Source organism: Plebeiibacterium marinum, from assembly GCF_026013615.1.
GTDB lineage: Bacteria > Bacteroidota > Bacteroidia > Bacteroidales > Marinilabiliaceae > Saccharicrinis > Saccharicrinis marinus_A.
Genome location: NZ_JAPDPI010000006.1, coordinates 1 through 57,671 on the forward strand (window position 1 = coordinate 1; position 57,671 = coordinate 57,671).

The following is a 57,671-nucleotide window of genomic DNA, read 5'->3' on the forward strand; positions in this document are numbered from 1 at the left end:
ACAAAAACAGAAAGATGCATGAACTTAAAAATTTCGCCATCGGTTCACTGGGTACTTTAGGAGTGATGGAAGCAGCAGATGCTCAAATCTTCTCGGCCCAGGATGCAGATCCTCAAACAATGATTATCCGGTCTGCGATCACCCTGCTAGCAGGAGTTCTTACAACCGTAATTTCTAAATGGATGCAACGCAATAAGGTTGAAAAAACATCTAATAAAAATAAAGAAGTTACGTCGCCTAAAACAAAAGGCAACATTGTGAAAAACATATTTAAGGTTAAAAACAAAAAAAATAAATAGTCATGGGAACATATAAAAAAGGAATCAATGGAAGATTCACAGGAAAAGTAGGAAACACAGTAGGTAGTCAATGGAAAGGTATTCCTGTTATGAAATCGCTACCAGATTTTAGTAATCACAAAGCCAGTGAAAAACAACTGGCACACAGAGCAAAATTCAGCCTTGCCACCAAGTTTTTACAGCCACTGTATCCGGTGATACAATTGGGTTTTCAAAATCAGGACAACTTAAAGTCACCCTATAATGCAGCCATGTCGGAGTTAATAAAATATACCATTGAAGGCGAATATCCTAATTGTAGGGTTAACCTTGAAAATCTGGTTTTAGCTGTAGGACCATTACAAGTAGCTAACAGACCAAGTGTTGAAATTAATGGTGAAGAAGTTGTTTTTAACTGGAGATACAAAGCCTCTAACAATGATCTGTTTGCCAACAATGGGGTTATCATGGTAGCCATTGCCGAAGGGTATTATCCGGAGTATTCCATTTGCGAAAGCATCCGTTCAGCAGGTACTGCCACTATGCTCCTGCCCGATGCCCCTCCCGGAACCGAAGTCCATTGTTACCTGGCATTCGCTGCCATGGACGACTCAAAGCGGGTAAGCAATAGTATACACGTTGGTACGGTTGTAATACCGGATGATGAATGATTATTTACAGTTTACTAAGGATATGAAGTTGGAAGCATGAAGCGATTAACATCTTGTTTTTCCTCGTTGTAAATCACTTCCAAATTCCAACTTTATACCAGGAGCTAAACAGAGTTCTAAGGAACGGTTCTATATCACATATTACACATACAGAACCGTTCCATAACTAACTACTAAAACAATTCCACTATGAAACTTATATTCTTAATTCCAACAATAGAGCCTGAAATCATCCCATGTTACAAACAACTACAATCAGGCAATCACGAAATCCACGTTATATACGAGAAAAACAATACGGATTTTAATGGTAACGGACATATCCTTTTATATAACCGTGAAGACTACCGCATATCTGCGCCATTGATAAAACTGGTTCGTAGTATTAAACCTGATAGAATTGTAATGCATGGCCTTTACCCTGTCGGAAATATTCACCTGGCCCAATACTATGCAAAACTTAAAAGAAGAACCCCGGTTATCCTTGCTATAGACAAACACTGGGAAGACAAACAAAATAAGATTGTCTGGCAAAACTACGGCATCAATGTAAAATATGCCATTGATTATGTATGGGCAGATGAAAATCAATGTTTAACACGTAACATAGTTAAGAAACAATTTATCTGCGACGGTTTAACAAGCTTTGATACCCCACTTGAATGGGCACAAACGGTATAATTGATGGATTGATAGGTACTAGTTTTTAGTTGTTAGCTATTAATTGTTGGTTTATTTAATACACTCAATTCCAACTACTCCTAAAAAAGTTAATGTTCAGTTAAAATTTTTGAATACCGGGATCATATCATTAATTTAACTATAGATTATTAACCAGATAAAATTTACTACTATGCTTACCTCAATACACACAATAACAGATAGTATTATTATTAGAAAATCCTTTAAATGGAAAAATAACATTTTTAATAATAAGCCATTGCTCGACTGCAAAGATCTATATAACAAAATGGAAAGCTTGCTTGAGAAGTACCTGAATAAGATAGCACAATTAAAGATGAAAAGCACCAATATCTGCATGTACATCTCTAACTTATATTCTGTAAAAAGGCGATTAGACGAAACCCCGTGGAATATTCCGTGCAACCTAAACGCTGATGAGAATAAAATATTCCTTCAGGATTTAGATTTTTACATGATGATTTCAGGAATACTTTTAAAAGCCAACAACCTATTTAATGGTTTTATTGATAAATGTAAAAGCCTGTCTGTATTACAAATGTTGCCCATATTTAATGGGCACCCCAGGAGGATTAGAGAAACCTTAAGTCAATTACCGAAAAGCAAATGGTTCTATTCTATAATGTATCAACGAGAAAAAAGCATCTTTTTAAATGAAATCAATACGCTTGAAAATCTCACTAGTAATACAAAAATGTCGCAGGATATTGTTATTCCTATTCAAAACATTTTAAACACTTTTAATACTCCAACTTTAAATCAGGAAGAAGAAGAGCACAGAACCGGAATACTCCAAAGAATCAATTCCCTGAGCAATCAGTTCAATGGTACAAAACCTGATTTGAATGACAATACCTGGAATATTTTAAAGCAAATGCTTACCGAAACAATGTGCGTTAATCCTGATCCTGGTTTAACCCGGGATTATATCAACTGCATCAATATGCTTAAAGCAAAGGAAGATATGCATATTACCAAGGAGGTAAAGTATATTAAAGCTTTGATTAAATCATTGCATAAAGCACAACTAAAAAATAAACATCACCAACCTGATGCGATTAAACAGCTTCAATTAATTTACGACAAACTACTCGAATATAAAGAAGAAACTAAGGAGGGTTCTCCTTGTGGCAAATTTATTGAATGGACACAAAATCCAAAAGATTTTGTTAAAAAGATGCATGCCTTAATAGCTAATGGTTGCATAAGTATAAAAGGGAACTCTGATACGATACCCATTGTAGAGGTGCTTTCAAAATTTGTAAAGGTGCGAAAACAAAACAATTCAGGAACCATTTCCCCCAACAGTCTCTTAACCTATTTCAAAAAAGCCAGTACCGGGGACTTGTAGATAAGTTAAAAGTTCAAAGTTGAAAGTTTAAAGTGATTTACAGCATTGAGTTCGAAGTTCAAAATTGAAAGTGATTTGCAGCAATGAGTTCGAAGTTTAAAGTTGAAAGTGATTTACAGCTTGTAGTATAAAGTTAGTAAAGGTCTATGTAAGGTAGAATTCCTGTTTTGGAGTTCTGCTTTTTTTGATAATCCGCCCTAAAGGGCTGAAGGCCTTACATATCGCAACTTGGAACATCGTTCTTTTGTGTTCGGAAAGAGGTTTAATATTAGTAAAGTGTTGTACGTTACGGGAATCAGTCTTCCCCCTACCCGGGGAAGATTGATTCCCGTGATGTTTAGGTTTTTATCGTAAATCTCTTTCCGAACACCCAAGGGCATCGTCCCAAAATTTTAAGCATAATGTCCATTCTGGCTGTAAGTCAGATACATTAGCCATAAGTTTCATACTTTCAACCTTTTGATGCTATACCCCCATACCACAATGATGTGCATAAAGAGTAGCTCCGTTGGCGGGATACTCCTCCCTGGTTATAAAACTTATTGACTTAAAGATTTGAATTTTGTAATTTTATCTGTCATGCAAAAAGAGCCTTTCTCAAGTAGGGTTTGTCACTTTTTTACCATTGAAGTAATTTAAATCAAATAATAAATCAGCAAAGTCATGGAAAATCATTCAGAAAATGTTAGTAAATGTCCTGTTACAGGAGCTACAGGGAAACATAGCCATGGAGGCGGTGGGACAAGAAACCGTGATTGGTGGCCAAACCAATTGAAACTAAACATCCTTCGTCAACACTCCTCATTATCAAACCCAATGGGAGAAGATTTTGATTACGCAAAGGAATTTAAAAGTCTCGATTATAAAGGCATAAAAGATGACCTTCATAATTTAATGACTGACTCTCAAGACTGGTGGCCAGCCGATTTTGGTCATTATGGGCCTCTTTTTATTCGTATGGCCTGGCATAGTGCAGGTACATACCGCACCGGGGACGGACGCGGCGGTGCCGGAGCCGGACAACAACGCTTTGCCCCTTTAAACAGTTGGCCTGATAATGCTAACCTTGACAAAGCCCGAAGGTTGTTATGGCCTATCAAACAAAAATATGGCAAAAAAATATCCTGGGCCGACTTAATGATTCTTGCCGGAAATGTGGCTTTAGAATCTATGGGATTCAAAACATTTGGATTTGCAGGAGGTCGTGCCGATGTTTGGGAGCCGGAAGAGGATGTTTATTGGGGTTCTGAAACAGAATGGTTGGAGAATGACAAACGGGATTTGGATTTAGAGAAGATGGACACCCCCCTGGCTGCCATCCAAATGGGGCTTATTTATGTAAATCCGGAAGGCCCGGGAGGTAATCCAGACCCCAAACTGGCAGCAAAAGATATTCGCGAAACATTTGCCCGTATGGCAATGAACGATGAAGAAACGGTTGCTTTAATAGCAGGTGGTCATACCTTTGGAAAATGTCATGGTGCAGGAGATGCTGCTCATGTTGGAGCAGAGCCGGAAGCTGCAGTTATGGAAGCACAAGGCCTGGGTTGGCATAGCTCTTTTGGTAAAGGTAATGGCGACGACACTATTACCAGTGGTTTAGAAGTTACCTGGACACAAACTCCGGTAAAATGGAGTTACTATTTCTTTAAAAATCTGTTTGAATTTGAATGGGAATTAACCAAAAGTCCTGCCGGAGCCCATCAATGGGTAGCCAAAGATACAGAGGGTCAAATGCCATATGCTCAAGACCCCCGGAAAAAGCACCGCCCTACCATGCTTACTACCGACCTTTCATTGCGTTTCGATCCTGAATATGAAAAAATTTCGAGGCGGTTTTATGAACATCCACTTGAATTTGCTGATGCCTTTGCCCGGGCATGGTTTAAATTAACACACCGCGACATGGGGCCCAAAGCACTTTACCTTGGACCAGAAGTACCTTCAGAAGATTTAATATGGCAAGATCCTGTTCCTGCTGTTGACCATACTTTAATAGATAATAAAGATGTTACTGAATTAAAATCAAAAGTTTTAAGCTCGGGGTTAACCGTTTCGCAGCTCGTATCCACAGCATGGGCTTCTGCTTCAACATTCCGTGGCTCCGATAAACGAGGTGGAGCAAATGGTGCAAGAATCCGATTAGCTCCGCAAAAAGACTGGGAAGCCAATAATCCAGAACAGTTAAGCACAGTATTGAATAAGTTAGAGCGTATTCAGGAAGAATTCAACAATGCTCAATCAGGCAATAAAAAAGTATCTCTGGCCGATGTAATTGTTTTAGCTGGATGTACAGCTATCGAAAAAGCAGCCAAAGATGCCGGAATTGAAATCATTGTTCCTTTTTCCGCTGGTCGGATGGATGCTACACAAGAACAAACCGACATTAACTCTTTTGCAGTAATGGAGCCTATTGCCGATGGCTTCCGTAACTATCTTAAAAAGAAATATTCCATGTCTACCGAGGATATGTTAGTGGATAAAGCACAATTGCTAACACTGACCTCCCCTGAAATGACCGTTCTTATTGGAGGTTTACGGGTGCTGAATACCAACTATAATGGCTCAACACACGGTGTATTCACTGAAACTCCCGAAATACTAACCAATGATTTCTTTGTAAACTTGCTTGATATGAGTGTGGCCTGGATGCCAAAAGACGAGGCAAAAGAATGCTTTGATGGCAGAGACCGCAAAACAGGAAAGGTTAAGTGGACTGCCACTAGAGCCGATCTTGTGTTTGGCTCTAATTCTGAATTAAGGGCATTAGCAGAAGTTTACGGTAGTTCGGATGCAAAGGAGAAATTTATAAATGACTTTGTAGCTGCCTGGAATAAGGTTATGAACCTTGACCGTTTTGATTTAGCGTAAAACAAAAATATTTAATACCAATCATAGTTTGAAAAAAACAGAAAGTTATACTTTCAAACATTGGTTGGTATTAATAATTTGCCAGTTTGCAAAAGTTATTGCATCAATCCATCTCACCTCTCTGCACTATGCCCTCACCCCTTAGCTCTTTGCCCTTAGCTCTTAGCTCTATACTCTTAGCTCTTAGCTCTCCGCCATACCAATCAAACCTAACTTCAATGGTACAATAACTGGATTTTGTTTTTAAATAATGTTACCTTTTAATACACAACAAAACATCAGTATAAAAAACTTATGAACTACCAGGCATACATAATAGAACAGGTGAAGCGTTTTTTCATTACAGTTGGAGATGTTTCCTATTTTACCGGCCGCTTTTTTAAAGAGGTAGTAAGTCGCCCGGTGGAGTTTCAGGAGTTTGTGAAACAATGCTACATGGTAGGCTATAAATCATTACCCCTGGTTGCCACCACCAGTTTAATTATGGGAATGGTGCTAACACTTCAAACACGCCCCACCCTGGTTGATTTTGGTGCCGTTTCTCTCATGCCGAGTATGGTAGGAATTTCAATTGTACGCGAAATAGGCCCGGTTATTACAGCACTTATTTGCGCCGGAAAAGTAGGCTCAGGAATTGGTGCCGAATTGGGTTCAATGCGCGTTACCGAACAGATAGACGCTATGGAAGTATCCGGAACCAACCCATTTAAATATTTAGTTGTAACACGTATTTTGGCCACAACAATAACATTACCCATATTAGTTGTTTTGGGAGATACCGTTGGACTAACAGGATCATTTATAGTAGAAAACATTAAAGGATCTGTTTCTTTTACCCTGTTTTTTAATCTTGTATTTGATTACCTGTCATACGGCGATTTATTGCCTTCCATTATTAAATCTTTTTTCTTTGGGTTTGCTATTGGTGTAATAGGGTGCTATAAGGGCTATAATGCCCAACGGGGCACGGCAGGTGTTGGACTGGCCGCTAATTCGGCGGTAGTAATTACATCCATGCTGTTATTTTTTATCGACTTTTTAGCCGTACTTGTAGCTGATATATTTTATGAGTTGTAAAATTTAAATACAAATAATGCTATCGGACGAATCACATAAAAAAAACGGTCAACAAAAGATCATTGAGGTAGTACAACTACACAAGGAACTATCAGGAAATCCTGTGCTCAATGGTTTTGATATGAGTTTGTACGATGGCGAGTGCCTGGTTGTAATAGGAAAGTCCGGTGCTGGCAAAACGGTAATGATCCGGTGCCTGGTTGGCCTGATGACAGTAGATTCCGGCAGTGTCAGCATTTTAGGGAAAAGCATCCCCGACCTTGACCAAAGCCAACTGGATCACCTGAGGCTCGACATAGGTTTTTTGTTTCAGGGAAGTGCTCTTTATGATTCCATGTCAGTACGCGAAAATCTGGAATTTCCTCTAAGGAGACTGCGGAAAGAGTACGCCGATAAGGATGCAGTTGACCATATGGTGAGGGATGCACTTGCCAGTGTAGGTTTGGAACACGCCATAGATTTGATGCCCTCAGAACTTTCCGGAGGCATGAAACGCCGCATTGCCCTGGCCAGAACACTTATTTTAAGGCCTCAGATTATTTTTTATGATGAGCCTACAACCGGTTTAGATCCTATAACTGCAAAAGAAATCATCAAATTGATAAAAGATATACAGGTTAAATACAAAACATCATCATTAATTATTACGCACGACTTAAATATTGCCAAACTAATATCAGACAGGGTTGTTATTTTAGTAGATGGACAAAATTATGCAGAGGGTACATATAAAGAATTAGCTGCGGCTGGTGATCCTGTAATTAAGGCGTTTTTTTAAAAAGTGCTGGTAAGAAAACTCGATTTTATACCGACCCACACAGCGCGAGAGGCTTCCCCTTCAGAGCCTGTCCCGAACTTGTATTCGGGAGGACGAGGGGGTGAGCGGTGGGGGCACTATAAAACAGGAGTTTTCTTGCAGAGACTAAATTGGAAAATCACTAACAAAATGGGTTAGCTTAAAGATATAGATACAATGCAAAAAACAACATCACAAAAAACAAAGCTTGGAATAATGGTACTTTCCGGAGTATTACTCTTCACCATTGCCATTTATTTAATTGGTGAAAAACAGAGTTTTTTTACCCAGAGTTTTGAAATAACTTCTGTTTTTAAGAATGTAAAAGGTTTAAGATTGGGTAATAATGTGCGGTATTTAGGAATCAATGCAGGAAATGTTGAATCGATTGATATAATTAACGACACAGCAATCAAAGTAACCCTGAAGATGGATCTTAAAACCAAATCTTTTATTAAAAAGAATGCCTTTGCAAAAATAAGCTCAGATGGTTTGGTTGGCGATATGGTGGTTAACATTGAACCCGGTCCCGGGTTTAGCGAAGGTATTGAAGACAATGACCAAATAATGGCTTATGACCCTATAGCCACCTACGAAATGCTGAGTACTTTAAGTGAAACCAATGAAAATGCAGCTATGGTAACTGCAGGAATATTACAAATCACCAATTCAATTAATAAAGGTGAAGGAACTTTAGGTATGTTGGTTAATGATAGAAAGGTGGCCCAGGATATACGCCAAATCATTAAAAACCTGAAAGAAACAACCAGAAGGTCTGCCACCCTGATGGAAAAACTGGAAGATGTTTCAACCCTGATTAAGAGTGATCAGAACTTAATGGGTGTAATGCTCAACGATACATCAATAGCAAGTAAAGTACGCCTATTAATTAACGATCTGAATTCCACCGGTAAGGAATTCAATACCATGTCTAAAACTTTAAATAGCTTAATAAATGACCTTGCCTGTGGTGAAAACAGTCTGGTTAACACCGTTGCTCACGACTCACTGTTAAAGAACGACCTAAAGGAAACATTGGAAAATATTAATTCCGGAAGCCAGAAATTTGACGAAAATATGGAGGCTCTAAAACACCACCCGTTGTTTAAAGGATACTTTAAGGACAAAAAAGATAAAAAGAGGAAAAACTGACACCTAACAAAGTCATTATGACATCATTACACACCACAACCCTGTCAATTTGACTTTGTAATCAAGCCATCTGTTTTTTGCAAAAAATCATAAATATTTGAATTTCAAAGATTTTAATATTTTTCTTAAAAACCATCCTCAAATATGGCATTTAGTTTGAAAATGCATTATCAGAACATTTAAAATTTGTTGAACTAAAATTTTGGAGGATTAAGTTATGACACTTGCAAAATTATCAAACAACTGGTTTCCATCAGTTCCTTCATTTTTCGATAGATTTTTTGATAATGAATTGATGGATTGGAATAGAACAAACTATTCCAGCACTGATACAACTTTACCTGCAGTAAACGTTAAAGAAAATGAAAATGAGTTCTTAATCGACGTTGCTGCGCCGGGCTTAACAAAAAAAGATTTCAAAGTAAACTACGACAATGGCCGTTTAACTATTTCATCAGAAAAGAAGAATAAACATGAAGAAAAAGATGGTGAAAAAGTTACGCGCCGTGAGTTTAGCTATCAGTCGTTCCAACGTTCTTTTTCAGTTTCTGAAAATGTAGTAAATGCGGAAAAAATTGCTGCAAATTACGAAAATGGAATACTTCATATTTCGCTACCCAAGCGCGAAGAAGTTAAACCACGGCCTGCAAAGCAAATTGAAATTAAGTAAGTAATTTGGTTAGGGCAGAGAATTCTGCCCTACTTTATTTTCTATAATATTATTACTGAGGAATAACAACATAAACCCGAGTCCCTTTATTGACTTCACTTTCTATTGTTATGGTTCCCTGATGCTTGTCAACAAACTCTTTACACATGATTAAACCAAGCCCGTTCCCCTTTTCTTTATCCGTTCCATAAGTTGAAGTATACTCTCCAATATAAAACACTTTATCTATATTTTCTTTTGAAATACCTACTCCGTAATCCTTTACTGAAATATGTATCTCATTTTTTAAACCATCTTTTCTTTCTTCCACCCCTACTTCAATACTCCCTTTTCTATATGAAAATTTTATTGCATTCGATAACAGATTTCGTATCACAGTAGATATCATATATTTGTCAGCGAATATTTCCTGATACTTTGTGAAATGGATCACTATTTCCAGTTCCTTTGATTTTATATTCTGTTCCAGTATTTTAATGGTATCATGAATAGTCTCAGATAGGTTTATTACAGAGGGGTTAAATTCTATTGAATTCCGCTGAACCCTTGACCATAGCAGCAGATCTTCCAATAAATGCAAGGCTCTGTCCAAACCTGTTGAGATATTTTTCAGGAACGATTTTAATTCTAACTTGGAATACTCTTCAAACCTCTCACATACTAAATTTGCCAAAGAGGTAATAGACCAGATGGGAGATCTTAAATCGTGGGATATTAAGGACAAAAACTTGTCTTTTGTTGCAATGGCTAGTTTTAATGACTCTTCCGATTTTTTCAAGGCTTCTTCTTGTTTAATCCTTAATGTAATATTCCTTGCCAATGCTGTAGCTCCAATAATTTCGCCGTTATCATCTATTATGGGATTAAAAAAACTCTCGTAGTATTCTTTATCTTTTTGGCCGTATGCCCGGATATTTGAATGCGACTCTCCATTCATAGCCATTTCATAATTTCTTTGGGCCGCTTTTCTATCCTCTTCATCTTTAATGCAATCTAATATATTATCCCCTATCCTAATATCCATGTTATAAGCATGCTTCATTACCTGACGGTGAGCAAAATTGAAATACATGTATTTAAAATCTTTATCAATGGACAGTAAGATGGTATCTTTTTGGCTTTCGATACTTGATTGAAGCAGAATACTATACTTATGTAGTTTTATTTCATTTAATTTATTCCTGGTGATATCCCTGCCAAAACAGGTTACCCCGGTAACCAAATTGTCCGTCATAATTGGCGACATGGAAACATGAACGTAGATTGTATTTTGTTCATCAACATCAAACGATTGTTCAAAACTATAACTTTTCCCACCCAATGCCCTGTCATATCTTCGTTTCCATACTTCTGAGATACCCTCAGGCAAAACTTTCAGGATGTTAACGCCTGATTTTAACTCAACACCAAATACATTATAAAAATCCGTTTTAAATGTGTCATTTAAATATATAATACAATAGCTCTTATCAACAGCCCATATACTATCCGAAGTATTTTCAATAATGTTTTCCATTTCATTAACTTATACCGCATTAACAATGCATTTGGTATTGAAGTATAATGCCGATGGTTTAATGATAACGTTACTGAAGAAATGATTTAACGCCTTAATCATTCATAAATCGGTATTAAACTACCGATAAAAGTTACAAAAAAAAGATTTGCAATACGAGTTTTTAACATATTTCAAATCATTAGTGTATTATTTCAAATTGGTTTAATTGAAAAACGGGATAGATACCTCAAACTCACTCCCTTTATTAACCTGGCTGTTAACTATTATTTTGCCATCATGTTGATCTACAAATTCCTTACACAACAATAGCCCTAAGCCAGTTCCTTTTTCCTTATTGGTACCTGTTGTTGTATAGTTTCCGTTCAGTGTAAACAAGGTGCGCTGTATTTCTGCAGGAATCCCTACTCCTGTATCCTTTACAATAATTTTTGCAACCTTTTGCTTACTGTGATTAGTTTCAATGAGAGATTTAACAGTGATTGAGCCTCCTTTGGGAGTGAATTTAATTGCATTAGACACCAGATTTAATATTATTGTATGTAACATATTTTTATCGGCGTTCAATGCCAGGTCATCCTGGGTGTCTGATACTAATTCAATATTCTTATTACCAGCAGTTTCTGATAACAATAATATTATATCATCAACCAATGACTTCATATTTATTTTTTCTGGATTAAATTTAACAAGCCCCGATTGCGATTGCGCCCATGTCAATAAGTTATCCAATAAATTATAGGTTTTAAGGGAACAATCCTGAATATACTGCAGATAGGTTTCTCTTTCTGTATGATCATAGCTTTTATGGTTTTCCAGCAGCAATTCAGTAAATCCTATCAGGCCATTAAAAGGACTTTTTAAATCGTGGGCAATAATAGAAAAAAACTTATCCTTTGTCTTATTCGCTTTTTCCAACTCCTGTGCAACAACCTGTATTTCTTCCTTTTGAGTTATGAGCTCTTCATTGGTATCTTCAATCTGCTTTTTTTGTTCGGCCAGCAAAAGATTTGCTTTACTTTTTTGAAGAAAACTGTGCAGTATAACCAACACCAGCACAAGCATCAACAAAACCCCTACCAGCAATGAGTTTCTAATCATTTTTTGGAGTTTTTCCTCTTCTGCACGTACTGCATCCTTTTTCTGCTGCTCTATTTTAAGTAATTCCTTTTCCTTTTCAAATTTATATTGGTATTCCAGGTTAGCTATGGACCTCACGTTCTCTTCATTAAACAAACTGTCGCTCATATTTTTAAAAACAGTATATAAGTCATATGCTTCCTTATGCTTCCCCAATGCAGCCTTGCTTTTGGCCAACAATTCAGCACTTTGCGCTATCAAGTCTATATTTCCTATATCATTAGCTAACACATAAGCTATCTGGCTATATTTTTGCGCATTTATATAATCATCCTGCTTTAAGTAGGTAAGCGATAAACCCACATAACTTTTCATTACGATCTGTTTGTTATCTATTGCCTTGCCAATGCTTAACGAATTATTATAAAACTTTACGGCTTCATTATATTTCTCCTGCAAGTTAAGGATCTCTCCTAAATCCTTATATGCATTGGCCAGACCTGTTTTATTGCCAATCTCAGTCTGTAAAACCAGTGCTTTTTGATGGTTTTCCCAGGCTTTATTATAATCACCTTTAGTTTTATATATGAGTCCCAAATACTCATAATTATAGGTGAGACCAGTTTTAAAACCAATCTGTTCAGAATAATCTAGGCCCTTTTGGCAAAACGAAATTGCTTCATCATATTCTCCCTGAATATTTAAAATAAAAGCAACATTTGAAGCTGCTACAGCTGCATCTTTATAATTTTTCTGACTTTCGTCTATATGAAAGCTTTTTTGATAATACTCTAATGCTTTAGGATAATTTCCCATTACATTATGAACCACCCCAAGATTATTAAGGGCATAAGAAATTGACTGTTGGTGCTTTGTTGCCTTTGCCAACTCCAAGGCCTTCTCTTCATATTCAAGAGCCCGCGAAAAATCACCAATATCACAGTAATTAGTACCTAAATTGGCATAAGTATTACTTAGTGCTAAAGTATCATGTAATTCCTGATTTATTTCCAGGGCTTCATGTTTGTATTTCATCGCCCGTTCAACATCGCCCTGAAAATAATGGATATTCCCGATTTTAATCAAGGTCTTGGCTATACCCCTCTTATCATTGACTTTTTTAAAAATATCGAGACTTTTATTGCCATATTCCAACACCTTATCAAAATCAGATATAATATAATGATAGCATGAAGCAAGAAACAAAGCCTCTGCCATACCAGAGGCATAATTTAAACTATCCGCTATAACATATGCCCTGTTTATATATTCCAGTGAACTATCCGGATTTATATTTTGAACAGCACCTCCTAATTTATTTAGTAATTTTACTTTATTGGTATCTACGCTGGTATGTTGCTGTATAATATTCCTCAGGCTATCGATATGAGTTGTTTGAGCAGTAAATTCAACTATATCAAAACAGAATAGAAAAATGAAAATAAGAAGAAATTTATACCTCATATCAAACCACAATATTATAAGATGGGATTCACAGTATCACAATGCTTATATTCAATAAGCGTAAAAATAATAATTTAATCCTATTGACACCCCCGGTTGCCTTTGTTTATAATCAATATTTAATAGCTTTATGCCACAAAAGGAAATACCATGCATTTTAAAACACAACTTGTCCGGGGAAAGCTGATTAAACGATATAAACGATTTTTATCTGATATAGAATTGGAAGATGGGAGTATCGTTATCGCTCATTGTACCAATTCGGGAAGTATGAAAACGTGCATTGAAGAAGGGGCTCCAGTATACCTTACACCCCATAACGACCCCAAACGAAAAACAAAGTATACATGGGAGATGATATTTATTAATAACCACTGGATAGGCATCAACACTTCTATACCGAATATTTTAGTATATGAAGCTGTCAGGGATAGGATAATTCCACAACTTAACCAATATACTACAGTAAAAAGAGAAGTAAAATACAAAGACAGCCGGTTTGATATTTATGCAGAAAACAATAACGAGAAGTGTTTTATTGAAGTTAAAAACGTCACACTTCGCAGCAATAACAAAGCTACCTTTCCGGATGCCGTAACAACCAGGGGACAAAAGCATTTGCGCACATTAATTGAGGCAAAAAAAGCAGGATTCAGAGCTGTGATGTTCTATGTAATCCAAAGGCAGGATATCGAGTCCTTTTCACCTGCAAAAGACATCGACCCGGTATATGCTGCCACACTAAAAGAAGCCTATGATAACGGAGTTGAAATTATTCCGTACATAGCTGCAGTTTCACCAGAGAAAATTGAATTATTAAAAGAAGTAACCTTTCAAGTATAATAATAGATTGTTAGATTCGAAACAAAAGACAAAAGGCTGATTTACAAAATATTTAACACCTGTATTTTACAATACTCAACTCATCTTTTCAACCTGCATAAAATCAATTTATCCAAAAAGCTGAACTGAGCATTGTATCAACAAAGGTTAACCAAAAAGGCTTTTTATATCATCAACTTCCAGTGTTTTCATAATGTTTTCATCGGTTTGCACTATATCACCTGCAATTTTTTTCTTTTTATTCTGAAGGTTAAGGATTTTTTCTTCAACCGTATCCTTACAAATCATTCTATAAGCAAACACCTTTTTATCTTGTCCAATCCTGTAACAACGGTCTATAGCCTGGTTCTCAACAGCTGGATTCCACCATGGATCAACAATATACACATAGTCGGCAGCCGTCAGGTTCAGTCCTGTCCCCCCGGCTTTTAAGCTAATTAAAAACACCCTTAGCTCTTCATTGCTTTGGAAGTTTTCTACCGATTTTTCCCTTTGCGAAGGAGAACACTGTCCATCGAGGTATTCAAAATCAATATTTCTTCGGCTCAATTCACTTTTAATCAAATCAAGCATTTTTACAAATTGGGAGAAAATAAGGATCTTATGTTTTGCTGTTTTTTCTGTTACATGCTGAACTATTTCCTTGATCTTAACTGATTCGGAAGTATCAATTTTATCATCGCCCAACAGAACCGGCGAATCACAAATCTGACGAAGCCTGGTAAGAGCCTCCAACACCAACATTTTGGATTTTGCCATCCCTTCCTCTGCAATATTGCCCAACAGCCTGTTTCGGAATTCGTTTCTGTAGGCATTATACACCTTCCTTTGTTCCGAATCCATCTCACAATAAATTACATCTTCAGTTTTTGCTGGCAGTTCTTTGGCCACCTTCTCTTTGGTTCTTCTAAGAATAAATGGATTGATCAAACGCTGAAGTTCGGCGGCAATATTATCGTCCCCATCCTTATCAATCCTGTTCGAAAAGCTCTCTTTAAATGCGGTAACCCCACCAAAAAATCCCCTGTTTACAAAACTCATTTGTGCAAACAAATCAAAAGTGCTGTTTTCAATAGGGGTACCCGACAAGGCCAACCTGTTTTTTGCCTGTATCAAATTCACCGCTTTAAACCTTCTGGAAGCCGGGTTTTTAATGGCTTGCGATTCATCCAAAACAAGGTAATTAAACTTAAAATCCTTTAAAAACTCAATATCCCGAAGTAACACTCCATAGGTAGTAAACACCACATCAAATGCTCCAAAAACATCTGTATTCAAGGCTCTGCTTATTCCATAATGGTAAAAAGCCCTAAGCTCCGGTGAAAACTTTTCAATTTCCTTTTGCCAGTTAAACAGCAAGGTTGTTGGAACGATAATCAAGTTGGTAGTGTCATCCTTTTTTAATACATGCTGGAGAAAAGTAAGCACTTGTAATGTTTTTCCAAGCCCCATATCATCAGCCAAAATTCCTCCCCAGCCCATTTCATCAAGAAAATTTAACCAGTTTAATCCTTCCTTCTGATATGGACGCAGGTCTGCCTTTATTTCAACAGGAACATCAGTATTTGATATTTCCTTAAACTGCAGAAGCCTGTTGCGCTTTTCTGATATTTCGTTAATTATTTCTGCATCACTAATATCATCAAACAATTCATCAATAATTGAAAAGCGTAATTTAGAAACGGCCAATTTCCCGTCTTTTAGCTCTCCATGCCTAAAGTATTTCTCGAGTTTATGGAACCACTCTGTCGGCAACAAGCCCACTTTTCCATTATCCAGTTGAATATACTTTTGCTTGTTTAAAATCGCCTTCCTGATATCTTTTAAACTAACCACATCATCTCCAAACGACACTTTCACATCCACTTCAAACCAGTCCTGACCACTTGCTACCGATGTAGTTACTTTTCCCTGATGCGGAGAATAGCGGAAATTTTTCAAATCTTTTAACCCATAAACCTCAATCTCCATATTTTGCATCTGGTCAAAAAACTTATAAAACCACATATCCTTACTAAAATCGTCATAGTGGAGATAAAAGACTTTTTCTTCTTTCTGCTCATCAAAATAAGGATGTAAAGAAGCAATGGAGTCTATAAAATCCTCTTCCAACTCAAAATTCCTTACATATTCCTTTATTTCCTCCCCGTTATGAATCAATACGTTTCCGGAATGGTTTAAGGCCACTGAAACTCCGTTATGGTATTCTACCTGGGGGGTTATAATCAGATAATTATATTGCTCTGTCAGGTATATCTGTTTTGACCTGAAGTCTAGCTCAACAGTATTTACATCCAGACTCCAGTCTTCAAAATTTATTTCAAAATTCTTTGACAATGGCAAAACAACATCAGCAATAAACTTATTTTTATATTGTTTCACCATTTTAACCGGTTGCTCCCATGCTTCAACATGTTTAGCCACCGAAAAATTGGCAGGGATATGGATTAATCCATCCATATTGTAAACATGAAACTCTCGTTGTTTTTTTTCTATATGCAGGGGATCTATTTTTTTATCACCAATATTAACCTCTAAATCTACACCAACAAACTTTTCATTTTCATAGGTATAATACCTGGCCTCCGCCAGCTCTTCCGAAATCTTCACAGGCAACAAATCTGCTTTTCTAAGGCGGCTATCATCCGTTTCATGGGTATAAACAAACCGTTCCTTCGCCATCAGTAAAATCAACTTTTTGGTTAATGAAAACCTTCTCTTTTCAGACGAAGAATCTTCCTTTAACTTTGCAATCAGGTCGATAATATTTTGTTGGTTATCCGTTACTTTAACAAGCGTTTCAAACTCATCATACCTTTTAAAATGCGACGTTAAATATCTCTGATCTTTTGATGTTTTAGCTGTAATAGCAAATATTTCAAGTTCTGAATCTTCAACAAAGTAGTATTCATCCAAAAAGCTATCCTGATCTGCAGCACCATAATCAATCACAAAACCTAAAGCAAATTCATCTGATGCCTTGGGTATATTATCCAGCACCAACGTTTCCTCATTTAGTTTTTCAACAAAATTCACAAACGAAACTTCATTTAAGGATTGTATTGGAATCAAGCCTTTCTGATCAGGCCGTGACGAAATATCCAGACCTCTTTCCGGAACAAATACATGCTGAAAATAAACAGAAAAATCATCATCCTCACTAAACCCATATCTGATTAGGGTTTCTTTCTCAATATCTTTCAGCCCCTTATTAAAGATCACATCCAATAAGTCGGGCGTATTGGATTCTGCTATTGCCATCAGGGCAAATGTTTCCAGCTTATTTAATCTGGGCGTACCCGAACCTGTTGCCGAAGAAATATATACTTCATCATTCCTAAACCTGATATATACCACATCCACATTAAAATTATCATCCCTGATTTCAAACAGAACCTGATTAGCCTCTATTTTAACATCTTCAATTTTAATTCCTTTATATGAATGTTTCAGGTTGTTTAAAATACTATAAGAAGAGTATTTGTTGATAACATCTGAATCGATAAACTTATAATCTTCAATTCTGAATCCCAAGGCAGTACGCTGAACCCTATTAGATAACATTTCACCCTGAACTGCCTGAGGCAAAGCATCATCTCCTGCATCCGTCACATATAACAACGAAGCCACAGAATGCTTACATATGGTTCCCCATTCAAACGGGCAAGTACATTTGATGCTTATATCCCCTTTGTTTAAATCCTTAATGATAACAGAGTATTTTTGCGAACCCTGAACAGAAAAGTGCCATGCATCAGAAGCATCACTTTTGTAGGTAAGCGTTACTGCGCCATCATTATATAAATCCTTCCCTTTGTTAATTACTTTCTCAGAAGCCCTGTATTTGATGAATCGCTCTATATAATCTTTCTTGCTATGCTCAGGCATATTGGTTCCTTTTTTCAAAATAGTTTGCAAAGATACAAAGAGCATCCGGGATGGGAAATATTTTTATCGAAAGTTATTACAAAGCTTGTACATTCCAGAATCGAAAAAAGGGATACCCCAAAAGTTAAACTCTATAACAGAAACTTTTGAAGCACCCCATTTTCTTTTTTTGAACCTATTTTGTACTGGCAAGAAAACTCGATTTTATCCCAACCCGCACCCTCCAACTCTCCTGAACAAAAGTTCGGGACAGGCTCTAAAGGGGAAGTTACTGCTGCACAGCACACTGGAACTCACCCCCTTTAGGGGAATCAAAGGGGTGACCGTAGGAATCATGAGTTTTCTTGCAGGAACTAATTTGCATAACCAGCTACTAATTACGAAAGAGGATCTTTCTATCAACAAGCTGTAACCTCTCTTTTTTGAGCTACGTTTTTAAGTGCAGTTGCAATCTCTTCCGAAACACCTAATTTCCCATCTATCAATGATGTTGAGGTGATCACTCCCTTTAAACAAACTTTTCCATCAGACAATCGATAAATATCCTGGTAAAAAACATACTTGATTCCCTGATGCTCCGCCCTTAAACGAACCACAAAATTATCGTTGCTCTGCAAAGGAGTTTTATATTGCAAATCGGCCCTTGCAACAACTGCTACCACACCCTTATCATATAATTCCTTAAAATTCAAACCTATTTCATTTAAAAACTCGTGGCGGGTATGTTCTAAATAGTTCTGGTATACTGAATTATTAACGATCCCCTGAATATCGCATTCATAATCCCTCACTTTAAACTCCAGTTCAAAATCATATTGTTGAGCCATTTCTTATCTTTTATTTAGTAAATCTTTCATTAATGTTACAAACCTGTCAATATCTTCTTCCTGCGTATCAAACGAAGTCATCCACCTAACTTCTGACCGTTCCTCATTCCACACATAAAAGAAAAACTCTTTTTGTAATGGTTCGATAATATCTTTGGGCACCTTAGCAAAAACCCCGTTACTTTCAACTTTCTGTGTTATTTCAACTTCTTCTATGCCCGATAGCTTTTTTGCCAGCTTTTGAGCCATTTGGTTGGCATGCTCCGCATTTCTTTTCCAAAGATCATTACTTAAAATAGCCATAAACTGAGCCGAAGTATATCGCATCTTAGAATGCAATTGTGCTGTTTGCTTTCTTATATACTTAACCACTTCTGTATCCATGTTAAAAAACAAGACTGCTTCACCAAACATCAGCCCATTTTTTGTTCCTCCAAACGACAACACATCCACACCTGCATCCACTGTCATTTCTTTTAGTGAACAATTCAGTGAAACTGCAGCATTGGCTATCCGTGCTCCATCCATATGCAGAAACATTCCTTTTGAATGGGCGAAATCTGCTATTTTCTTTATTTCACCGATGGAATAAACCGTTCCAAGTTCTGTTGCCTGGGTAATACTAATAATTTTTGGTTGAGCGTGGTGCTCAAACCCAAAAGCATGCATATATTTTTGGAAGCCTTCAACCGTTATTTTACCATCCTGTGTTTCTACCGGCAACAACTTGCAACCACTTATTTTTTCAGGAGCTCCACACTCGTCAACATTAATATGTGCCGTATCTGGACAAATTACGGCGTTGAAAGGCCGGGCCAATGCCTGTATTGCAATTACATTTGCCCCTGTTCCATTATAAACAAAAAAAACATCTGTTTTTTCTCCAAAAACCTCTCTGAATTTATCAATAGCACCCTTTGTGTATGCATCATCACCATAACCTACCACATGACCTCCATTGGCTTTGGATATAGCGTTTAACACCTCCGGATGTACACCGGAATTGTTATCACTTGCAAATCCTCTTATACTTGACATTTTTAATTAATCTTTAAATTAGAAGAACACGAATTTGCAAAGATTATTTCAAACAAAAAAAAACGATGCTCATACATCGTTTTTTCGCGTCTATATAATGCTACAATATCATAACTTCTAATTTTCAATCCACGAAATTATTTCATCGCTTTGTGGTTTTGTTTTTGGAGAAAGCACTTTTTCCAATTCCCCCTTTTCATTTATCAGATATTTCTGAAAGTTCCATTTCACTTTACTATCCTGAACACCATTTTTTGATTTTTGAGTTAACCACTGGTATATTGGTGCCATATCATTTCCCTTTACTGATATTTTTGCCATTATAGGAAAAGAAACGCCATAATTCTTTGTACAAAACTCTCGTATTTCTTCTGCAGTTCCGGGCTCCTGGCGCAAAAAGTTATTGGCCGGGAAACCAACTATTACAAAATCGTCACCTCCATACTTCCTGAACAACTCTTCTAAACCTTCATATTGAGGGGTAAATCCACATTTTGAAGCTGTATTGACAATCATCACCTTTTTTCCTTTCAACCTTGAAAAAGAAAAATCCTCACCTTCAAGAGTTTCTACAGTATAATCATAAATACTAGATTGGGCACTTATACATATTGTTGAAAACAACAACAAACCAAATAATATTATACTTTTCATTTCAAACATTTTTTTATAAAACAAAACACATAATCTAAATTATTGTTTATACATACTTGGTCAATCTTTTCTAACAACCTATCACTTATGATAATGTAATATATCATCCATAATTTCTACTGCAGAAACAACAAAAACAGGACAAAGATTAGTAAAGACGCCTGCGTTTCGAGCTTTCTCCTTTTCTCCTGCAACTGAAATATCATACTTTATCAGGTCTTTACAATTACAAGATCCATTCTTTTCCTGAAAACTTCTTAAAAAATCATTTGCCATTCGATATAACTCTGCCTTATCTTCAGCCGAACCTGCCTGTGTATAACCATTTTTAATTCCCAATGCCATTAAAGCCCCGGTTACTGCCCCACAAGTATTTCCTGTTTGAGCAATCCCACCCCCAAAGGCAGAAGCCATTAGTTGTAACGTATTATCGTTTGCTACATCACCTGCAAGAGCAACTAATACCGATTGCGCACAATTACATGAGGCAGAAAACTTTTCTTTCGCAATAGCATTTTTATTCATGTGTATATAATTTTCAGATTCAGGAGTACTCAATAAAGCTCATCAAAAACCACTATCCAATGTAAGAAACATTTCTCACGAATTGCTTTTTTGTTTACTATCTCAAATTTAGCAATAAAAAAAGGAATCTGTTACGATTCCTTTTTTTTGAGTGTGATATTTGTTGTGTTGATATGAGGATGCTTATTCCATACATATTTCTACGCTCGCTGCTTTTTCAACAACAGCCTTATATTCAGCCGATGTCAAATCTTTAAAAAAGTAATTAACCGGATCAACTTCCTTACCTTTGATATGTACCTCATAATGTAAATGGGGACCTGCACTTAAACCCGAATTTCCGACATACCCCAATACATCACCTCTTTTTACATTTTCGCCTCTCTTAACCTTGAATTTACTCATATGAGCATATAAAGTAGTTATTCCAAATCCATGATCTACCTCCACTACCCTACCAAAACTATCCGAAACCCTAACACTGGTAACTTTACCATCGGCGGCCGCAAATATCTTGGTTCCGGTAGAAGCTATAAAATCAATACCTTCATGCTGGCGCCATCTTTTTAAAATTGGATGAAACCTACGAGGAGCAAACCCAGAACCTATATACTTTAAATCCCAGTTTGCAATTGGAATAATTGCCGGAAGATGCTGCAATCGCTGTGCGTTAACGGCTGCCTTTTTAAACAAATCACTATAGGATGCATTTTGAACATTCATCCTGGCCACTATTTCATCAAGCTTCTTATATGAATTTATTATTTCCTTGGGCATATTTGAACTTAACAATTCCTCGTATCCATCCGTACCCCCTGTACCTGCTAATCTTAAAGCTGAATCCATAGGGTTTTCTCCAAGCATAGCCCTGTATAAACTATCGTCCAATACTGCTAACTCTTTTAATGACCGATCTGCTTCGCTCAACCGCTCCGCAAATATCTCCTGGCGTGAAAGAATATCTTTTAGTTGTTGTGCTTGTATCTTTTCTTTAGGAGTGGCATAAAAAATAGCAGTACACGCATAACAAACCAATCCAATAACAATACCACCTATACTGAATGGCACCATTTTTTTTGCCTTTGATTTAAAAGTATTCTCTATTGGAATATATGAAAGTGTATTCGGATCGTATATATATTTATTTGCCATGTTTCATTTTTTTCTTAAACCTACTTTGTAAAAGCTGATCTACTATTTAAACACGTTGGGAACTGAACAAAATCATTATTACAAATCATTAAAAAATCCATAACGCCTTGATTATGCTATGTCTTTGTTACGGTCGGTTAAATAAAATGTTTCACTATATACCCTGTGCTTATTACAATAGGTTTGTAAAAATAGAATATTATAGCATCTCTACAAACAAATTCCTTTATAAATTATCCAAAAACACCAATCCATTAATCTTACTTTTCAATGCCTTTATCAACAATAAAAATAAGTTCATCAACAATAAGGAACCTTCTGTCGAAAGACACTGAATCTGTTAACTCCAACTTCAGTTATCCAATAAAAAAAATGATTTTTTTAAACAAATATTCCAATTACAGTAGATTCTCCCAGAAATACATTCGTGGATTACAATCCTGAAAGCCTGTCTTTTTATATAGGTTCATAGCATTGAAATTGTCATCCCTTACCTCCAATGTTACTTTGCAAAAATCTTTCAATCTTGAGTATTCCGATATTTTGTTCAGCAAAGTATAACCTGCACCTCTTTTTCTATATTCAGGGGTAACCACAAAATCATGTATGTTCAAAAGTTTTTTAGCCTTGAATGTTGAAAACCCAACAAAACAGTTAGCTAAAGCAACATATTTTTTATCAGTTTTCAATAAAAAGCCTATATAATTATTTTGCTTCTGTAGTCCCGATATTATTTTATCAGCCAAATCCTCAGATAATTCCCTTCCCAACCCCATCTCATCCAACATATAATCATTCATTAAAGAAACCAATGCATCCCTATGTTCTTTCCTCTTTAAATCAATTACATCGTAGGTATATATTAACTTTTCCATAATAATCCTTCTTCATTAAATTCTATATCTCTCCACTTACCGTCTTTAAATTCTTTTAACTGGGTATAACCAACTTTTAGCAGTTCTTTGGCTACAATTGAATATGAAGCCATTTGCTTATCAGGATAATGTGCATCGCTATTTACAGTTAAGGGGATATCATATTCTTTGAGCAATGGAAATAACTCTACTCCAGGAAAAAGCAGTCCGTTTTTTTCATATGATTTTGTATTGATTTCAACAATTACTTCCTTTTCAGCAACTAACTTCAGCACCGATTTAACTTCATCAATATACCAGTCTTCCGATTCATCAAAAAACGCTTTATTTATATTATGCATTTTTATTTTATCAAAATGGCCAATAATATCAAATTCCTCTTTTATTATCATTTCTCTGGTTAATTGATAAAACCTTTTGACCAACTTTTTAATATCACCCTTAAAGATATTTTGAAATCCATTTTCAAAAACATCATCAATCCCCCAGATTTTACCATTTTGAAAAAGCTCAACAAAATGAACACTCCCAATTTTATAATCTAAATCCACTTGATCTAAAACTTCCTTATTAAAACCCTCCAATGCAAACAGATAGTCTAATTCTAACGAAGTATGAATTTGTATTTCCCCAGAATACTTTTTCTTCAATAATTCTATCTCGGCAATATATTCAGGAAGTTTCTCCATCTTCATTGTCCAAAAACAATCAAATGGCACAGGAGCATGTGATGAAAATCCGATAACAGGCATCTTATCTTTGATAGCTTGCAGAACAAATTCTTCCATTTTTCCATATCCATCGCAATAATTACAATGTGCATGATAGTTTGTCCACATCATTTAAGTTTCTTTTTATAATTTTTGACCTTAAAAATCTAACAATTTTATATAAAATCAAACCTTTCTGCTTATAAAAAACATGCAGTTACTTAAATAATTTTTTAAGCGCCTGACTCTTAAAATATCAATACATTAATTAACTTTGCGCTCGTTTTTATTATTACAGAATATGGGCTTAATTGAAGAAATACAAAGAAGAAGGACATTTGCGATTATTAGTCACCCGGATGCAGGGAAGACAACCTTAACCGAGAAACTTCTTTTATTTGGAGGGGCAATTCACGTTGCCGGTGCTGTTAAATCAAACAAAATAAAGAAAACAGCCACTTCCGACTTTATGGAAATTGAAAAACAACGTGGTATTTCTGTTGCAACATCTGTAATGGGATTTGAATATAAAGACCACAAAGTAAACATACTGGATACCCCTGGTCACCAAGACTTTGCAGAAGACACTTTTAGGACATTAACAGCTGTTGACAGCGTAATTATTGTAGTAGATGCTGCCAAAGGAGTTGAGGCCCAAACCCGCAAGCTTATGGAAGTTTGCAGGATGAGAAAAACTCCGGTAATGGTATTCATTAATAAGATGGACAGACCAAGCAAGGATGCATTCGACCTCCTTGACGAAATAGAAGAAGAACTAAAAATTAAAGTTCGGCCATTGAGTTGGCCAATTGGTAACGGCCCAACATTTCAGGGAGTTTACAATATTTTTGAATCTAACCTAAACCTGTTTGAAGCAAGTAAACAAACTGTTCAGGAAAGTATTGCATTTTCCGACGTTAACAATCCCGAGTTAGAAGGATATATTGGAGAAAGTGCTTCGGAACTTTTAAGGGAAGAGATTGAGTTAGTTGAAGGTGTTTATCCGGATTTTGATATAAATGAATATTTGAAAGGTGATTTAGCCCCTGTATTTTTTGGCAGTGCCCTAAATAATTTTGGAGTTAACGAGTTATTAAACTGCTTTATAACCATTGCTCCTACCCCGCAACCATCTTCAACAATACAAAGAGATATTAATCCTGATGAAAATAAATTTACTGGTTTCGTTTTTAAGATTCACGCCAACATGGATCCCAATCACAGAAACAGGATCGCCTTTGTAAAAATATGCTCAGGTAAATTTGAAAGAAACAAAAACTATCATCATGTCCGACAGGGTAAGAACTTCAAATTTTCGAGCCCAACGGCTTTTATGGCTGAAAAAAAGTCAATTATTGACGAAGCTTTCCCTGGCGACATTGTAGGTTTGCCGGACTCAGGTAATTTTATCATCGGTGACACAATAACAGAGGGAGAAAAAATTAATTTTAAAGGATTACCGAGTTTTTCTCCTGAGTTGTTCCGCTACATTGAAAATGCTGACCCTATGAAGTCAAAACAATTGGCCAAAGGTATCGACCAATTAATGGACGAAGGAGTTGCCCAGCTATTTACCAGCCAGTTTAACGGACGTAAGATCATAGGAACCGTAGGAGCCTTACAGTTTGAAGTAATTGAGCACAGATTAAATAATGAATATAATGCCAAGTGTAGGTACGAACCTATTAATTTATACAAGGCATGTTGGGTAAGATCTAAAAACACAGCCCAGTTAGAAGATTTTAAAAGGAGAAAAAATCAATACATGGCTAAAGACAAACAAGGCAGAGATGTGTTCCTGGCTGATTCGGCCTATATGTTACAATTAGCTCAACAAAACTTTGAAGACATAGAATTTCACTTTACAAGTGAATTTTAATTGCTTTATAGAAAATAATTAAAACATTTTTTTAAAATTTAGGTATATTAAATTATATCTAAATTTTAAAAGATGGAAGCAATATTACACTACCTAAAGCCAGGTATACAACACTCAAAAGATTATACCATACAAAATGAGGACCTGGCCTCAAGTTTAAAAACCGGGGATATTGAATATGTTGCCACGCCATCTTTAATCATTTTCATGGAAAAAACAATCTGTGAATTTATCCACGAACGGATTCCGCCTGAATATACATCTGTTAGTGCAGAAATTAATATAAAACACATGGAGCCAATGGCGCTTGGTGAAGAAATAAAATGCACCATCCATTTAAAATTTGTAGAAAAAGAAAAGCTTTTTTTCGACTTTGCCTTGTTCAACAAAAACAAAGATATAGTGGCCATTGGGGCTCACGAAAGGTTTATTGTATTAAAACATCAATTCCCGAATTCTTCAAATAAAGCTTAATTTTTATTATTCAATTAATTTTTTTTAACCCTAAGCGCTTTGTTTTCCCTTAGTTGTCTTTTGATTATAAGGCGGGCATCTTTGTTATCATCGTTAAGCACCAGGCCACCTATTAATTCATCCATTGAAGAAAATCCCATTTGCTTGTCAACCCATCCATATCCAAGGTATTTACCCCCTCTAACAACAACAACAGAATCTTCATCAATATTCCTGCCCTGATCAATAATTACAAAATCGTCCATCTCATAAGCCAGGCTATCAATAAATTTTTGAGCCCTGATATTGTATGTTTCAGGAAGCTCTAAATCAACACATGCACCCTTGCATAACTTTATCTGATATTGAAAACAACTTCCGGTAGAATCAGACAATCCAGATAATTTCTGACATAACTCAAACTCTTCAACCATCCTGAAAAGAAATTCCCTACCTTCTTTTTGTGATTCAAATGAATTAATTGGTGTTGTTCTTCCATCATTTTTAAGGATATTAAAGCGTATATACCCCTTTCTATCATTAAAATAGAAAAGACCATAGTTAAACCTGTTTTTTCGTTGAGCCTTATTATATATAGGTCTGTTTGATTTAATCTCTGCAGATTCTTTTAATAAGGCTAACAATTCACTTCCTGTCAATTCATAATCAACACTCGCAATTTCCCCTTTCATTTTAACAGCCTTTTGGGTTTTAGGCTGACCAATATGAGTTAAAACCCTATTGCGTATATCCTTGCTCTTGCCAATGTAAATCAAATCATTTTTTTCATTATAAAAATAATACACCCCAACATTTTGAGGTAATTGCTTAATCTTTTCAATATCTAAATCAGGATGAAGTCCTTGAGCACTAAAAATTTTATTTTGAGCTAAAGGGAATATAACTCCGTTATTCTTTTTTAGCAATAACTCAAAAAGGGTAACTGTAGCAATAGCATCTCCGGCAGCCCGGTGTCTGGCATTATTCTGAATATTCAGCTCTAAACAAATATTACCTAAACTATACGATTTATAACCCGGCAAGAATTTTCTACTTAATTTTACCGTACATAGAGTTTCTCTTTTAAACTCATATCCAAGAGCTGCAAATTCGGCCTGAACGAACCCATAATCAAAACCGGCATTATGAGCAACAAATATAGTCCCTTCCGTAATATCAACAATCTTCCTGGCTACTTCATAAAACTTAGGTGCTTCTGCAACCATTTCATTGCTTATTCCTGTTAGTTTAGAAATATATGGTGGTATATATTGCTCCGGATTTATTAATGAAACAAATTCATCAATTACTTTATTTCCATCATGAAGATATATGGCAATTTCAGTAATTTTTCCATTATTAAAATTTCCTCCTGTAGTTTCAATATCTATAATAGTATACATTTGACCTTCCTAAGTTTCTGGTAATCTGCAAAGAAAATAATTTGATAGCACCATACCAAAATTTCCCATAAAAACACCCTGCAATTTCTTTATAAAAAACACTCAAATCCCTTGCTATTTCTTTGATAGAAGAAAAATTTAAACTATTTTTGTTATGTAAGGTTGATATAAAGAAAACCGCATCAGTTTTATTTAGATTGTTAAACTCAACACTACAATAGAACCGAGTTAAGTTGTTTGATCTAAGGGCGGGCCTCACCTTCGGGTTATCATTTTGATACGGAGGATTACCGAGGATCTTAATACACTCAAATCCTGTATACAGGAGTTTAAATAGTCCATGATTGATGCGGCCGGCATAAAAAGGGGATGTTATTTTAACATCCCCTTTATTTTTTATAAATCTTTTATAAGCACGTTATAATCTGAAGAGTATCTGAGTTTTTTAAACTTATCCACCACTCCTTTAACTTTTTCCAGACTTTCCGTTTCTTCAAAATGAAGATTATTACTGCCTGTAGTTTCCAGCATATCCAGAATTTTAGAGATAGTAAGCTGATTTATGTCAAGAGCTGGATTGTAAGAGGTAATTCCACTTGATTCAATGGTTACTTCTATTAACACCTTACACCTTACTAAATCATACAAAATTTCATTGATCAATCGGATTGGAAATCTTAACGCCATGGAAAGTTTTAAGGAGTTCAATGGTTCTTCCCCCTTTTCAAAACGTTTTATCACCTCATAACACACCATTAATGCCACAATCCTTTTATACTCAAGGCTTACATTTTTTGTATCTGCCTCAAACTCAAAACTATTAACATTTTGCACAGCAAAAGAAATTTCGGCACCAAACATTACAATCAGCCAACTTGCCTGCATCCAGAACAAAAACAATGGCAATGCGGCAAAACTACCATAAATGGCATTATACCTGGAAACACCTACCATAAAATTGATGAAATAGTATTGCAAAACCTGAAACAACACTCCCGCAACAACTCCACCAACAAGAGCTGACACAAAATTCACTTTTGTATTGGGCATAATCAGGATAAGCATTGTAAACGCAAAACATATGAGCACATACGGCAAAAGCATTGATAACATTTTACCAACATAGCTTAAAGCTTCATAATCATTGAATTTTGCTGAAACAAATACAATCATACTACTACTTGAAACTAAGAATAGAAATGCTACGATCATCAATGCAATATAATCAGTAAATTTTCTGGCAAAATTTCTTGAACTCTTAACTTCCCAAATGTCATTAAAACTTTGCTCAATGTTACCTAAAACCTGCATTACTGACCAAAAGAGAATTATTAAGCCTACTCCTATTATCAATCCACTTTTTGTACTTTTTACATACTTCTCTGCCAAAAGCAAAATATAGTTCAACACTTCTTCCTGTCCTACCATTTTATTGGTAAGCTCCGATTTTAATGTCTCATCTAAACCAAAACCTAATGCAATACCATATAATAATGCCACCATTGGCACTACTGACATCAATGAATAAAACGTAAGTGCGGATGCTTTTTGCTGGCATTTATCGTAAAAAAAACCCTTTATAGCCAAATATAAAATCCTAACAGTATTTATAATAAGAACATGAGGCCGGGAAAGTTCAAATTTCTGGATACGCCAAATGTCTTCAGTCAGATATTTTACAGCTTTTGAAAAGAACTCAGTCATTGCAGATATTTTAAGCAAAAATACAAACATCTTTCTAACCTGATACAAGAATTATACAGGCCAACATTAGAAGAAAAAAATAGCAAGTCGATAAGCCGGGTTCTGTCATTTCCGAAGAAACGGTCTATCATTTGTCTTGAATTATGGTCACCCATAATTTCCAGCAACCTACCCCTCACGACTGTAAACATCAAAGCGAGTAGCTCTGTATCCGAAGAAATCGTGATATATTTGGTCTTGCAATCCATGAGATACACGGCTACTTATGTTACCATAAGTACCGGTGAGCTCTTACCTCACCTTTTCACCCTTACCAGTCAATGACTGGCGGTAATTTTCTGTTGCATTACTCTATCCTTTCAGATAGCTTCCCGTTAGGAAGCATGGTACTCTATATTGCCCGGACTTTCCTCCATAAATGGCGATAGACTGACTTGCTATTCGATGCAAAAATAAGATAATTATTCAATTTGATAAGGTAAATACGAATCCAATTCCCTTACATACGCATTTTTAAAGCCTTTTGCCTTAATCTGGCCCAACTCAGCAACCGCTTCTTCATATTTATATTTCCCTATCGTATATCTATAAATTTTATCGTCGAGATAAAACTCCATAATATTTTTTTCTTCAAGTCCCTTAAAATGACTTAAATAAACAGGAAATCTAAAGGCACTTAATTGTATTGTATAGGTTTTATTTGGATCCGGCTTAAAATTTATTCCTGAGGATACTGATTTACCACCTTTAAGAATGTATTTACTCGTGTTTACAATAAAGGCCTGAGTATACCCCAAATCACGATAATAAACCAATTCATTTTGTGCAGCCTTTTTATTTGGATAACTTCCTACAGTATAACGCATGAAACCATCGGCACAATCAAACTCGCGGGCTTCTTCAACATTATTAAAAAACCCAGGCTCTCCTGCAGGATATTTCAAGGCAATTATCTGAATAGCATAATCTGGTTTATCAGATAAGTTAAATACACTAACAATTTTTTTTGAGGTTCTTAACGGACCTAATTTATCTACTTTATTTTGGCCATATATTGGACTAACCAACAGTGCAAATACGGCTAAAAACACAATATATCCTGATTTCATTTTCATTGTCTTTTTATCTTACGAGTGTTATTTATTCTTTACCCTCCAAACAACAACTTCAATCCTTCTATTTTTAAGCTGTTCTTCATTACTACACAGAACACCTCTTTTACATTTATTTACTATATATCTTTCACCATAGCCACGTGGAATAGTTGATTCCCCATCAACACCTTTCTCCATCAGCATACCTTCCACTTTTTCACCCATGCGCTGTGAATTAAACAAGTTATCAAGCTTACTTCCCCTGGCATCTGTATGAGAATTCAATTTAACTACAATTTGGTTATTTTTTTGAAGATATACGGCTAATCTATCTAGAGTTTTTAAACTTTCCTCCGTTAATTCCATTCCTTCATAATACAATACCATACCACTTATATCATCCAGAACGTCATCATTAAAAATTGGGGTTAAGGCCAATCCATTGCTATTTAAATCAGCTAACTCCATAATATTAACTATCATACGTTTAGCATTAAACTCACCATCCTTTGAAAATACCAATTCAAACTCCTGCCCCTCTTTTCTGTACTCATCAGGAATAACCACGTTAAAAGCACCCTTATCATCAGAAACTCCGGTTGCTACAACTTTGCCAGTTGCATCATCAATAATTTCCACTGTAACTCCTGCTGCAGCAATATTACTATAGGTAGATTTTACTTTAGCATTAAATAACTCTGGAAACATCGACAAATCTACTACAGGCTTTTCAACCACTTCCTCAACAACTATAGTTTCCTCTGGTAAATTTTCTAAATCAATAACATCTCCTTCTTCCGGAATAACCTCTTCTTCTTTCTCTCCAATGAACTCCACCGTAAATATCAAATCCTCTCCACTTTCTGTACGACTACTAGATAGAAAACCTTTTTCAGGATTTTTAGGACTTACAATGTACGCAAAGTCGTCTGCTACTGAGTTAAACGGTTGATACATGTTCCTAACATTTTTCCATGCTCCTTCTTCGTAATCAGCCCTAAACAAGTCTAATCCACCAAATCCATAATGTCCATCAGAAGAGAAATACAAAACATTATCATTACTTATGTAAGGAAAAACTTCATCACCAAAGGTATTTACCTCAGGCCCAAGATTTTTCACTTTTCCATACATTCCTCCCCGTAACCTTTCTACCCTGTACAAATCTTTTCCTCCACGGCCTCCGTTACCTTCCATATTTGATACGAAATACAGGAATTTATCATCTGGAGAGACAGCTGGATGACCATAATCGAAATTTTCATCAATAAATGGCAACTCTATTTCTTTATCCCAATCATTTCCGTTATAATTTCTTTTATAGAGCTTTAATCGGCTTTCACCACCCTTTACACGAACAACTTTGGTATAATACATAGTATTAAAATCGGAAGTAAAAGAAATTGCACCAATATGATAAGGAGTTACTAATGCTTTGGAAAAAAGTCTTCCCTTTTGAATTTCATGATCCACTAAATCGGAATAATATAAATTCAGGAATGCTTTCCCTTGCCTATCAACGTTTTTAGATCCTGATTCAGAAGCAGATGAATATACTACCCCATCTTTATAAAACTGAATACCAAATGACTGTCCTGATGTAAAAATTGGTGAAGGGTTTACCCTGTAAGGTTCTTGATCGGTGTGAGCTGCAGCCCAATTACAGGACTGGATTAACTCATTAACCTGAACAGGATTGGCCCCTGCTTTTAAAGCCTTTTCGTACCAAAAAACAGCACCTCTATCTTCTTTTGCATAAAGACCTGAACGATGGTAAACTTTTGCGTAAATAAGAAAATCCTCTTGGGTAGATAGTTTATCTTCCACTTCAATTAATGTAGTAAGAGCACGTTCTATGTTATTTAACTCAAAATAACACTTACCCATTTTAATTTGTACATCACTACTTAGTTTTTCACCATCATTTTGCGCCTCCAGGTATACTTGTAATGCCTGGTAGTATTCTGCCTTTTTATAATAACTGTTGCCCTTATTTACCAACTTACTTTGGGCAAAGGTACTTTGTACACCTAAACTTATAATAATGGCAAAAACTATGTTTTGTACAATCTTCTTCATAATTAAAGATATTAAAGCTATGATTACTATAACATTACGAAAACACCCGTAAACAATATAAATCAGCTAATATGTTAGGAATAAATTTTACTTTTGTTAATCACAAATTTCAGACAATTTTATTAAATATTCTATTAATAACAGAAATAATACTAGAAATATCTTATCGATCTCATTCCAGCCCTCCTGTTAAATGTAAAATCGAATTGAATACAGATCTCGTGAGACCCTAGTTTAGCATATTGGTTTAACGAATTAAAAGAATAATCAAACGAATACCTAAAAGTATATGGTGACTTTCTATTTGGTTTAAATTCAGCCAGGAACACCGCACTTGATATAGAACGATATGACAATCCCAACCATAGAGTTTCCATCAATAACACATTACCTGAAATATCAAATTGCAAAGGAGCTCCGGCAACCTCTCTAAATAATAGCGTAGGCTTAATTTTAACGTCATTCCAATCAAACACATATCCACCATACAGATACATGGTCATATTGTTAAAATCCAGAGTGTTTTTAAAACTATTCTGATCCTGATCAAAATTATTAGAAAACATTTTAGGAACAGAAAATCCCGCAAAATAATCTTCACCATACAAGTAAGCTCCAAAACCTACGTTCATTCCAATTTTAGACTGCTTGCCTTCAAAGACAGGATCTCCATACTCATCAGTAATTGCTTTTGTACCATCATACACAATTGAACTGGCTCCCAACTGCAATCCTAAAGATAAAAACCTAAGTCTATCAATCTCTAATTTATATGATGCAGAAACCATAGCATCGGTTGTACGAGAAAAACCAATCATATCATTCATAATGGAAACTCCAAAGCCTAAATTAGTATCTTCAAGAGGTCCATGCACATTTAATGCTTGGTTCATTGGGGCTCCTTCCATACCAATCCATTGGTTACGGTTAATCAACAAACCACTCATAACATCCCTTGTACCATTATAGGCAGGATTTAACAGTCCTTGGTTTCCTATATAATGATTATACTGAGTTACATCCTGCCCATAACTACTAATAAAACAACTACCTGCAATTAGTATTATGAACAATCTTAATATATGGTTATATCTCATATCTTTATATTTCTTAGTTAAGACTCAAGTTATATATACGTACCTTATCTTCTTAATTCAATATAGCCACTGTACTCCTTCACACTTGTCTTTTCTTCTCCAGTAACATTAACTTCAACACTATATACATAAAAGTATGTTCCATTTGGCAAATCAGTTCCTATTGATACCATATTTGCTGTAGTCGAGGTACCATCCCACCATTCACCATCTCCTCCATAAGTATCACCCTTAGATCTATACACTAATGCTCCCCAACGGTTAAACACTTCTAATTTTGATTTTTCGGCACTATATCTGCCATCTTCTTCAATCCCTGAAATTTTGAAATAATCATTAATATCATCTCCATTAGGAGAGAATGCATTTGGAATCAAGAATGTTTTTCCTTCTTCAATACCTTTATTTCCCACAAAGATATACACTTTAGCTGAGTCAATACGGGGTCTTGTATCAGGATATTCTATATTCTTAAAGTAATATGTAACAGAATCTCTACCGAAGAATCCTGGTATTTTAGTATAAACTAAAACTCCTGTCTTTTCATCAATGATCACTGAACCACTTTCAATATCTTTTATAACTTCAGCTGAATTAGGATTAAACCAGAACCTAAGATTGCCATCACCTTCTACTTCAGGATCATACAACACATCTATTGCAGGATTCCAAGTATCGTTAGTAAACTCATCGGATCCAGGAACAATCACAGTCCCAGTATTATCACCTTTTGCAAGATTTAAATAATCATCTTCAGCATTTAATGGGTACTGCTCTAATCTAACTATTCCATCCATTTCAGCACTACAGCCCATATTGCTAACAGCCTGAACCGTATAAATACCATCTGCAGATCTTCTTCCAAAATTAATAGATCCTCCTGTACTCAAACTATCTACTGCTGGATCAATTTCAGAACCATTTAATAAAAGTTTATAAGTAATTGCATCCTCTTCTGGTGCGGAATTATCCAATATTAATTCATCAGAATCTACAAGTCCATAACATACTTCACTTGAACAATCCAAATCTCCAATCTGGAAAATTTCAATATTCGGTGTAGGATTCATTATTATCTCGAAAGTATCAACTGTACTAACAAAACAACCTGATTCAAAGTTTCGAGCTATAACATGATATTCACCGTTGGGTATATAATTCACAAATTCAATAACATCACCGTTACCATCCTGGAACCCAAGCGTAACACCATCATCATCTTTCAATTGGTATCCTATTCCATTTTCAGAATTTGTAACCTGAACCTTAATTCCTTCATCTCCTTCACAATAACTATCTCCTCCTACCAGAGTATATTGAGGAGCCAATGGAGTATCTTTATACGAAATTTCAATTACATCTAGTAACAATGAATCACAATCTCCTTCAACCATTGACATTGCCCATATCTCATATGTCTCTTCTCCCGATACAGGTTCTGTTACCACCCATGAAACCGGATCTCTATCAGTACCTGTTATGGTATCTAAGATTGCACCATATGAAGCTTCAATTCTATATCTTCTATCTATTTCGAAACCATCAAGTGTAATTGTTGCACCTATTGAACCACATACATTCTCACTATCAATAGATACCTGATGCTCTTCAGGTTTGCTTCTAGCATTCAAGGCTATACTAACACCACCATTAATAGGTATAATACAGGCATCGCCGCCTCTAGTAGCCTGGAAGGTATAAATTCCTTCTGTAAAATTGGTACCTAATGATAATATACCAGAATCAGTTCCTGTAACTTCAGCTACAACAACATTTGTTTCATCTATAACCTGATATACCACATCTGCCTCATGATCAGATAAGCTGAACTCAACACCTTCGCCATCACAATACACGTTGCTATCATATACAACAGTTTGGTCTACGGGAGCAACACTTTGATGAACATCTACAACTCCGTTCATACTGGATGTACAACCTTTATCTGTAGTTGCTATAACTGTATAAGTTCCAATATCAGTAAATCTACCAAAAGTAATAGTATCCGTTTCTGCTCCTCCAATCGCTGGTGAATCCAATTTATCATCCAATAATGATCCATTAAAGTATTGAAGCATATAGGAAACACCCTCTTCTGAATTGTCAATTGAAATCTCTGCACCTAAAGCAGGGTCACAGAATTCTCCTGAACCTATCATTTTATATGCCTCTGGTAACGGATTAACATTCAGCACTACTCGATTGGTCATTTCCATCTCACAACTAACTGAAATACCAACTACTAAATATTCACCTTCTCCATTAACAAGTGGAAAATTCATACTGTTTCCATCTCCAGTAATTGTTTCTTCTGCATTTTCACCTGCAACTCCATACTTATGACTTAACCATAGTTCATACGTAACTCCGGCTTCGGTATCATTCAATCCAAATACAACACCCGGATCACCGTTACATATCTCACCTTCACCAGTAACAACTTGTTTTGTAACTACTCCGGCAATATCTATAAATACAGAACCTGATAAATAGATTGAACAACCATTTAATGTAGCCATTGCCGTGTACTCGGCATTGTCTTTATCGACAATAGGTGCAAAATCAATATCATTACCATCTCCTACAATCGATGGCAAACCAGCATCGTAATATTCCGATCCAACCTTTTTTACCAGGTTATATTGTACACCAACCTGCGACATAACAACAGTAACAATTGAACCATCTCCACAACCTGTACCAACGTAAGTTTCAGAAATAAACCTATCTTCAGGCAATGGTTTCTCTGTAATCGCAAATGTTCCATTCATTAAAGATTCACAATATGTAACTCCGTCTGTGCGTCGGGCAGTAACTTCATAGGTTCCTGTACTCGAAATCTCTATTTCCAGGACACCTCCAGTTCCTATAATTGCTGGTCCATAACTACCATCATCCAAATTATGCCACCTGTATTCAACATTTGATTCTGAACCTGGCAGATGTATAGTAGTACTTTCACCAGAACAATAATCACCATCACTTGTTAAATCATAAATATCTGGCAATGCATCAACTACCACTTCAATAGTGTTATTCATAGTATTGGTACAACCAACTTCAGGAACAACTGCTTCAACAGAATAGACTCCTTCTGCATTATAAATACCGGTAAACAACAAGGAAGAACCTGCTGCATCTGTCCCCGTAACTGTTTCTAACACTGTGGCACCATTGTATAAACTATACTCAACACCTTCCTCCTGATCATCAACACTTAAGGTAACGCCAGCCTCTCCTTCACAAAAATGACCATTATTGTCAGCTACCAAATTAAATGCCGTAGGTGTTGGTATTATTGAAACATTAGCATAACCATCCATCAACAATTGACATCCAGTAGAAGTCTCAATATTTGCAGTATATACACCTTCTTCTGATACTAAACCGAATGATAAAGAGCTATTATTTCCTAATAATGAAACACCTGTGTCATTACCATCACGAAATAATTTATATGTAACAGTATTATCCAATGAACCATCTAATGCTAATTCTACTCCACCAACATTTTCACAATAACGTCCATCTGTAAGTTCATTCTCATTTGCTGGATCAACTACATATAATAAATTTGTTTTTAAATCTTCTCCTTCTATAGAAAATGTTCCGGACATATATCTTTGACACCCACTAATTACACTTTCTGCTAATATAGTATAAGAACCAATACCAAGTTGGGCACTAAAATCAAGCTGAGATCCAATACCAGTTAAGACTTCTATCGGAATTACATCATTAAGATATAATGTATATTCTACTTCAGTCTGGGAATTATCCAAAGAAATCACATGACCTGATCCTCCATTACAACCTACAGCCGGACTAGAACTCAATGATGTTAAATTATATATATTAGGCAATAAGTATTCTGTAACCATTACCCTGTTATTCATTTCAAAACGTTCAGCAGGAACATCAGTATAAAAAGCCTCTACCCTATATTCATCTGTTCCCTGAATATCGTTCCAACGAACATCAACAGGAGTAGCGCTACTATACATAATAGAAGGCTCTACCTTTGAATTATCTGAAGTCCTTAATAATTCGTACGTGATACCATCCTGAGGAGTACCTCCAACATATACGCTTACCCCAGTTTCACCCTCACAATAAGCAGGTTCCGTGGTTAATACATCCAGTAATATAACACTATCAAATACATTTATTGTAAGTGATTCTGAAGACATACAATCATTTCCATCATATACATCAACAGAAACAACATCTCCATTCACTAATGTAGCTGATTCAAAAGTATTATCCGGTCCTCGTGGCTGAACTACAGTACCATTAACTGCAAATACATACTCAGCCCCTCCTCCTGCAGTAAACACAATATTTGTACCTGCAATAATTGAAGATCCAGGTACTGCATTTAAAGTAGCTGTTGGTAATGGATTAACTGTCATTGTTATATTACCGGTAGGTGTTGCACAGCCGGAAGTACTATAAGACACTATGGCAGAAATACTTTCCCCATCATTCAATGTATTTGATGAGAATTGAGATTCACTACCTGGTCCTTGCACACTAGTCCCATCAATGAAAAATTCATATACGTCACCTCCTGCTACAGTATATGTAACTTCGTCGGTAGCACAAATAATATTATCTGCATCTGAACTTGAAAGAGAAACTACCGGAACAGGATTTACATTAACTGTTACACCAGAATGGGCTGCGGTACAACCATAAGTATCAGTTGCTGTTACAGTAATATTATCATTATTTGCTAAGGTAGTTGATCTAAATTCTTCAGAAACATCTGGCCCCTGTACGCTTACGGTGTTCACAAAGAACTCGTAACTAACTCCGCCTCCAGCTGTAAACACAATCTCTTCTCCCTGGCAAATAGTAGTTTGGTCGGCAGTTAATGTAGCCACTGGTTTACTAATGGTAACATTAACTGCTGAACTAATATTTTCACAATTATTTCCATCAAAAATCCTGACTTCTACGGCAAAATCATTTAGAGAGTGCCATGTAAAAGTATTATCTGCTTGAATTCCGGTTTCAGGATTTCCATCAACAAAGAACTGATAAGTTAAGCTTCCTGTACCAGCACCTGTCGCAGTAAATAAAACATCCTGGTTTTCACAAACCGTACTAGCATCTCCACTTAATGTTACTGTCGGTAAGTCATGCACTGTCATTGAAATTGGAGGTGAAGCTCCAAAACAATCACCATCATAGGCTACCACAGAAATTTGATCTCCATCAGCAAGTATTGAACTTGAAAAAGTATTATTTACATCATCTTGTAAAACTTCCGATCCATTTCTATAATATATATACCTGTCAAAACCAGGTGAAGCAACAAAGTCAACAACTGAACCTAGACAAACTACATTTCCACCCGCACTGGTAATATTCAATGCTGGTATCGGATTGGCATTGATTGTCATAGTAATTACATTTGATGCATCAGCACACAATGTTGTATTATCTGTTGCAACTACATATATCTGGTCACCATCCTGCAAGTCTGGAGTTGTGTAAGTTGTTGATCCACTATGAACCGGATCATCAACTGCTCCCCTAATCCTATGGAATACATAACTATAATTTCCACTACCTAAACTTCCCGCAGCATTAAAAGTAACATCAATACCGGCACATGCTTCTGTTGAACCTGGTTGAGGGGCACTAACACTAATGTCTGCCTGAACCTGATTTATAACAACATCAACAGTAGCTGTATTTGTACATGTATTGACATCTTCAACTGTTAATGCATAAGTTCCTGCATTATTAATATCTACATTTGAAATTGTAGGATTTTGATCTGCATTATTAGTCCATCCATTAGGTCCTGACCATACATAACTTATCATACCATTAGGTAATCCACCTAAATTCAAATCCTCTCCTTCGCATAAAGGACCATTACTTGAAATAGAAGGTGATGGCAAATCATGCACCGTTACAAGCACAGTTGCTTCATCACTTGAACACCCAGAGTTATCTTCCACAATTACCCCATAAGTTCCTCCATCGGATAATGCAGCAGGATCTATTGTTAATATACTTCCATTTTCACCTGAAATAAGATTTCCATCTTTCGTCCATATATAATTAACATAATTACCGCTTCCTCCCGAAGGTACAGCTGTTAAAATAATGCTAGTATTAAAACAAACCGGATTATTATAACCAAGAGAAACAGTTGGCCTCTCATTCACAGAAACAACAGTAGTTCCTGCAATACTATTCGAGCAGCCTAAATTATCAGTTACAATAACATTATAAGTTCCGCTAGCAGCTGTAGTAGCAGCTACAATAGTAGGATCTTCTTCATTGCTGGAAAAAGAATTTGGTCCCGTCCAAGCAAATGTACTATATGTCCCTGATCCTCCTGAAGGTTCTGATGTCAGATGCAAATCATTTCCCTGGCAAACAGGAGAATCACTACCTGCATTAATTGTGGGATTTTCGTTTACCACAACAGTAGTACTCTCACTATCTGTACATCCATTCCCATCAACAACAGTTAGAGTATATACACCATCACCAGCCAAAGTAATTCCTGAAACAGAAGGACTTTGACTACTTGATGAAAATGTATTTGGTCCTGACCAGGAATAACTTGCCATGTTTACAGGACCTCCTAAAAGATTTAAATCATCACCTTCACATACAGCACCATCATTATTTGCCGATGCTATTGGTAACGTATATATCGTAACACCAACGTTTGCAGCATCACTAATACACCCACTATCATCCTGAACTGTTACACTATAATCACCAGCATCACTAAGAGCTGATGAAGCTATTGTTAAGGTGCTGCCATTTTCACCGCTTATAACGGATCCATCTTTTCTCCATACATAATTAATAAAATTACCACTTCCCCCATTAGGAGTAGCGGTTAATATTAAACTTGAATTCAAACAAACCTTATCGTTATAGCCAACAGAAACCGTTGGTCGTACATTTACAATTACATCAGTTGTAGCTGCAGCTGTTGTAGAGCACCCAAGGTCGTCAGTTACAGTAACACTATAAGTTCCTGAAGCCGCAGCAGTAGCTGCCACAATAGTAGGACCTTCTTCACCACTTGAAAAAGTATTAGGTCCTGTCCATATAAAGGTACTATACGTACCTGAACCTCCTGAAGGTTCTGATGTCAAATGCAAATCACTTCCCTGACAAACAGGAGAATCACTATCTGCATTAATGGTTGGGTTTTCATTTACAACAACAGTTGTACTCTCACTATCTGTACATCCATTTCCATCAGTAACAGTTAGTGTATAAATACCATCACCAGCCAAAGTAATTCCTGAAACAGAAGGACTTTGACTACTGGATGAAAATGTATTTGGCCCTGACCACGAATAACTTGTCATGTTTACAGGACCTCCTAAAAGATTTAAATCCTCACCTTCACATACAGCACCATCATTATTTGCCGATGCTATTGGTAACGAATATATCGTAACACCAACGTTTGCAGCATCACTAATACACCCACTATCATCCTGAACTGTTACACTATAATCACCAGCATCACTAAGAGCTGAAGAAGCTATTGTTAAAGTGCTACCATTTTCACCGCTTATAACAGATCCATCTTTTCTCCACACATAGTTAATAAAATTACCACTTCCTCCATTAGGAGTAGCGGTTAATATTAAACTTGAATTCAAACAAACCTTATCGTTATAACCAACAGAAACAGTTGGTCGCACATTTACTGTTACATCAGTTGTAGCTGCAGCTGTTGTAGAGCACCCAAGGTCGTCAGTTACAGTAACACTATAAGTTCCTGTAGCCGCAGTAGTAGCTGCCACAATAGTAGGGTCTTCTTCACCACTTGAAAAAGTATTAGGTCCTGTCCATGTAAAGGTACTATACGTACCTGAACCTCCTGAAGGTGTGGCTGTCAAATGCAGATCACTTCCCTGACAAACAGGAGAATCACTACCCGCTATAACTGACGGATTTTGTCTGATCACCACAGTAGTTTGAGCAGTATTCGTACAATTTTTACCATCCGATACAACCAAAGTATATACCCCCGCATCAGCTACTACAACAGGATTAATAACAGGATTTTGAGCACCACTACTAAAAGTACCCGGCCCTGTCCAGCTATATGACAACATTCCGTTTGGCTCCCCAGTCAAATTCAAGACTTCGCCTTCACACAAAGGTCCATTATTATCAGCATCTGCAATAGGCAAAGGATTAACCGAAACCGCAACCGTATTGTTCATAGTTTCTGAGCACACATTATGCGAATCATTTTTTGCATCTATATGATATGTAGTATTAATGGCAGGTGTAACACTAAAACTTATTGCTTCACCTGTACCAAATTTAGTATCTATTACATTATTTCCAGCATCAAGCAATTCATATTCAACCCCAATATCAGAATCTAACAAATTAACGTTAGTGGATTCATTTTCACATATTTCAGCATCATCAACAGACAAATCGTATCCATTTGGATATAAATAAATGGTTGTATAATCCGATTGCGTGTTAAGTGGACCCCAATCGCTGTCATATTCATACAAATCAAAATAGATACGTATTTCATGATACTTTGCATCTATCCTATTATCTATATGAAACACAACATCCGTTTCATTTCCGGATCCGCTAACATCAATCCAGCTAGGATGATATTCAACCACGGGCCCACCATCAATTATAACGGTCCTGACTTGCCAACTAACATTTTCAGTATCAGCATGCCACGAAATATTTGTATGAGATATAGTAACATCTCCCTCATTAGAGCAATACTGAGAAGCTAAATCAGTAAAAACACCACTTCCCCCCTTTAACGAGGACACTTTAAATCCTTTCGAACGTGCATCATTAGCATATAAACTCTTTGCCGTACTTAAACTAGCATCCACCAGTTTATCCTGAGCAACAACATCACAAATGCTTGCTACATGAACAACAAGCAATGAGACAAATACAACTAATAATCGGTTTAAGTTTTTCATCATAATCACATTATATAATGACTCCTGGTTTTTTAGCCATGATTAAAAAAACGAACAATTTTAGAAACAAGGTCCCAATTTGCATTAAAATCATTCTTTATCAATAACTTATTTTAAATACCACCCAAGCCAACACAACTCGGACAATACGTTAATTTTCAATATAATAAACAAACACAACTAATCTCCCCAACGTGCCGAAACAACACTTAATCCATTTGTACGCAGCTTCAATCCTTTAGTTACACGTAACATATAGCAAAACCGCCGACTTTGTTAAACTATTAGTTTTCTTACACCAACCATTTAATTTAAATGCTTAAAAGTATACATTAAACTCTTTTTAACAATCCCAACATTTAATTTTTATCTGATTGACCAAGTAAATTCATCATTTCAGGACTTCCTTCAAGAGCAATTCTTGCTACTTTCAAATAACTACTTACCCAATGTTGTACTTCTATTGTTTCTTTCCTCACTTTATCATTCAACATTCTTACAACTGCTGTAATCCTAACACATTTATCCGACAGCTCAGTTATATCCAACAATCCTTTTTTCAGTTCGTCCAAATCACTAATTTTAACCCCATACTCTCCAATGCTTCGCAAATATTGTTCATTTGACTTTAAGTTATTTACAAACACCGACACCTGAGTAAACCACTTATCGTAAGTCCGCGCCCTAACTCCTGTCAAAACCAAAGCTTCCTGTGCTTCTATATCATTTACAAATGCCACTCTTGCCAACTTAAGATATTTCATATATTTTTTATGAATATCATTCTGCATTCTCTTCTTCTCTGCATGACATTTTGATTTTTGCACAGACTTATCCCGAGCTTCATAATACAACACCCTTAAGCGCTCCCACATTTCACGACCTTCTTTCAACCTTGCCTGATCGTAACCATATCCACTCACAGCATCCTTAACCTCTTCCACTTTCATGCTATAAGAAGTAATCGAATCCAACTTCAACAAGAAGTCACTTTTTGTAAATTTCGTGTAATGCATATTAAAATTATTCTTCTAATTTGATATTACATCTATATAATAATTGATATTATTTACAAATCTTAAATTTTTAAATGAATTATGCAAATTTATTTAATATTATTTTCAATTGTATTAGTCTGAATTTATAATGTAAAAGCAATATTCAAAATATATTGATTCTATTAAATATATGATACCGCATATTTAAAATCAGATAGGAAATTTTCTTTTTTATATATGACATATTAAAATATTCATAATACATTTCTAAGTAAGAAATATTCATTTTAAAGAAATATCCATATAATTAAATTTTATATCAATAGAGATACTCAAACCTCACGTATCAAATGAAGAAACAACTTTAATTGAAAAAGAAAACTGTATAACCAACCAAAGCTTTTATATCAAATATTAAATCAAAAAGGCATCGCAAACATAATTCTAAAGCACAAACCTCATATACGAGATCAACTACAGCTCAAACCTTTAGTTGCCAATAAATTTGATCATTAGATATTTACAGCTCCAATACAGATCAAGACATAAAACAAAGCAATAACGACAATTTGATAGCGCCTAATCTCAATCCAAAGACACCATATAACAACATATTAGAAGAATATGCTATGTATCACAAAGACAGAAAACTCCCTTGTTTTCTACAATTGTAAAAAGCTGAAGAAATCTATCTAAAAAATAGCAGGAAATGATGATATGCGAGACTTTCCAAGACCTATCACGGAAAGCACTATGGATTACTCGAATGGTTTAATGTTCTATTTTGGTAAGTATACCAAATTCAACCTAAGTCCATTCAAAGATACTTCCGTAGCCTTCTCAAAAACGCCTCAGATCTGAAGCTATAAATGATAAGACCCGAAATTTTAGTAGACAGTTAGTTCCAGGAGTTATGTTTGATTATAAATAAGCTTTAGACTCACTAAAAGGGATTTACTTTTAGCAAGTCTAAAGCGGTTACATTTTTATTGATTTTTTTACTATTGTTGTTTATCTATTTTAACAAATTTAATATCAGATAACAACCATAGTTGCACCAAAACCATATTCCTTAAAAGAAGCATCCTGATAGCTATGCCACTTATATTTTCGATCCAAAGATTTTCTTATTTCATTTTTCAACACTCCATTTCCTACTCCGTGAATAAAAACAATTTTTTTATTCTTATTCTTTTTATTCTCTTCCATCACCTTGTGAAACCGCTCCATCTGAAAACCCAAAATTTCCTTATTACTCATCCCCCTGGTATCATCCAACAGCTCATCTATATGAAGATCTATTTCAAGCATCTCTTTATCATCCCTTCTTTTCACGGACGCTTTTTTAGGTTTTACCTCTTTTTCTTTAATTACTTCATGAAACTCTTTACCAGACAATTCATCAATTTTTTCCTGAAGCTTACCTTTTACAATATAAACCAGATTTGCCCTGTCTTCAAAATAATCATTATCTACAAAACCACCATCTTTAAGCAGTTTTGCACCAACAACCTTAAACTCTTTTGTTACAGGATTATAATAACTATAATCAACTTTTTTCCTAAACAAAAGCAATTGAACCACAAATTTCACTCCATCGATTTGACTTATTGATTCGCCACCTAATTCAATCTTTGTATTAGGTTCAATCTGTCCAGAAAACTTATATTTAACACCATTCTCCGTTACCTCTCCCAATGTATACATGGCAAAAAAGTTAGAATCATTCACCAAAAACATACTTACATCACCCTGAGCCTCTTTACCCCTAACGAAAGCAACCAAAAATTTCGGATCTCCCTCTTCATCCTCTTCTTCATAATGGTAATTCTCCACATCTTGCTCGTTTGCGATAATTTCTGTATCCCTGATCTTTTTCTCAACCAAAACAACATCTGAAATTAAAGCAGGAACCTCAAATCCATCTTCATCCAGAACATAAACCATTTTACCACCTTCAACCCTACTTACAACACCCCCACCTACTTCATTCAAAAACCTAACTTTATCTCCAATATTCAAACCCATTTTATCTATATATTTATTTTTTGCGCCTATGAAATTATAAAAATACTTCTCTCATTTATTATAAAGTTAACTATTTTTGCACCCTATTTTCATTATAGATTAATTAACAAGTATATAAGAAATGAATAAACCCAATATAAACATCAGCGAATTCAACTATTTCCTGCCAGAAGAAAAAATTGCCAAGTATCCACTTTCTAACCGCCACGACTCAAAATTATTAATATATAAAAACTCTATTAGCGAAGATCATTTTCATAATATTGCAAATTATTTACCACAAAATAGTCTTGTTGTATTCAACAACACGAAAGTGATTCAGGCTCGTATGCAATTCCAAAAAGAAACAGGAGCCAAAGTTGAAATATTTTGCCTTGAGCCACATGAGCCATCAGACATTAACTTATCTTTTCAGTCAACAGAAACATGTATATGGAAATGTATTGTTGGGAATTCAAAAAAATGGAAAAACGGTGAGCTTTCTAAACAAGTAACAATCGGAAAAAAAAGCACTAATATATCAATAGACAGAATGAGCATCCATGAAGATGCACAAATAATAAAATTCGAGTGGGATAACAAGCAAATTACTTTTAGTGAAATCCTGGAAGAAACCGGAAAGATTCCGATTCCTCCTTATCTAAACAGAAGTACAGAAGAAATTGATTTAACCCGCTACCAAACGGTATATTCAAACCACAAAGGATCAGTTGCAGCTCCTACAGCGGGCCTTCATTTTACAAACGATATAATTGATACTATTCGCAAAAAAAGTATTGAAACTACCAATGTGACTTTACATGTAGGAGCAGGAACATTCAAACCTGTTAAAAGTGAAAAAGTAGCCGAACATGAAATGCATATCGAGCATTTTTTTGTAGAAGAAAAAACAATTGACCTATTAATAAAACACCATAACAATATTACCAGCACGGGAACAACAACTGTAAGAACTCTTGAAAGCCTATACTGGCTTGGGGTAAAACAACTATCAGGCATTGACGAATTCTATGTAAATCAATGGGATGCCTACAATCTACCTTCACATTATACAACAGAGCAAGCTTTATTAAAACTGAAAGATTACTTAAAACAAAACAAAACCAACATTTTGGAGAGCCACACCGGAATCATGATCGCCCCCGGATATATATTTAAGGTAGTCAACAGGTTAATTACTAATTTTCACCAACCCAACAGTACTCTACTACTACTAATAGCGGCCTTTACAGGCAGTAACAAGTGGAAAGATATTTATGATTATGCACTAAAACACAAATTCCGTTTTTTAAGCTATGGAGATAGCTCATTGCTCTTTAATAACCAACTCTCTGAAACAATTTAGCAAACCTATAATAATATATAAGAAGGAGGCAGATCTTAATTGATTCAACTGCCTCCCCAATCTTTTTATGTCCACTTACAACTACCTTTTCTTAAGCTCATCCTCAAGTATTTCTTCAATATCTGCATAGCAAGAGCCACATATCGTGGCCGCATTAGTCTCATCCTGAACTTCATCCATAGTTTTCAAATCTTTTTCCCGGATTACCTTCAACAAATCCCCTTTCCGCAACATCATATGTTTACAAACAAAATCTCTATCTTCAAACATCATATCAATATCTTTTTACAATCTTATAATTACTCACAAATAGTTTATTTCAATTATTCAAAATAACACTATATTTTTATTGATAAACCCGAAACTTTTTAAAAAGTTCAATCCGTTAAAAACTCAAAAATGAAAAGTTAAAGAAGAGTTAAAGTTGCACAATAGCACATATTTCAGCTCTAATATTAACATTATTTAACACTTGCTATTACACCCCTGTTTTTGAAAAAATTAATTTTGAGATCCTTTAAAACAAGTTGAAAATATTAATATTAACAATACTAAAATGGAGCAATCTATAGATATACGAGAATTAAATGAAAGAATTAAAACAGAGAGTTCTTTTGTTGACCTTTTAACCATAGAAATGAACAAAGTAATCGTTGGGCAAAAACATCTTGTTGAAGGATTACTTATAGGACTTTTAAGTGATGGTCATATTTTATTAGAAGGAGTACCCGGACTAGCAAAAACCCTTGCTATAAACACCCTGGCAACAATTGTTGATGCTGATTTTAGCAGAATACAGTTTACTCCTGATTTATTACCTGCCGATTTATTAGGTACGATGATCTACAGTCAGAAAAAGGAAGAATTTGTAATCAAAAAAGGACCTATTTTTACCAACTTTGTATTGGCTGATGAGATAAACCGTGCTCCGGCAAAAGTTCAGAGTGCCCTATTAGAAGCCATGCAGGAGCGTCAGGTAACCATTGGAGAAACTACCTATAAACTTCAGGAACCCTTCCTTGTTATGGCAACTCAAAACCCTATTGAACAAGAAGGAACCTATCCGCTACCAGAAGCACAGGTTGACCGTTTTATGCTTAAAATCGTAATCGATTATCCGGAAAAAGAAGAAGAACAAATGATTATCAGGCACAACCTGGCACAATCATTTCCAAAAGCTTCATCTATTTTAAAACCAGAAGATATTATTAAAGCAAGAAAAGTTGTTAAGGATGTGTACATGGATGAAAAAATAGAAAAGTACATTGTTGACATCGTTTTTGCAACACGTTTCCCTGAAAAATACAATCTTGACAAATACAAGGAAATGATTTCATATGGGTGTTCACCACGTGCAAGTATCAGCTTATCGATGGCTGCTAAAGCATACGCTTTTATTAAGCGAAGAGGGTATGTAATTCCTGAAGATGTAAGAGCCGTTTGCCACGACGTATTACGCCACAGGATTGGTTTGTCATACGAGGCTGAAGCTAACAATGTAACATCAATTGAGGTAATCAATGATATATTAAACACTGTTGAAGTACCATAATCTTTTATAAAACCTTAGCTTTTAAATAGCTAGCATCAAGGTTTACAGGCCTATTTTTTAATACAAAAGAACATTAGAAATTTAGCCTTCTTTTTTGATAACAGAATAAAAGATTACAATGGAAACATCAGAACTCTTAAAAAAAGTTCGTCAGATTGAAATAAAAACTCGCGGACTTTCAAACAATATATTTGCTGGTGAATATCATTCTGCCTTTAAAGGTAGAGGTATGACTTTTAGCGAAGTAAGGGAATATCAGTATGGGGATGACATCAGAAACATTGATTGGAATGTAACAGCAAGGTTTAACCATCCTTATGTAAAGATATTCGAAGAAGAAAGAGAGCTTACAGTAATGTTATTGATTGATGTTTCCGGATCCAGAGAGTTTGGAACATCTTTCAAATATAAAAAGAATGTTATTACAGAAATTGCAGCAGTATTAGCATTTTCAGCGATCCAAAACAATGACAAGATCGGCGTCATATTTTTCTCTGATAAGATAGAAAAATTCATTTCTCCACAAAAAGGAAGAAAACATATCTTACATATTATCAGACAGCTAATATCATTTACTCCTGAAAACAGGACTACAAATATTGGTGAAGCGTTAAGGTATTTGACTAATGCCATAAAAAAAAGATGTACCGCTTTTGTTATCTCTGATTTTATGGATGATGATTTTGAAAATCCTTTGAAAATTGCCAATCAAAAACATGATGTTGTTGCTTTAAAAGTATACGATAAAAGGGAAACTGAAATGCCTTCTGTAGGACTAGTTAAATTAAAAGATGCTGAAAGCGGAGCATATTCATGGATAGACACTTCCAATCGAAAAGTAAGAGATTCGTTTGAAAGACACTGGATTGAAAATGATGAAAACACAAAATCCATTTTCAGAAAATGCGGTATTGACAACACATCAATCAGAACTGATGAAGATTACGTTAAGGCTCTAATGTATTTATTTAAAAAAAGGATATAACATTACAACGGATTGTTACTTGAAAGCAACTTAAGCTGGTTTTATGTATTAAAATCACACTGCTTTTACCTTGCTTATGGCAAGTACTGCAGTAAGTTGTACATTATATTTTCTTAACGAAGCAGTAATATAATATATTCTATGAATATTAAATTTTTATATAAAAATTCAAAGACAGGAATCATAGTTTTGGCTATGTTGCTATTATGCCTTTTCCCATTTACTACCACAAATGCGCAAAACATAAATGCTTCCGCTACTCTTGATTCTACAACCATCCTAATTGGGGGACAAATTGACTTAAAACTGGAAGTTAGTTTACCAAATGGAACAATGGTTAATTTCCCGACATTTAATGATACAATTACTTCAAACATAGAAATTGTTGAGAAAGGCGGGATTGACAGTTTGAAACTTGATAATAACAGGATTGTTTTATCTCAGATTTTCAGAATTACTTCCTTTGATAGCGGACTGCATTATATACCCCCTATTAAATTTGAAATACTGGATGGTGAATTAAAAAAAGTTGCCGATACAGATCCATTGAGCCTTATGGTAGTGAATCCATTTAAGGAAGTAGATCCTCAAAAAGGCATGTTTGATATTAAAGGCGTGCAGGATACGCCTTTTAAATTATCTGAAATTTTGAATTACATTTACCTGTTTGGGGGAATTATATTGGTAATTGCCCTGGCAATATGGGGATTTATCTACTTCAGAAATCGAAAAAAGGGAGAAGGTTCCATATTTATTAAAGCAAAACCCGACGAACCACCTCATGTTATAGCCCTTCGTGAACTTGACAAAATCAAGTCTGCAAAACTTTGGGAAAACAATAAGGTAAAAGAATTCTACACTTCTGTATCGAATACTTTGCGGTTCTACATTGAAAACAGGTATCATTTGCCTGCAATGGAACAAACATCCCATGAAATTTTGAAGGACATAAAAAAGAATACAGACATTGATAAGCCTATTCTGGAACAACTAACGCAAGTATTGGAACTTTCTGACCTGGTAAAATTTGCCAAGTTTGAGCCACTTCCCGACGAACACGCCTTGAGCTTGATGAATGCTTATTTTTTTGTAGACAAAACAAAAGAAAACATCATTAAATCGCTCGAGGAAGAAAAGGAAGCTCTAATGGAAAAAGCTAAAGATTCCAATAACTAAAGCATGCATTAAAAATAATGCCAAAAGATTAAAAAAATGAATAGTATTACATTTTTACATCCATACTTCTTTTATTTTTTGCTGGTATTACTTCCAATGATTGGCTGGTATATCTGGAAACATAAAAGCGCACAAGCATCATTGCAAATTTCATCCCTTAAAGGATTTAGCAAAGCTCCTGTATCATGGAAAGTTTATGCCAGGCATTTACCTTTTGTATTTCGATCCCTGGCAATTGTATTTTTAATAATAGTGCTTGCCCGTCCGCAATCAACCAATAGTTCACGAAATGTAATTACTGAAGGAATTGATATTGTGATGACTCTGGATATTTCCTCAAGTATGGAAGCATTGGATTTTAAACCCAATCGATTAGAAGCTGCAAAAGATGTTGCAAGCGAATTCATGTCGGCAAGAGAAAACGATAAAATTGGACTTGTGATTTTTGCAGGAGAAAGCTTCACGCAATGCCCGCTTACAACTGATAAAGCTGTATTGGTAAACCTTACCCATGACATTAAAACCAGAATGGTTGAAGATGGTACAGCGATTGGTTTAGGATTGGCTACAGCTGTAAACCGGATAAAAGACAGCCAGGCAAAATCTAAAGTAATTATCCTGCTTACTGATGGTGTGAATAACAGAGGCGAAGTAGCCCCGTTAACAGCTGCAGAGATAGCAAAAACATTTGGAATCAGGGTATATACTATTGGTGTTGGATCTAAAGGGATGGCTCAAATACCTGTGCAAACCCCTTACGGAACAAGATATGTGGAGGAAGAAGTGAAGATTGACGAACCAATGATGAAAGAAATAGCTGAGACTACAGGAGGTCAATATTTTAGAGCAACCAATAAAAATAGCCTAAAAAAGATTTATGAAGAAATTGACCAAATGGAAAAGACAAAAATTGAGGTTAAAGAGTATACAAAACGCTCCGAAGAATATTTAATTTTTGCCATACTGGCAGCTATTTTTATTGTAGCAGAAGTATTTATTAAAACAACAATCCTAAGGAACCTTCCATAGGGTTAACTATAGAACAAAACATATGTTTAGATTTGAAAATCCTGAATATTTATATTTTCTGGCGATTATTCCAATATTAGCCTTTCTTAGCCTTATTATTGGAAAACAAAGGAGGAAAGCACTGGAAAAATTTGGTAATCCGGAACTATTAGATTCCCTGATGCCAAGTGCATCTAAAACACGACCTGTTATCAAGTTTTACATTATGCTTTTAGCCATAGCTTGTCTCATTATTACCATGGCAGGACCTCAGTTTGGTTCTAAACTAGAAACAATGAAACGAAAGGGTATTGAAATAATGATTGCTTTGGATGTATCAAACAGTATGAATGCCCAGGACATACAACCAAGCAGATTGGACAGGGCCAAAAGGGCGATTTACCAACTTGTAGACAAATTAAACAACGATAAAGTAGGATTAATTGTTTTTGCAGGACAGGCCTACACGCAGTTACCTATTACTACAGATTATCCATCAGCCAAGATGTTCATATCATCAATAAATACAGGAATCATTCCAACACAAGGAACTGCAATTGGAGCTGCTATAGAAAGAGGCATAAGATCGTTTAGCTCCCAGGAAGATATAAACAGGGCCATCATAGTAATAACCGACGGCGAAAATCACGAAGATGACGCCATTGCAGCAGCAAAAGCAGCAGTTGAAAAGGGAATTAAAGTATATACTGTAGGAATGGGCTTACCCAAAGGCTCACCGATCCCTGTCCCTGGAGGAGATTCCAACAACTTTATGAAAGATCGGGAAGGCAATGTTGTTATTTCAAAGTTAAATGAAGAAATGCTCATTGAAATTGCTAAGAACGGTAACGGCGAGTTTATTTCAGCAAATAACATACGAAAAGGGATCAACAACCTGGTTGACCACCTTTCAAAGCTTGAAAAAACAGAAATGGATGCTAAGGTATATACCGATTTTGATCATCAGTTCCAGTACATTGCATTAATTGCCTTATTACTGTTACTTATTGATTATATGGTATTAGAAAGAAAAAACAAGTATTTTAAAAATATTAATCTTTTTGAAGAAAAAGAGGAGGAGGCAAAATGAAAAACACACTTAGTTTAATTGTGCTTTGTTTTTGTATTTCTTTTGTATACGCCCAAAAAGAACGCAAGTTTATTAGGGAAGGGAATACAGAGTTCTCAAATGAAAAATATATTGAATCAGAGATTAAATATAAAAAAGCCCTGGATCAGCTTAAAGAAAACCAGGCTTCATTTGAGGCTGAATTTAACCTTGGAGATGCGTATTTTAAACAAGAAAAATACGAAGAGGCACTGAATCAATTCAAGAGCATCAATCAAGAAGGTTTAACAAAAGAGCAGAAGGCCATTATCCATCATAATCTAGGCAACACTTACCTGGCAAAACAGGATATTGATAATGCAATAAATTCATACAAAACCGCATTAAAAAACAATCCTTTTGATGATGAAACCAGGTACAACCTGATTGCAGCTCAAAAAATGAAACAGCAGCAACAAGAGCAGCAACAAAATCAGGATAAAAACAAAGACCAGCAGGATCAACAGAATCAAGATCAACAAAACAAGGATCAGCAAAACCAACAAAACAATCAGAAACAAGACTCTGATGGTGATGGCATTCCTGATGAAAAGGAACAAGAAGATCAAAATGGCAATAAAAATCCAAATCAGGATACGGATAACGATGGAACACCAGATTACCAGGACGAAGATTCGGACAACGATGGCAAACCCGACAAGCAAGAGGCTGGAGAAAACCCTTCAGAGCCAAAGGATACGGATGGAGATGGAACGCCAGATTATAGAGATACTGATTCGAACAATGATGGTACTCCCGATAGTCAGGATAGCCAACCTCAGCAAAATAACATCTCAAAAGAAGATGCTCAAAGGATATTAAATGCACTAAATCAGGATGAACAGGAACTGCAGGACAAAATGAAAAAAGTAAAAGGTCAACCTGTAGGAAATATTGAAAAAAACTGGTAATGATTCAGAAATTATTTATGTTATTTTTGTGCCCTGAAAAGCATATGCTTTAAGGATAATGGCCTCATCGAATAGATAGACCTGGATTTCTTCCAAACAAAGATGCTTATCTGGACGATGTATTTGACTTTTGATTATAAACTAAAGAAAATGAAACACAGCATATTATTAACAATAGTAATTTTCTTCGCATCCATATCTATATTTGGTCAGGATGTTAAATTCACTGCTCAAGCAAGAAACGCAGTACTTGCCGGAGAAAAATTTCAATTGGTATATAGTGTAAATAAAGAAGGAGAGGATTTGAGGCTTCCACCGTTAAATAACTTTACGGTATTAATGGGGCCAAGTGTAATGACAAGCTCAAGCACTCAAATAATTGGTGGAAAAGTCACACGTAATCAAGAGTATTCATATACCTATATTTTAAAATGTGATACCCCGGGAAAATACACACTTGCATCTGCTCAGATAAATATTGATGGAAAAAAGTACGAAAGCAATCCAGTTAGTATTGAAGTAGTTAAAAACGAGGGTACCAGGCCACAACAACAAAATAGTACCCAGGAATCCGAAAGTAGCAACTTTTCCAAAGACGATTTATTTATCAAGGTTAGCAAAAACAAATCCAGCATATATATTGGTGAGCCGGTAGTATTGACAACAAAAATATACACTCGTATTAACCTTGATAATATTTCAGACATCAAACATCCTGACTATAGGAATTTCATTGTTCAGGATATTGAAGATGGCAACAACATTCAATGGAGCTATGAATTTGTAAATAACAAACAGTACAGAGTAGGCACCTTTGAAAGAAAGGTATTATACGCCCAAAAAACAGGGAAGCAAACAATCGAACCTACTGAGATTGAATTTTTAATTAAGCAACGGGTAAGACGCAGATCGAACAGCATTTTTGATGACTTTTTTGATAATAATTACCGTGTTGTAAAAAAGCGGGTTTCATCACAAGCATTATCAATTAATGTAAAGCCCTATCCTACAGCCAAACCCAAAAGTTTTTCAGGAGGAGTTGGAAACCTGACCATGAACGTAACCACCTCTCAAAACAAGGTTAAAGTAAACGATGGTGTAACTATTAAAGTTGTAATAGCAGGAACAGGAAATCATAAACTTATTTCAGTTCCTGAATTTAATTTTTCAACAGATTTTGACACTTTTGATCCAACAACAAAAAATAATTTCACAAATACGGTTTCCGGAATGAAAGGTTCAAAAACATTTGAATACCTGATCATCCCAAGGTTTGGAGGCACATACACCATTGATCCTCTAGTTTTTAGTTATTTCGATCCTAAGTCTGAAAAATTTGTCACATTAAAGTCAGACCCAATAGTAATTGAAGTTGAAAAAGGTTCAGAAGAACAAACCGGCTCCACCTATATCCCATCAAGTGTTAACCGCGAAGATGTTAAATTTATAGGCAAGGACATTCGATTTATAAAAACGGATAATACAAAACTTAAAGAAAAAGGCACCTATTTATTTGGATCCCTGATTTTTTACCTTGGTTACATAATTCCAATAATTTTATTTGCTCTTGCTTATTTCTTAAACAAGAAGAAAATTCACGAAAATGCAAATGTTCAATTGGTAAAAAACAAAAAGGCAAATAAAATGGCCCGCAAAAGATTAAAAAAATCGTCTGTTTATCTAAAAGATAAAAACCACGAAGCGTTTTACAATGAAGTATTAAAAGCTTTATATTCCTATTTAAGCGATAAATTATTTTTACCAGTTAGTGAATTAAGTAAAGAAAAAGCTACAGATCTGATCATAAAACGAGGGGTATCGGAAGAAGTAAAAAATGAATTAATTGAAATACTTGACACCTGTGAATTTGCCAGGTTCTCTCCTTCTTCAGGGGAAGCACAGGAAATGGACAAATTATATAATAAAGCTTTAGAAAATATTAGTAAACTAGATAGCCAAATAAAATAATAAGATGAAACAATTACTTTTAACATTAACATTATGCTTTTTGGCACTCAATATCGCTCTTGCTCAAAATGATAACCGATTTGACAAAGCCAACCAATTATTTCAGGATGAGAACTATTCCGGGGCAATTTCCTTATACGAGGAAATTTTAAGCTCCGGAAAAGAAAGTGGATCATTATATTTCAACCTTGGTAACGCGTATTATAAGCAGGGGAAGCTACCACAGGCCATTTTAAATTATGAAAGAGCCAAATTAATGCTTCCGCATGATAAAGATATTGCCTATAACCTTAAGATGGCAAACTCTCAGATAACAGACAAATTAGAAACTGTTGGTGAGTTTTTTCTTGCTACATGGTTATCTGGCTTTAGAAATTCAACTAAGTCTGATACCTGGGCACTGATTTCGATCATTTCTTTTGTTTTAGCATTGGGTCTTCTGGCAGTATTTATGTTTTCCAATACTAAATCAATTAAACAAGCCAGTTTTTATATAGCTATTATATTTATTGCTACCTGTATGTTATCACTTAGCTTTTCGTACGGGCAAAAGAATGAGCTAACCAACAGAAACTTTGCTATAATCTTTTCACCGTCGGTTACTATAAAAAGTTCACCATCTACAGGCGGAACAGAATTATTCATCCTTCACGAAGGAACAAAAGTTAAAATACTTGAAACCGTAGGTGAATGGCACCGGATTCAAATCAGCGATGGCAATGATGGGTGGCTACCCATATCAACAATTGAAGTTATTTAAAACCATAAAAAAAGCGACTTTTTTTTTACAAAAGTCGCTTTTATTTTTTCATGTTAACTGATAGCATCCTTGCTATCATATATGTCAAATACTTTATCCAGCTTCATCAATTTTAAAAGGTTTAAAACATCCTTTTGAAGGCAACACAAATAAAAACCTCTGTTATTTTGCCTGGCTGTTTTTAATGCTGATATCAAAACTCCAATACCTGAACTATCAATAAATTTTATATTGGACAGGTTCATCAGAACATTTCCGTTATTGTTATTAATTACATTGGAAAGTTCTAGTTTTACTTCTTCAGCAATTGCAGCATTAAGCCTATCTGAATCATTCAGGCTTACAACTGCCACACCTTTATTTTCTTCTACTTTTATCATGAGTATATCTAAGGTTTAATAGGTACTAACAACGTGATCAAGCTCTTCTTTAGCTTTTTCACAAATATCATTAAATTTTTCAATTAAATTCTCTAATTCTGAAAGATTAGCATTTGCCCTAACCCACTTAATTCTGTCTTCCGGATAGCCTTCAAAATTTTTTTCCAAAACAATAATCTCATCTTTTTGGGCTTCTGTAACACTATCCTTTCTTTTCAACTCAATAACCCTTAATTGCTTCGCCAACAACTCCAGGTTCTTCAAGTCATTATTACCCAAATCATTCATCCCCATTGAAACAACAGAAGATTTTGCTTTATGAGCTATTGCAGCAATTTTTAACCAGTTTTTATCTTTTAAGCTCTCATCAAACCCATCTGTAAACTCCGGCATCTGATCTAAAAATATTTCTACCAGTTCTTTAACAATACTTTTATCTCCATCTGCAATGCCCTCTAAATAAGAAAGATCAACATACTTATACTTTTCTTCCATAATTTCAAGGTTTTTTTGTCATAACAAAATTAATATTACAAAACTACTTTTTTTTACGAAAATACCATATTATCAAACCTTTTTTTAAAAAGACATGGCACATATTCGCAAGAACTCTGTTAATAATCATCTTTAA

The 57,671-nt window shown here is 35.4% G+C and carries 42 protein-coding genes and 1 other RNA gene; 21 read left to right on the forward strand and 22 right to left on the reverse strand.

The genetic code is table 11. The features are described 5' to 3' along the window. The 9 genes from OM074_RS04350 to OM074_RS04390 form a co-directional block, all read left to right on the forward strand. The coding region (locus OM074_RS04350; protein WP_301198067.1) for a hypothetical protein at positions 1–299 on the forward strand (299 nt) is incomplete at its 5' end. Positions 300–301: 2 nt separating this feature from the next. Further along, positions 302–949: a DUF6266 family protein gene (locus OM074_RS04355; protein WP_301198068.1), complete on the forward strand. Its 648-nt coding sequence runs from the start codon at positions 302–304 to the stop codon at positions 947–949. Between the two features lie 189 nt (positions 950–1,138). Beyond that, positions 1,139–1,630 (forward strand): glycosyltransferase family protein, encoded by a 492-nt coding sequence (locus tag OM074_RS04360; RefSeq protein WP_301198069.1) that lies wholly within the window; start codon positions 1,139–1,141, stop codon positions 1,628–1,630. 172 nt (positions 1,631–1,802) lie between these two features. Beyond that, the gene (locus tag OM074_RS04365) at positions 1,803–3,002 is read left to right on the forward strand and encodes a hypothetical protein (RefSeq protein ID WP_301198070.1); all 1,200 of its coding nucleotides are present in this window, start codon (positions 1,803–1,805) and stop codon (positions 3,000–3,002) included. Positions 3,003–3,665: 663 nt separating this feature from the next. Next, complete coding sequence (katG, locus tag OM074_RS04370; RefSeq protein ID WP_301198071.1) at positions 3,666–5,873, forward strand: catalase/peroxidase HPI; 2,208 nt, start codon at positions 3,666–3,668, stop codon at positions 5,871–5,873. Between the two features lie 294 nt (positions 5,874–6,167). Then, on the forward strand, positions 6,168–6,950 hold the full coding sequence (locus tag OM074_RS04375; protein WP_301198072.1) for an MlaE family ABC transporter permease: 783 nt from the start codon (positions 6,168–6,170) through the stop codon (positions 6,948–6,950). A 16-nt stretch (positions 6,951–6,966) separates the two neighbouring features. After that, positions 6,967–7,728 carry an ABC transporter ATP-binding protein gene (locus tag OM074_RS04380; RefSeq protein ID WP_301198073.1) on the forward strand — a complete coding sequence of 254 codons (762 nt, stop codon included), beginning with the start codon at positions 6,967–6,969 and terminating at the stop codon, positions 7,726–7,728. Between the two features lie 195 nt (positions 7,729–7,923). Next, positions 7,924–8,898, forward strand: coding sequence for an MlaD family protein (locus OM074_RS04385; RefSeq protein WP_301198074.1), 975 nt, complete (start codon positions 7,924–7,926; stop codon positions 8,896–8,898). A gap of 217 nt (positions 8,899–9,115) precedes the next feature. Beyond that, positions 9,116–9,568 (forward strand): Hsp20/alpha crystallin family protein, encoded by a 453-nt coding sequence (locus tag OM074_RS04390; protein WP_301198075.1) that lies wholly within the window; start codon positions 9,116–9,118, stop codon positions 9,566–9,568. 52 nt (positions 9,569–9,620) lie between these two features. On the opposite strand, the gene OM074_RS04395 is transcribed toward OM074_RS04390, so the two are convergent. Together OM074_RS04395 and OM074_RS04400 are read right to left on the reverse strand one after the other, a co-directional pair. Continuing rightward, complete coding sequence (locus OM074_RS04395; RefSeq protein WP_301198076.1) at positions 9,621–11,084, reverse strand: sensor histidine kinase; 1,464 nt, start codon at positions 11,082–11,084, stop codon at positions 9,621–9,623. 204 nt (positions 11,085–11,288) lie between these two features. After that, on the reverse strand, positions 11,289–13,628 hold the full coding sequence (locus OM074_RS04400) for a tetratricopeptide repeat-containing sensor histidine kinase (RefSeq protein WP_301198077.1): 2,340 nt from the start codon (positions 13,626–13,628) through the stop codon (positions 11,289–11,291). A 150-nt stretch (positions 13,629–13,778) separates the two neighbouring features. Between OM074_RS04400 and sfsA the strand changes: the two genes are divergently transcribed. Beyond that, positions 13,779–14,471 (forward strand): DNA/RNA nuclease SfsA, encoded by a 693-nt coding sequence (sfsA, locus tag OM074_RS04405; protein WP_301198078.1) that lies wholly within the window; start codon positions 13,779–13,781, stop codon positions 14,469–14,471. 147 nt (positions 14,472–14,618) lie between these two features. Here the strand turns inward: sfsA and OM074_RS04410 are convergent, their stop codons facing one another. From OM074_RS04410 to OM074_RS04445, 8 genes are all read right to left on the reverse strand, one after another. Further along, positions 14,619–18,359 carry a DEAD/DEAH box helicase gene (locus OM074_RS04410; RefSeq protein ID WP_301198079.1) on the reverse strand — a complete coding sequence of 1,247 codons (3,741 nt, stop codon included), beginning with the start codon at positions 18,357–18,359 and terminating at the stop codon, positions 14,619–14,621. A gap of 398 nt (positions 18,360–18,757) precedes the next feature. Next, positions 18,758–19,186 carry an acyl-CoA thioesterase gene (locus OM074_RS04415; protein ID WP_301198080.1) on the reverse strand — a complete coding sequence of 143 codons (429 nt, stop codon included), beginning with the start codon at positions 19,184–19,186 and terminating at the stop codon, positions 18,758–18,760. A gap of 3 nt (positions 19,187–19,189) precedes the next feature. After that, entirely contained in the window at positions 19,190–20,224 is a 1,035-nt protein-coding gene (locus OM074_RS04420) for a threonine aldolase family protein (RefSeq protein WP_301198081.1), read from the reverse strand. 117 nt (positions 20,225–20,341) lie between these two features. Then, complete coding sequence (locus OM074_RS04425; RefSeq protein WP_301198082.1) at positions 20,342–20,878, reverse strand: glutathione peroxidase; 537 nt, start codon at positions 20,876–20,878, stop codon at positions 20,342–20,344. An 81-nt stretch (positions 20,879–20,959) separates the two neighbouring features. Then, complete coding sequence (locus OM074_RS04430) at positions 20,960–21,403, reverse strand: C-GCAxxG-C-C family protein (RefSeq protein ID WP_301198083.1); 444 nt, start codon at positions 21,401–21,403, stop codon at positions 20,960–20,962. A 183-nt stretch (positions 21,404–21,586) separates the two neighbouring features. Beyond that, entirely contained in the window at positions 21,587–22,555 is a 969-nt protein-coding gene (locus OM074_RS04435) for a M23 family metallopeptidase (protein WP_301198084.1), read from the reverse strand. Positions 22,556–22,953: 398 nt separating this feature from the next. Next, positions 22,954–23,430, reverse strand: a complete 477-nt coding sequence (locus tag OM074_RS04440; RefSeq protein ID WP_301198085.1) for a GNAT family N-acetyltransferase — start codon at positions 23,428–23,430, stop codon at positions 22,954–22,956. Beyond that, complete coding sequence (locus OM074_RS04445) at positions 23,418–24,272, reverse strand: histidinol-phosphatase (protein ID WP_301198086.1); 855 nt, start codon at positions 24,270–24,272, stop codon at positions 23,418–23,420. The genes OM074_RS04440 and OM074_RS04445 overlap by 13 nt, the downstream gene beginning before the upstream one ends. Positions 24,273–24,441: 169 nt before the next feature. On the opposite strand from OM074_RS04445, the gene OM074_RS04450 reads away from it, so the two are divergent. Together OM074_RS04450 and OM074_RS04455 are read left to right on the forward strand one after the other, a co-directional pair. Further along, entirely contained in the window at positions 24,442–26,019 is a 1,578-nt protein-coding gene (locus OM074_RS04450) for a peptide chain release factor 3 (protein WP_301198087.1), read from the forward strand. A gap of 72 nt (positions 26,020–26,091) precedes the next feature. Then, positions 26,092–26,493, forward strand: a complete 402-nt coding sequence (locus tag OM074_RS04455; protein ID WP_301198088.1) for a thioesterase family protein — start codon at positions 26,092–26,094, stop codon at positions 26,491–26,493. A gap of 14 nt (positions 26,494–26,507) precedes the next feature. On the opposite strand, the gene OM074_RS04460 is transcribed toward OM074_RS04455, so the two are convergent. From OM074_RS04460 to OM074_RS04500, 9 genes are all read right to left on the reverse strand, one after another. Further along, entirely contained in the window at positions 26,508–27,875 is a 1,368-nt protein-coding gene (locus tag OM074_RS04460; protein WP_301198089.1) for an exonuclease domain-containing protein, read from the reverse strand. Positions 27,876–28,271: 396 nt separating this feature from the next. Further along, positions 28,272–29,579 (reverse strand): YihY/virulence factor BrkB family protein, encoded by a 1,308-nt coding sequence (locus OM074_RS04465; protein WP_301198090.1) that lies wholly within the window; start codon positions 29,577–29,579, stop codon positions 28,272–28,274. A gap of 75 nt (positions 29,580–29,654) precedes the next feature. Continuing rightward, positions 29,655–30,020, reverse strand: an RNA gene (rnpB, locus tag OM074_RS04470) — RNase P RNA component class A. A 20-nt stretch (positions 30,021–30,040) separates the two neighbouring features. Next, positions 30,041–30,688, reverse strand: coding sequence for an SPOR domain-containing protein (locus OM074_RS04475; protein ID WP_301198091.1), 648 nt, complete (start codon positions 30,686–30,688; stop codon positions 30,041–30,043). Between the two features lie 27 nt (positions 30,689–30,715). Next, positions 30,716–32,752, reverse strand: coding sequence for an OmpA family protein (locus OM074_RS04480; protein WP_301198092.1), 2,037 nt, complete (start codon positions 32,750–32,752; stop codon positions 30,716–30,718). 152 nt (positions 32,753–32,904) lie between these two features. Continuing rightward, on the reverse strand, positions 32,905–33,849 hold the full coding sequence (locus tag OM074_RS04485; RefSeq protein ID WP_301198093.1) for a PorP/SprF family type IX secretion system membrane protein: 945 nt from the start codon (positions 33,847–33,849) through the stop codon (positions 32,905–32,907). Positions 33,850–33,893: 44 nt separating this feature from the next. Beyond that, positions 33,894–42,824 (reverse strand): T9SS type B sorting domain-containing protein, encoded by an 8,931-nt coding sequence (locus OM074_RS04490; RefSeq protein WP_301198094.1) that lies wholly within the window; start codon positions 42,822–42,824, stop codon positions 33,894–33,896. Between the two features lie 356 nt (positions 42,825–43,180). Continuing rightward, positions 43,181–43,837, reverse strand: coding sequence for a PQLLE family protein (locus OM074_RS04495; RefSeq protein ID WP_301198095.1), 657 nt, complete (start codon positions 43,835–43,837; stop codon positions 43,181–43,183). 1,017 nt (positions 43,838–44,854) lie between these two features. Beyond that, positions 44,855–45,847: a DUF2027 domain-containing protein gene (locus OM074_RS04500; RefSeq protein ID WP_301198096.1), complete on the reverse strand. Its 993-nt coding sequence runs from the start codon at positions 45,845–45,847 to the stop codon at positions 44,855–44,857. Positions 45,848–45,968: 121 nt separating this feature from the next. On the opposite strand from OM074_RS04500, the gene OM074_RS04505 reads away from it, so the two are divergent. Continuing rightward, positions 45,969–47,192 carry an S-adenosylmethionine:tRNA ribosyltransferase-isomerase gene (locus OM074_RS04505; RefSeq protein WP_301198097.1) on the forward strand — a complete coding sequence of 408 codons (1,224 nt, stop codon included), beginning with the start codon at positions 45,969–45,971 and terminating at the stop codon, positions 47,190–47,192. An 81-nt stretch (positions 47,193–47,273) separates the two neighbouring features. Here the strand turns inward: OM074_RS04505 and OM074_RS04510 are convergent, their stop codons facing one another. Further along, positions 47,274–47,465 (reverse strand): (2Fe-2S)-binding protein, encoded by a 192-nt coding sequence (locus OM074_RS04510; RefSeq protein WP_301198098.1) that lies wholly within the window; start codon positions 47,463–47,465, stop codon positions 47,274–47,276. Positions 47,466–47,748: 283 nt separating this feature from the next. On the opposite strand from OM074_RS04510, the gene OM074_RS04515 reads away from it, so the two are divergent. From OM074_RS04515 to OM074_RS04550, 8 genes are all read left to right on the forward strand, one after another. Further along, entirely contained in the window at positions 47,749–48,744 is a 996-nt protein-coding gene (locus OM074_RS04515) for an AAA family ATPase (protein WP_301198099.1), read from the forward strand. A gap of 118 nt (positions 48,745–48,862) precedes the next feature. Continuing rightward, entirely contained in the window at positions 48,863–49,729 is an 867-nt protein-coding gene (locus OM074_RS04520; RefSeq protein ID WP_301198100.1) for a DUF58 domain-containing protein, read from the forward strand. 141 nt (positions 49,730–49,870) lie between these two features. Further along, positions 49,871–50,905, forward strand: coding sequence for a hypothetical protein (locus OM074_RS04525; protein WP_301198101.1), 1,035 nt, complete (start codon positions 49,871–49,873; stop codon positions 50,903–50,905). Between the two features lie 36 nt (positions 50,906–50,941). After that, positions 50,942–51,934 (forward strand): vWA domain-containing protein, encoded by a 993-nt coding sequence (locus tag OM074_RS04530; protein WP_301198102.1) that lies wholly within the window; start codon positions 50,942–50,944, stop codon positions 51,932–51,934. 22 nt (positions 51,935–51,956) lie between these two features. Continuing rightward, positions 51,957–53,003, forward strand: coding sequence for a vWA domain-containing protein (locus OM074_RS04535; protein WP_301198103.1), 1,047 nt, complete (start codon positions 51,957–51,959; stop codon positions 53,001–53,003). Further along, the gene (locus tag OM074_RS04540) at positions 53,000–53,932 is read left to right on the forward strand and encodes a tetratricopeptide repeat protein (RefSeq protein WP_301198104.1); all 933 of its coding nucleotides are present in this window, start codon (positions 53,000–53,002) and stop codon (positions 53,930–53,932) included. The genes OM074_RS04535 and OM074_RS04540 overlap by 4 nt, the downstream gene beginning before the upstream one ends. 150 nt (positions 53,933–54,082) lie before the next feature. Continuing rightward, positions 54,083–55,900, forward strand: coding sequence for a BatD family protein (locus OM074_RS04545; protein ID WP_301198105.1), 1,818 nt, complete (start codon positions 54,083–54,085; stop codon positions 55,898–55,900). A 4-nt stretch (positions 55,901–55,904) separates the two neighbouring features. Next, positions 55,905–56,660 (forward strand): tetratricopeptide repeat protein, encoded by a 756-nt coding sequence (locus OM074_RS04550; RefSeq protein ID WP_301198106.1) that lies wholly within the window; start codon positions 55,905–55,907, stop codon positions 56,658–56,660. 53 nt (positions 56,661–56,713) lie between these two features. Here the strand turns inward: OM074_RS04550 and OM074_RS04555 are convergent, their stop codons facing one another. Beyond that, positions 56,714–57,040, reverse strand: a complete 327-nt coding sequence (locus OM074_RS04555; RefSeq protein ID WP_301198107.1) for an STAS domain-containing protein — start codon at positions 57,038–57,040, stop codon at positions 56,714–56,716. Positions 57,041–57,055: 15 nt separating this feature from the next. Then, the gene (locus tag OM074_RS04560; protein WP_301198108.1) at positions 57,056–57,535 is read right to left on the reverse strand and encodes an Hpt domain-containing protein; all 480 of its coding nucleotides are present in this window, start codon (positions 57,533–57,535) and stop codon (positions 57,056–57,058) included. Between the last annotated feature and the right edge of the window lie 136 nt (positions 57,536–57,671).

What these genes read in the sequence shown, in the direction of transcription:
- OM074_RS04460 (WP_301198089.1), bottom strand. Translation starts at nt 27,875, where the DNA reads ATGTATACTATTATAGATATTGAAACTACAGGAGGAAATTTTAATAAT.
- OM074_RS04410 (WP_301198079.1), bottom strand. Translation starts at nt 18,359, where the DNA reads ATGCCTGAGCATAGCAAGAAAGATTATATAGAGCGATTCATCAAATAC.
- katG (WP_301198071.1), top strand. Translation starts at nt 3,666, where the DNA reads ATGGAAAATCATTCAGAAAATGTTAGTAAATGTCCTGTTACAGGAGCT.
- OM074_RS04365 (WP_301198070.1), top strand. Translation starts at nt 1,803, where the DNA reads ATGCTTACCTCAATACACACAATAACAGATAGTATTATTATTAGAAAA.
- sfsA (WP_301198078.1), top strand. Translation starts at nt 13,779, where the DNA reads ATGCATTTTAAAACACAACTTGTCCGGGGAAAGCTGATTAAACGATAT.
- OM074_RS04560 (WP_301198108.1), bottom strand. Translation starts at nt 57,535, where the DNA reads ATGGAAGAAAAGTATAAGTATGTTGATCTTTCTTATTTAGAGGGCATT.
- OM074_RS04430 (WP_301198083.1), bottom strand. Translation starts at nt 21,403, where the DNA reads ATGAATAAAAATGCTATTGCGAAAGAAAAGTTTTCTGCCTCATGTAAT.
- OM074_RS04415 (WP_301198080.1), bottom strand. Translation starts at nt 19,186, where the DNA reads ATGGCTCAACAATATGATTTTGAACTGGAGTTTAAAGTGAGGGATTAT.
- OM074_RS04395 (WP_301198076.1), bottom strand. Translation starts at nt 11,084, where the DNA reads ATGGAAAACATTATTGAAAATACTTCGGATAGTATATGGGCTGTTGAT.
- OM074_RS04535 (WP_301198103.1), top strand. Translation starts at nt 51,957, where the DNA reads ATGTTTAGATTTGAAAATCCTGAATATTTATATTTTCTGGCGATTATT.
- OM074_RS04355 (WP_301198068.1), top strand. Translation starts at nt 302, where the DNA reads ATGGGAACATATAAAAAAGGAATCAATGGAAGATTCACAGGAAAAGTA.
- OM074_RS04545 (WP_301198105.1), top strand. Translation starts at nt 54,083, where the DNA reads ATGAAACACAGCATATTATTAACAATAGTAATTTTCTTCGCATCCATA.
- OM074_RS04495 (WP_301198095.1), bottom strand. Translation starts at nt 43,837, where the DNA reads ATGCATTACACGAAATTTACAAAAAGTGACTTCTTGTTGAAGTTGGAT.
- OM074_RS04385 (WP_301198074.1), top strand. Translation starts at nt 7,924, where the DNA reads ATGCAAAAAACAACATCACAAAAAACAAAGCTTGGAATAATGGTACTT.
- OM074_RS04425 (WP_301198082.1), bottom strand. Translation starts at nt 20,878, where the DNA reads ATGAAAAGTATAATATTATTTGGTTTGTTGTTGTTTTCAACAATATGT.
- OM074_RS04555 (WP_301198107.1), bottom strand. Translation starts at nt 57,040, where the DNA reads ATGATAAAAGTAGAAGAAAATAAAGGTGTGGCAGTTGTAAGCCTGAAT.
- OM074_RS04435 (WP_301198084.1), bottom strand. Translation starts at nt 22,555, where the DNA reads ATGGCAAATAAATATATATACGATCCGAATACACTTTCATATATTCCA.
- OM074_RS04480 (WP_301198092.1), bottom strand. Translation starts at nt 32,752, where the DNA reads ATGAAGAAGATTGTACAAAACATAGTTTTTGCCATTATTATAAGTTTA.
- OM074_RS04530 (WP_301198102.1), top strand. Translation starts at nt 50,942, where the DNA reads ATGAATAGTATTACATTTTTACATCCATACTTCTTTTATTTTTTGCTG.
- OM074_RS04440 (WP_301198085.1), bottom strand. Translation starts at nt 23,430, where the DNA reads ATGGAAAAGTTAATATATACCTACGATGTAATTGATTTAAAGAGGAAA.
- OM074_RS04450 (WP_301198087.1), top strand. Translation starts at nt 24,442, where the DNA reads ATGGGCTTAATTGAAGAAATACAAAGAAGAAGGACATTTGCGATTATT.
- OM074_RS04380 (WP_301198073.1), top strand. Translation starts at nt 6,967, where the DNA reads ATGCTATCGGACGAATCACATAAAAAAAACGGTCAACAAAAGATCATT.
- OM074_RS04490 (WP_301198094.1), bottom strand. Translation starts at nt 42,824, where the DNA reads ATGATGAAAAACTTAAACCGATTATTAGTTGTATTTGTCTCATTGCTT.
- OM074_RS04505 (WP_301198097.1), top strand. Translation starts at nt 45,969, where the DNA reads ATGAATAAACCCAATATAAACATCAGCGAATTCAACTATTTCCTGCCA.
- OM074_RS04420 (WP_301198081.1), bottom strand. Translation starts at nt 20,224, where the DNA reads ATGTCAAGTATAAGAGGATTTGCAAGTGATAACAATTCCGGTGTACAT.
- OM074_RS04525 (WP_301198101.1), top strand. Translation starts at nt 49,871, where the DNA reads ATGAATATTAAATTTTTATATAAAAATTCAAAGACAGGAATCATAGTT.
- OM074_RS04520 (WP_301198100.1), top strand. Translation starts at nt 48,863, where the DNA reads ATGGAAACATCAGAACTCTTAAAAAAAGTTCGTCAGATTGAAATAAAA.
- OM074_RS04445 (WP_301198086.1), bottom strand. Translation starts at nt 24,272, where the DNA reads ATGATGTGGACAAACTATCATGCACATTGTAATTATTGCGATGGATAT.
- OM074_RS04400 (WP_301198077.1), bottom strand. Translation starts at nt 13,628, where the DNA reads ATGAGGTATAAATTTCTTCTTATTTTCATTTTTCTATTCTGTTTTGAT.
- OM074_RS04390 (WP_301198075.1), top strand. Translation starts at nt 9,116, where the DNA reads ATGACACTTGCAAAATTATCAAACAACTGGTTTCCATCAGTTCCTTCA.
- OM074_RS04540 (WP_301198104.1), top strand. Translation starts at nt 53,000, where the DNA reads ATGAAAAACACACTTAGTTTAATTGTGCTTTGTTTTTGTATTTCTTTT.
- OM074_RS04515 (WP_301198099.1), top strand. Translation starts at nt 47,749, where the DNA reads ATGGAGCAATCTATAGATATACGAGAATTAAATGAAAGAATTAAAACA.
- OM074_RS04375 (WP_301198072.1), top strand. Translation starts at nt 6,168, where the DNA reads ATGAACTACCAGGCATACATAATAGAACAGGTGAAGCGTTTTTTCATT.
- OM074_RS04465 (WP_301198090.1), bottom strand. Translation starts at nt 29,579, where the DNA reads ATGACTGAGTTCTTTTCAAAAGCTGTAAAATATCTGACTGAAGACATT.
- OM074_RS04485 (WP_301198093.1), bottom strand. Translation starts at nt 33,849, where the DNA reads ATGAGATATAACCATATATTAAGATTGTTCATAATACTAATTGCAGGT.
- OM074_RS04500 (WP_301198096.1), bottom strand. Translation starts at nt 45,847, where the DNA reads ATGGGTTTGAATATTGGAGATAAAGTTAGGTTTTTGAATGAAGTAGGT.
- OM074_RS04455 (WP_301198088.1), top strand. Translation starts at nt 26,092, where the DNA reads ATGGAAGCAATATTACACTACCTAAAGCCAGGTATACAACACTCAAAA.
- OM074_RS04360 (WP_301198069.1), top strand. Translation starts at nt 1,139, where the DNA reads ATGAAACTTATATTCTTAATTCCAACAATAGAGCCTGAAATCATCCCA.
- OM074_RS04475 (WP_301198091.1), bottom strand. Translation starts at nt 30,688, where the DNA reads ATGAAATCAGGATATATTGTGTTTTTAGCCGTATTTGCACTGTTGGTT.
- OM074_RS04510 (WP_301198098.1), bottom strand. Translation starts at nt 47,465, where the DNA reads ATGATGTTTGAAGATAGAGATTTTGTTTGTAAACATATGATGTTGCGG.
- OM074_RS04550 (WP_301198106.1), top strand. Translation starts at nt 55,905, where the DNA reads ATGAAACAATTACTTTTAACATTAACATTATGCTTTTTGGCACTCAAT.